Origin of the sequence: Fictibacillus sp. Mic-4 (genome assembly GCF_049843615.1) — a bacterium.
GTDB classification, from domain to species: Bacteria; Bacillota; Bacilli; order Bacillales; family Fictibacillaceae; genus Fictibacillus_A; species Fictibacillus_A gelatini.
Genome location: NZ_JBBHZM010000004.1, coordinates 114,149 through 171,819 on the forward strand (window position 1 = coordinate 114,149; position 57,671 = coordinate 171,819).

Below are 57,671 nucleotides of genomic sequence, written 5' to 3' on the forward strand. Positions count from 1 at the left end.
AACCAATCGATTTGTCATCATGAATGCCGGTATTATACTAATCGTATTAGGGTTGTTTCCGAAAGTTGCAGCAATAGCTGTGATCATTCCGAAAGCGGTACTTGGCGGGGCAATGGTTCCAATGTTTGGGATGCTTATTTCTACTGCATTGCGGATGATGGCTAAAGTAGATTTTACAAAGCCATCCAATCAAATGATTGTAGCAGTAGGCGTTGGTCTTGCAATCGGCACACATGCGGTTGAACATGCATTTGATGAATTGCCAAAAACCGTTGGGATGTTAGTTAAAAATGGAGTTATTATCGGTACGTTCGCGGCCTTTATTTTAAACATCGTTTTAAATGGTGTAAATAAGGCAGCCGCTGAAGAACGTCCAGAAATGGATCAAACTAACCATACGCTTGAACAAACTGTATAACCATAAAGGGTCCGGATATTCCGGACCCTTTATTGCCGTTTCAAATCGGGTAAGTTGTTGGTTGTAATAAATGTAAAATCCGTAGAGCCATTTGTAGTCTGAAAACCGTTTCTCCTTCATCAAGGTTAGCGCCTAACAACTCTTTTATCTTTGTGATCCGAAAGTTGATCGTATTACGGTGTACACCTAAATTCCGTGCGGCTTCAAGCGACCGCCCACAGCACGATAAGTAAACTTCCAGAGTTTCGAGCAAATCCGCCTGGTTTTCACGATCATATTGAAGCAAAGGATCAAGCACTTCAGACATATAATCTGATAAAAAGTCATCCGGAACATGTTGAAGAATGTCATATGATTGTAGATCAGTATAATCATAAATACTTTGCTTCGATAATGATTTAATACGGGTGCCAAGAGTAATTGCTTGTTTCGCCTGCTTGTAGCTTTTGCTAATTTCGAGAACGTCATTTATGCATGTTCCGATCCCGATTGTGACACCCGGGAATTCATTCGCAAGATGGTTGGCCAATTCAAAAGCGGCAGAATGCAACCGGCTTATTTCTTCCTTATCTACCGATTGTAAGATGATCACCGTATCTTCAAGATTAGCGGATAAAAAGCTGATATTCGTAGTAGTACTAATAATTTGCGAAAGCCTTTCGGGAGTGTTTTTAAAGCTACTTGCGCCAGTTAATGATTTTTCTAAAATAGACAAACAAATATATCCGGCTCCTTGTAAAAGCCCAAATTCCCGCCCCTCTGCAAAAATGGCATCCTTTCCATGTAAATGTCCTTGAAGCAATCGGGAAAAAAACACTTTTTTCCTTTCTTGTTCATTTTGCTTGTTCTCATATGAGAGCAGTTCTCGTAAAAGCGATAGCATTAAATCGGAAATCGAGAGATGGTTTGGAATTTCGAATAATGGTAAGTTCGAATCATCTGCAGCCTTCAACATTGCGGCCGGCAATCCATGCATAAAATGTTTCATTTGGATGCCAAGGCCTGCGCACCGACGTTTTGCCAATTCGTGGATTAACTCTACCTGGGCGATTTCGTCACTTTTGAACACATACCCGGTTGTTAATACTAGCTCTCCGGATTTTAGCCATGGGAGTACATCGGGAGCATCAAAGCTATTAACAGAATGGATGGGCCGATCAAGACTTTGTTTTCCGGCAACGACTTTGCATTGGTTTAACGTCGTAATTTCAAGCGCTTCGGCTAAAGTTATTTTCAATCAAGATCACAATCCTTTCGAACACATTAGCGGGTGATTATTCAGATAAGAATTAGGCTAAGTGCACAACGGAACATTTACACAATTAGTCGGTAGGCACAATGACCGATAGATCAAATTGCTATAGTCTGAAAATAAATAATTTGCTGTCTTTATTTTACGGTAAAAAAGGCAAGATTAAAAGAATCTTTTATGTAAGAGGAGGATACTAAAGTGAAGATTCTTCATGTAGAACGGCTTTCAAAATGTGCATCAGCAAATGAATCGATTATTTCAGATGTCACGGTATCGGTTGAAGAGCCTTCTATTATTCATATTTTAGGAGGTTCAGGTGCAGGAAAGAGCACCTTTTTGCGCATTCTTGGATTGCTTGACCATCCTGATAGAGGGCAAATCTATTATCGAGGAAAACAAGCGAAGGAGTGGTTGGCGGCCGAATGGAGGAGACATGTAGCTTATTGTGCTCAACTGCCGGTCATGCTTCCTGGAACAGTTGAGGATAATCTCCGTATTGTCAGCCGCCTTCATCATCTTTCATTTGATCCCAATGAAGTGAAACATTTATTGGAGCTTGTCGGACTTTCTTATCTTGATTGGAATAAACCTGCATTTGCTTTATCAGGAGGCGAAAAACAACGAGTGGCGTTAGTACGAACCATTTTAATGCGACCGGAGATTCTATTAGTTGATGAAGTAACGTCTTCTTTAGATATTAATTCTTGCCAGATGGTCGAGAACTTTATAAAACGATTTCATCAAGAAGAAGGAGGAACGGTCATCTGGGTGACACATGATCTCGAACAGGCAAAAAACATCGGGCATCGGGTCTGGTTTTTCGCGAACGGGAGACTGCTTGAAAATATATGCACACCCTCTTTTTTTCATCATCCGAAAACAGAAGAAGCAAAGTCATTTATTAGTTGCCGGACAAGCCAAAAAAACGGTAATGAAGGGGTGTTCGTCTAATGTCAAATTTAGCCCTGTTTTCGACACTCGTTTTCATTGTTATAACAATAGCAGTCTCCTTTTGGCAAAAGTTGGGCCTGGAAAAAGATCTAGCTGTCAATACGGCAAGATCGGCTGTTCAATTGTTTTTAATTGGTTATGTACTGCAATATATTTTCCGCGCCGAACAACCTTTCCTCATTCTATTAATGGTTATGATGATGGTAAGTGTCGCCTCCTGGAATGTGGCGCAAAGAGGAAAGGGATTAAAAGGCATCTGGTGGAGAGCGGCAATTACGATTGCGTTTACAGAACTGGTTACTATTTCCTTGTTGCTCGGGTTTAAAATCATTGAGCCAGCTTCTCAATCGATCATTCCAATGTGCGGCATGGTTGCGGGCAATTCGATGATCGCAAGCAGTTTGTTTCTTGCCCAGATGAAACGGGAAGTAGAGGCTTCTAGAGCTGAAATTGAAACGTTATTATCGTTAGGCGCGACAAATAGGCAATCTATCCAGGACGTAATTGCTAGAGCGGTAAAAGCGAGTATGATACCAAATATCGATAATATGAAAACGGTCGGCTTGGTGATGCTTCCCGGTGTGATGACGGGAATGATTGTGGCCGGTGCCAATCCGCTCGAAGCGGTTCGTTATCAAATATTAATCATGTTTTTATTTGCAACATCGCCAGCTATCACGAGCATGCTTCTTAGTTTATTAACCTATCAACTTTGGTTTACAAAGAATTCTATGTTAAAAGAAAAGCGGGAGTTGTAGTCAATGCAAAACATTAAAAATTATGGAAGAGATGGATTAAAGGTTTTTCAATGGCTTATTTTTTTATTGGCAAATGGTGTGGCGATTCCTATTGTTGTGGGAAAAATCTTTCATTTGCCAATGAATGATATTACAAGCTTGATGCAACGAACTTTTTTTGTCGTAGGCATTTCTACATTTTTGCAAGGGTATTTTGGCCATCGCATGCCGATCATTGATGGTCCGGCGGGCACATGGCTCGGCGTCTTCGTTATTATGGCGGATATGGCTGTCCAGAAAGGGCTGCGTTTAGATGATACGTTAATGGTTTTAGAGGGAGGAATGTTTGTCGCCGGATTGTTGCTCATTGTTTTAGGAATAGCCGGGGTTATTAAACATATTCTTTCTTTTTTTACCCCTTTAGTGACAGGCTGTTTTCTCCTTTTGCTGTCTTTGCAGCTGAGCGGCGTATTTATTAAAGGGATGATGAATGTGAGTGGCGTCTCTTCCCGGCCTGATCAAAGCTCATTCTTCATTTCATTTATCGTATTTCTTCTCATTATTGGTTTATCGATATGGGGTCGTGGCTGGATGCGAAATTATGCCTTGTTGATTGGGATTACGATTGGCTGGATCGTTTTTTATCTCGCTGGCAAAGGAATAATGCCCACGCTTCCTCATGCTTTGATCAGCATACCTCATGTCTTTGCCTGGGGAACGCCTTATTTTGACGCGGGGATGGCAATATCTTCGATTCTTCTTGCCTTTATGATGGTTTCGAATCTTGTTGCGAATATATCTGCGATGGCCCATGCAACTTCCAACCAGGAGTTCGGGCAAAACGCCTTTAGCCGTGGCGGGATTATTGGGGGAGTATCACAAATTGTTTGTTCACTGTTTTCGATTGTTGGCATTGTGCCATTAAACAGTTCAGTTGGTTTTGTTCGGATGACTGGAGAAAGCAAAATGCGCCCGTTGTTAATCGCCTCGCTTCTTTTAGCAGTGATTTCTCTTATTCCGGCACTGATCGATTTTCTATCATTGCTCCCTTCGGCTGTCGCGAATGCGGCAATGCTAGCGACATTTGTCCAATCAGTCGGTGTCGCTTTTCAGTCCATCGCAAAAGAAACACTTGACGAACGCCGTTTGACAATTTTAGGAATAACCCTTCTATTTGGAGTTGGAGCGATGTTTTTGCCAGCTTCGATTTTTCAGGGGATGCCTTCAGTGGTTCAATATGTTTTTGGAAATGGTCTGCTTGTGGGAACAATCATCGTTATTCTCCTTGAAAAAGTTTGGAGGAAAAAAGATAGAAAAATAGCTGAAACGATCGAACGGAACACCTTTCATGTGAGATAAGCCATACGTTTCTGTGAAAAATGTCGAATTTTCAGATTAGTCAAACTGCACAATGAGCTCCTTTCAGAATTGGCCCGGATGTCTAATGACCGATTTCGCATTTCGAATTAGAATTAAATCAATCTTCATCCTCTAGGAAGGGGTTGATCGTCTAGAACATTGAAGGTGAGTAATGAAAGGAAGGAAGGATTCGATTGATTTCAACAAAGCTAAAGATTGAAACGATTAATCAGATGGACAAAAATTCTTTTACGGAGACACTCGGCTGGATCTTTGAACATTCACCGTGGGTTGCAGAACGAACATGGAGCAAGAAACCGTTTGCTTCCATTTCCGATCTTCATCAAGTGATGAAACACATCGTGAATGAAAGTACAACAGAAGAAAAGCTTGCTTTAGTTCGTGCCCACCCTGTCCTGGCCACACGTCAAAGAATGGCTGAAGCTTCGGTAGAGGAGCAGTCCGGCGCAGGCTTAAACCAACTTTCAAAAGAGGAGTTTGAAGATTTTCAACAATTAAATCATGCTTACTTCGACAAATTTCAGTTTCCATTTATTATGGCAGTGAAGGGGCAAAACAAGGATACCATTCGAGCGGCCATGAGGGAACGACTTCAATTATCACCCGAGAAAGAGCTTGAGGAAGCCCTGCAGCAAATTTATAAAATTGCACGCTTTCGCTTAGAAGATTTAATAATCGAATAGGAGGAAATGATGATGAGCGTTAAAGATAGAACAATGTATTACGGTAAAGGTGATGTTTTTGTTTTCCGTACGTATGCAAAGCCACTGCAAGGAGTAAAGCAAATTCCCGAATCTGATTTTTCTGAAAAAGAAAACGTGATTTTCGGAATGAATGCGAAAATTTCTCTTAAAGGTCAGGCTTTCTTAACTTCATTTACTGAAGGTGACAACAGCCTCGTTATCGCAACGGATTCAATGAAAAACTTCATGCTTCGCCATGCAGCCCAATATGAAGGAGCAACGTTAGAAGGTTTTCTCACTTTCGTTTGTGAACGCTTTCTAGATACTTACGCTCACCTTGATGCTGTTGAAATCTCAGCTGATGAAATTCCATTCGACAGTGTCAAAGTGCCAAATGGATCTGCGCTGGCTAACAGCGACCTTGTTTACCGTTCTTCACGAAACGAGTTTGCAACGACGACTGTAGAGGTTGCCCGGACGGAAAAAGGAAAGGAAATCGTAAAACAATCGAGCGGCGTTTCTGAATTGCATCTTATTAAAGTTAGCGGAAGCTCATTCTATGGCTACATTCATGACGAATATACGACACTTCCTGAAGCAAAAGACCGTCCGCTATTCATCTATCTCAATATTAGCTGGAGATATAACGATGTAGAAGATGCAATGGGCAACGACCCTGCCCGTTATGTTGCGGCTGAACAAGTTCGCGATATCGCCCAATCGGTATTCCATGAGCTTGAAAACCGCTCCATTCAACACCTTATTTGGGAAATCGGACTTCGTGTTCTCGAACGGTTCCCTCAGCTTGCAGAAGTAGAATTTGAATCCAATAACCGTACGTGGGAAACGGTTGTTGATTCAATTCCAGAATCCAAAGGTCAAGTATACACTGAGCCTCGTCCGCCATATGGATTCCAACGATTCGTAGTGACTCAAGAGGACCTTGAAAAATCAGGGAAAGCAGCTGGCAATGCTGCATATGCAACAAAAGCATGAACGGACGTTTAACGACTCATGTTCTTGATTTAATGAATGGAATCCCTGCCAAAGAACTGAAGGTGGAACTCTGGCAATTAAAAGAAAAGGATATTCGCACATTAATCCGAACAACACATACGAATAGCGACGGCCGGGTCGATTCACCATTGCTCTCCGGTGATGAACTAGAGACCGGTGAATATGAACTTGTATTTTACGTCGGGGACTATTTTGAAAGGCAAGGCGTTCAGCTGTCTAATCCGCCATTTTTAAATAAAGTTCCGCTCCGCTTTGGCATATCGGATCCGGAGGCTCACTATCACGTTCCATTATTAGTTGCCCCTGGCGGCTATAGCACTTATCGAGGGAGCTAAGAAAAACGCTAAAGCGTTTTTCTTAGCAAAAGTATAAAAGCTAGATTGGCGGGACTGCCAATCCATATAACCATTATAAGGAGGTGACGTTAATGACGCAAGAAAGAACAGGTGTTGCGACTTTAGCGGGGAACGCCGTTACGCTAATTGGACCGGAAATTAAAGCAGGTGATGATGCCCCTGACTTTGAGGTTTTGGCGAATGACCGTTCGAAGGTAACACTTAGCGATACAAACGGTAAAGTACGTTTAATCAGTGTTGTACCATCGTTAGACACTGCAGTATGCGACCAGCAAACGAGACGATTTAATGAAGAAGCAGCACGGCTTGGGGACAATATTGTAGTTTTGACCATTAGCGCCGACCTTCCATTTGCTCAAAGCAGATGGTGCGGTGCAGCCGGTATCGAAAACGTACAAACGCTTTCCGACCATTTCAATATGTCTTTCGGAAAGGCTTACGGAACATATATGAAGGAACATCGGTTAGAATGCCGCGCTTTGTTTGTTGTTGATTCAAATAATGTCGTAACATATGCGGAATACGTTCCCGAAGTAACACAACATCCGAATTATGAAGCAGCAATAGAAGCGGCAAAAGCTGCACGCTAGTTTTATTTTCAATCTTAATGACTGCTAGTTTAAACATAAGCAGGTGATGAATATGAAATAATGGGGTGGTAAATGTGCACATCTTAGTAATTGGCTTAAATTATAATACAGCCTCTGTTGAAATTAGGGAGCGCTTTACGTTTACGGATGAATCGAAAGCGAAAGCCATTGAACGATTGAAGCGGACAAAGAGTGTGCAAGAAAGCGTCATTATTGGCACATGTAATCGAACGGAAATTTACGCCGTTGTCGATCAACTTCATACAGGAAGGCACTATATTAAAGGGTTCCTTTCAGAGTGGTTCGAAATCGATTTATCCGATTTTCAGGTGTGTCTATATATTAAGGAAGATTTTGAAGCTGCTCGCCATTTGTTGCGGGTAGCCTGTGGGCTTGACTCAATGGTTCTTGGAGAAACACAAATATTAGGACAGGTGAAAAAATCCTTTTTACAAGCCCAACATCTTAAATCGACCGGCACTCTTTTTAACAGGCTGTTTAAACAAGCCATTACGCTGGCAAAACGTGCCCATTCTGAAACAGCAATTGGGAAACATGCGGTTTCCGTCAGTTATGCGGCTATTGAACTAGGGAAGAAAATTTTTGGCGCTTTTCGAAAAAAGACGGTTGTTATTCTTGGTGCCGGTGAAATGGGGGAACTGACGGCGAAGCATCTTTATACAAATGGAGCCGACAAAATTATCGTCGTTAATCGAACATTTGAACGGGCAAAAGCAATTGCCGAAAAATTTAACGGCGAAGCGTTGACAATGGATCAACTTTCACAATCGTTAATGGAGGCGGATATTATCATCAGCTCTATTGGAAAAGAAGGTTATGTTGTAACAAAACAGGAGATTGAGCATCTTTCCCGGAAAAGAAATCATCGCCCTTTATTCATGATTGATATCGCCGTTCCGAGAAACCTCGATCCTGCCATTAATGAGTTAGACCATGTATTCCTTTATGATATTGACGATTTAGTTGACATTGTTGAAACAAATCTCCAGGCACGCGCTCAAGAAGCGGAAAAAATCGAAGAAATGGTCTCTCGCGAACTTGACGCTTTCCAATCGTGGCTAAACACGTTAGGGGTCATTCCGGTCATTTCCGCATTGCGTGAAAAGTCCTTTCTTATCCAGGAAGAGGCCGTTCGCCATATTGAAAATAAACTACCTGATTTGACGGAAAGAGAGCTAAAAATCATTCGCAAATATTCAAAAATGATTGTGAATCAGATGCTGCACCACCCCGTTATTAAAATGAAAGAAATGGTTGGTGATCGTAATCGCGATGAGGTTCTTAACCTATTTATCAAAATGTTTGCGTTAGAAGAAGAAATGGCGAAGCAAAATCATTTAGATGTGTATGAGGCCAGCCGCAGGCAGTCAAAGATGAAAAAAGTCCCCGTTTATTCGTAAGCGGGTGAGGAGGTGTCTATGAAGAGAAAATTAGGCTTACTTGTCATGGCATATGGGACACCAAATAGTATGGATGAAGTAGAATCCTATTACACACATATTCGGCATGGAAGAAAACCGCCCGAAGAGCTTTTAGATGATTTAAAAAGAAGATATAAAGCGATAGGAGGCATTTCTCCATTAACAAAAATTACGAGAAGCCAGGCTAAACAATTAGAGCTGAAACTCAATTCATGGTTTGAAGACATACAATTTGTTTCGTATCTCGGCTTTAAACATGCTTCTCCATTTATTGAAGATGCAGTCAAGCAGATGAAGGATGATGGAATAGAGGAAGCGATTAGCATTATTTTAGCGCCGCATTACTCGATTTATAGCTTAAAGGCCTACAATGACCGGGTGAAAATGTTCGCCGAAAAAATAAACGGTCCGATCATTTATCCGATTGACTCCTGGTATGAAGAGCCAAAGTTTATTTCATTCTGGGCAAAACAAATTAAAAAAACGATGGTATCGGTTGAGGATTTGTCGAAAGTTGTAGTTATTTTTTCCGCACATAGCCTTCCGGAAAAAATAATTTTAAATAAAGATCCGTATCCGGAGCAGCTTATCCGAACAGCTGAAATGATCGCACAAAAAGCTAATGTGAAACATTATGCGGTTGGCTGGCAGAGCGCGGGTAACACAGGGGAAGCGTGGCTTGGTCCGGATGTACAAGACCTTACGCGCCAATTATATGAACGAAACGGATACACTTCTTTTATATATTGTCCTGTCGGCTTTGTTGCTGACCATCTTGAAGTTTTATATGACAACGATTTTGAATGCAAAGCTGTAACAGAAGAATTAGGCGTTCGCTATTACCGGCCTAAGATGCCGAATACGAATCCGATCTTTATTGAAGGACTTGCGTCCGTTGTTGCAAAAAAAGCGAGAACACTTGAAAACGAAAAGGTTATCTTGATCCATTCATAATAGAACCAGAGACTATTATTTCAATTTTTATTTAATTAAAATTAATATAATTTAGTATTGATTTTTTTATGATAAGTGTTATCATTGTAAGTGATAAATTTAATAAAAAAGCCATTTTCACGTATACAGAAAGGAGAATGAAAAATGGACAATAAAGAAATTCCGAACGGGGGAAAATGCCCTTTCAACCACGGCGCCATGACGAGTCTAAAATCTAGTGGCACGACAAATCAGGACTGGTGGCCAAACGCGTTAAACTTGAATATTCTCCGTCAGCATGACAGAAAATCGAATCCTATGGGAGAAGACTTTAATTATGCGGAAGAGTTTAAAAAGTTGGACTACAATGCTCTTAAGCAGGATCTTCGCGATTTGATGACAACCAGTCAAGATTGGTGGCCTGCTGACTATGGACATTATGGTCCTCTCTTTATCCGTATGTCCTGGCACGCAGCCGGTACATACCGGAATGGTGATGGCCGGGGAGGCGGGGGCACTGGCAACCAGCGTTTTGCGCCACTGAACAGTTGGCCTGATAACGTTAGCCTTGATAAAGCACGCCGGCTCCTATGGCCGATTAAGAAAAAGTATGGCAACAAGATCTCATGGGCCGACTTGCTCGTTTTGGCAGGAAATGTTGCCATTGAATCGATGGGAGGACCGACAATAGGTTTTGGAGCAGGCCGTGAAGACATTTGGCATCCGGAAGAAGACATCTATTGGGGTAAGGAAACGGAATGGCTGGGCGATAATCGTTATACAGGCGATCGTGAGCTTGAGAATCCTCTTGCTGCTGTTCAAATGGGCCTTATTTATGTTAACCCGGAAGGTCCAAACGGTAAACCAGATCCGATTGCTGCGGCTCGCGATATTCGTGAAACCTTTGCACGTATGGGTATGAACGATGAAGAAACTGTTGCACTAATTGCTGGCGGCCATACTTTCGGTAAGGCGCACGGCGCAGGAGATGCCTCTCATGTGGGTCCAGAGCCTGAAGCAGCACCTATTGAAGCACAGGGATTAGGCTGGATAAGCTCACATGGTTCCGGTAAAGGCCGTGACACGATTACAAGTGGTCTTGAAGGGGCGTGGACACCTAATCCAACCCAATGGGATAATGGTTATTTTGATATGTTATTTGGATATGAATGGTGGCTCACTAAGAGTCCTGCGGGCGCATGGCAGTGGCATGCAGTAGATGCTGATGAGGAACATCTTGCACCAGATGCGGAAGATCCATCTGTTAAAGTTCCGACAGTTATGTTTACCACTGATTTAGCATTGCGTCATGATCCAATATACGAGAAGATTTCGCGTCGTTTCCATGCAAATCCAGATGAGTTTGCAGATGCATTTGCCCGCGCGTGGTTTAAACTTTTACACCGTGACATGGGTCCAAAAGCAAGATACCTTGGTCCGGAAGTTCCAGAAGAAGATTTCATCTGGCAAGATCCTGTACCCGCTGGCAATTATGATTTAACAGATGCTGAAATAGCAGAATTGAAAGCGAAAATCCTTGACTCTGGACTGTCAGTTAGTGAACTTGTTAAAACTGCCTGGGCTTCTGCCAGCACTTATCGAGGTTCAGATCATCGCGGCGGTGCAAATGGTGCTCGCATCCGTCTTGCTCCTCAAAAGGATTGGGAAGTAAACGAGCCAGAGCACCTTGCCAAAGTGCTTTCTGTTTATGAAGAGATTCAAAGCGAACTGGATAAGAATGTGAGCATTGCTGATTTGATTGTTCTTGGTGGTTGTGCTGCAGTAGAAAAAGCTGCAAAAGATGCAGGCTTTGATGTAACTGTACCTTTTGCCCCTGGACGTGGCGATGCCACACAAGAGCAAACGGATAGTGAAAGCTTTGCAGTTCTGGAACCTATCGCTGACGGTTTCCGCAACTATCAGAAGAAACAATATAGTGTAAGTCCAGAAGAGCTTTTAGTAGATAAGGCACAACTCCTAAACCTTACAGCACCAGAAATGACTGTACTTATTGGTGGTTTGCGTGTTCTCGGTACGAACTACGGTGGTACTGGGCACGGCGTATTCACTGATCGTGTAGGTACACTTACTAACGACTTCTTTGTTAATTTGCTTGACATGGGAGTTGAGTGGAAGCCTGTAGACGGTGGTATATATGAAGGACGTGATCGGAAGACAGGCGAAGTAGTGCGTACGGCAACTAGAGTTGACCTGGTGTTCGGTTCAAATTCAGTTCTACGCGCAATTGCAGAAGTTTATGCTCAAGACGATAACAAAGAGAAGTTTGTACGTGACTTCGTAGCTGCATGGGTTAAGGTCATGAACGCTGACCGTTTTGATCTCAAATTAGACTTATCCGTGCCGCAAGAAGTTTAAGAGATTCATATTTTTAGAAAGATGTTTTAAATTCGTTCCATTCTCATTTATTCTCAAATTATTCTCATTTAATTGTGACAAATTAACACTCTAATTAGTAGTAGAAAAGATCATCAACTTGATGATCTTTTCTACTACGGAGTGCAAAAACCGAATAAAGAGGTGTTGAAATGAATCAACATCGTTTAAAGGAAGGGGTTGCTCTATTAAAAAATAATGGGGTAAGAATGACCGTACAACGTATGGCCATTCTGGAATATTTAGCCACTACGGATTCCCATCCTACCGCTGATGAGATTTACAAATATTTAACCAACAGACTGTTAAACATTACAAATGCGACGATTTATAACAATTTAAAATGCTTTAAAAAATATGGGCTCATTAAAGAATGGACATATGGAGAAGCTTCAAGCCGCTACGAGTGGGCAAAGAATTTCCATTATCATGTCGTTTGTAGATGTTGCGGGAAAATGCGCGATTTTAATTATCCCGAACTAAAGGAAATTGAGGAGTATGCTGAAAAACTTTCCGGGTTTCAAATTTCCTGCCATCTTTTTGAAATTCATGGCATTTGTCCGGAATGTAAAGAAGCCAGAAACAACTTTTAATTTGGTCAGTTAATTGAATAATGAGGAAGTGACAAAATCATGTCCGCATTTGATCTTATTATACGAAATGGGACGATGGTAACGTCTGATTCAGTCTTACGGGGCGATATCGTTATTAACGATGGAAAAATCGAAAAAATCGTCGAGAATGAATCGTTTGAAGGCAAAGGCATTCGAGAGATTGATGCTACCGATCTATATATATTTCCGGGATTAATTGATTCACACGTTCATTTTAATGAACCAGGAAGAACGGAATGGGAAGGATTTCAAACAGGTAGCAGAAGTCTGGCGGCAGGAGGAGCAACGACCTTTTTCGATATGCCGTTAAACAGCCATCCTCCAACGATTACGAAACACGCGTTCGAATTGAAAGATAAACTGGCAAAACAGAAAGCGATCGTTGACTTCAGGCTTTGGGGAGGATTGGTTCCTTCAAATCTGGAGTATTTAGAAGAATTGCATGATTGCGGCGTCATCGGTTTTAAAGCTTTTATGTCTCCTAGTGGAATTAATGAATTTCAAAATGCGAATGATCAAATCCTTTATAAAGGGATGGAAAAAATTGCTCAATTGAATTCTGTTTTAGCCGTTCATGCGGAAAGCACAGATATAACGAATCAATTAGCTGAAGAAAAGCGCAAGGCAGGAAAAACGGCAGCAATCGATTTTTGTGAATCACGGCCGATTTTATCTGAAATTGAAGCAGTGGCAAGAATTTTATCGTACGCTCAAGTAACTGGCTGTAAGCTACATATCGTCCATGCAAGCAGCAGTCAAGTCGTATCATTAGTGACACGGGCAAAACAAATAGGCATTGATGTTACTGTTGAAACGTGCCCGCATTACCTTTCTTTAACAACAGAAGATTTTTCAAGAATCGGCCCTGTTGCAAAATGCGCCCCGCCGTTAAGAGGTAAAGATGAAGTGGAGGCGTTATGGAAATCATTCGCCGATGGAGAAATTGACATTATCGGTTCTGACCATTCGCCAGCTCCGCCAATGATGAAACAAGCGGAAGATGGTGACATGTTTAAAGCGTGGGGAGGCATTTCGGGTGCACAATCGACACTTTCGGTACTGCTGGAAGAAGGGTATTGGAAACGGAATATCCCATTAGAAAGAATTGTAGAAACGACGTCAACAAACCCCGCTAAACGATTCGGACTATACCCTCAAAAAGGGACGATTGCTGTCGGCAGCGATGCAGACTTAGCGATCGTGAATCTTACTCAGTTTTACCGTTTGAACGAGAATGATCTTTTTTACCGTCATCCACATTCGCCATATGTCGGGAAAACGTTCAGAGGAAAAAATGTGGCGACGATTGTCAAAGGGAAGATTGTGTTTGAAAATGGACAAATCATTTCATCCGGGCAATATGAAACGATTCCATAATATCAATTTTCCTAATAATTTGTGCTTTCTGGTTTTTCATACAAATCATAACAAAGGAGCGAATTAAATTGAGTACAAAAACGTTAAGTGCTGAGAAACAACAACTTATCCAATATATTGAGGATCATAAAGATGAATTGATCGGTTTCCTGCAGGAACTTGTTTCGATTCCATCGGATAATCCTCCTGGAGATTTGCAAGAGATTGCTGAACATATTGGCAAACGCTTAAATGAATTTGAATTTGAAAACGTAAAGCTTCATGAGGTGGAAGAGGAACTTGTAAAAGCCCATGGGATGATTCGCGTATCGAATGTTGTTGGTTTTCAAACGTTTGGCAACGGGGAAGGCCCAGAAATTACGTTAACTTCTCACGGGGATGTCGTACCCCCGGGCCTTGGATGGACACAGGATCCGTATGGCGGAAATATTGTCGACGGAAAATTATACGGCCGTGGTGCAGCCGTCTCTAAATCGGACATTGCTTCTTACACGTTTGCGGCATTAGCTTTACGGCAATTTAAAGATAAATTGAAAGGGAAAATCTCCTTTGCATTTACATTTGATGAAGAAACAGGCGGCTTAGTAGGACCGAAATGGCTGCTGGATCGAAAGCTGGTCAATCCTGATATGGCGATTTATCCGGGCTTCACCTATTCTCTCGTAAATGCTCACAACGGTTGCCTTCACCTTGAAGTGAAATTAAAAGGGAAATCTGCTCATGCAGCTGAGCCTCAGCACGGACATGATGCGTTAGTAGCGATGACAGGTGTGTTGAATGCGATTTATAATTATCGGGATTCGCTCTCTTCGATCCATTCGAAAATTCCGGGCATTGATACGCCGAATATTACGGTAGGATTAATTTCCGGCGGGATTAATACAAATGTCGTCCCTGATGAGTGTGTGATTCGTATGGACCGGCGATTGATTCCGGAAGAAGATGGTGAAATGGTTGAAAAAGAGCTTCGCAATATCATTGATACTGCCGTGGAGAAGTACGAAGGCATTCAAGCGGAAGTCACTCGTATTCTATTAGCAAACAGCTTTGGCCCAACACCTGTTAACTCTCCATTAGTGAAAGCGGTCGCTTCCAATTGGAAAGAAGTGATGGAGACGGATGAAGAACTAGAAATTAAAGGTTCGCCATTGTATACGGATGCCCGCCTTTTTGCCGAAGCAGGTGTACCTATCGTCTTGTTTGGCGCCGGTCCGCGAACATTGTTAGAAGCGAACGGACACCGTGCTGACGAACATGTAAAAATTGACGATTTGCTCAAATCAACGAAAATTGTTGCTTTAGCACTTTATGATTTATTGCAATAAAGTCCTTTAACTTAAGGAGTTGGACAAGCGATGAAACTGGGGTTTATAGGATTAGGAAACATGGGCCTTCCGATGGCGATCAATCTAGTAAAAGCAAACTATGAAACATTTGGAATTAACCGGAGCAAAGGAAAAGAAATGACTTTCGCTGAAAATGGCGGAAAAATTGGCAAGTCGGTTGCCGAGCTTGCCAAAGAGGCGGATGTCATCATGACATGCCTTCCGTTACCTGATGATGTAGAGAACATCTATTTCAGCAAAGACGGTATTCTACCAAATGGTAAAGAAGGATTGACGTTAATCGATTTTAGCACGGTTTCTCCGGATTTAAATGAAAAAATATATGAAGCGGCAAAGAAAAAAGGAATCGGCTTTTTAGATGCGCCGATCAGCGGCGGAAATGAAGGAGCAAGATTAGGAACGTTAAGCATTATGGTCGGCGGTGACAGGGAAGTCTTTAATAAAGTTTACCCGATTTTCGAAGTGCTCGGGAAAAACATTTACCATACGGGGAAAGTCGGTAATGGGACAATTTTTAAACTCATTAATCAATACATGGTCAGCGTTCATACTCAGGCTGTCAGTGAAGCGTTGTTTTTAGCTGAAAAAATGGGGATCGAGTTAGAAAACTTGTTTGAAATATTGAATAATAGCTATGCCCAGAGCCGCATTTTCGAACGGCATTTTAAGTACATTTCCAAAAACGAGTATGAACCGGGCTTTGCTCTTAATTTGTTATACAAAGATATGTCATTAGTGCAACAAATGGCCGAAAACAATAATATTAAATTGCCAGCAGGAGAACTCGTGAACAAGATGCTTGAAAGCGCAAAAGAATCGGATTATCAAAATGATGACATGTCGGCACACTATTTGTTTTTTAAAGAGAAAAGCAACGTGGAATTGGTGAAATAGAAAAGAATGTAATAAGCAGGTTCCTGCTTATTACATTCTTTTCTTCTAATAAAGGAGAGATTGAAATGCTAATCAGTACGAAAGAAATGTTAAAGAAAGCGCAAGAAGAAACACGCGCAGTTGCAGCCTTTAATACGTATAGCCTGGAGACAGTGCAAGCAGCAATTTCTTCCGCTGAAAAGGAAGAGCAGCCTGTCATCATCGCGCTTGGCGAACGGTATTTCCCGACGGTTGATGTTGAAGGCTTTGCAGCAATGGTGAAAGCGATGGCGCACAAGGCGGCAATTCCGGTGGCTCTCCATCTGGATCACGCCTATGAGAAGGACTCGATCATTCGTGCGATCAAAAACGGATTTACATCTGTTATGTATGACGGATCAAAAATATAAAGCGGACGAAAGAAATTGTAGATATTGCCCATATGGAGGGTGTATCCGTTGAAGCAGAAATTGGCTCGATGGCGAAGGGGGCTTATTCGGATGAAGAAGAAGGAGATGGAACGTTAACTGATCCATTATTAGCAAACGAATTTGTTAAAGCGACGAATATTGATTTTTTGGCTGCGGCGATCGGGACTGTTCATGGAATGTATCAAGGCGAGCCGAACATTGATCTTGAACGCCTTCAACAAATTCATGAACTTGTCAACATTCCATTAGTATTGCACGGCGGTTCCGGAACGCCTGATGAAAAAATAGTGGAGACGATCAATCATGGAATTTGCAAAATTAACGTAAACACAGAGATTTCAGTGGCTGCTGTAACATTTTTGAAATCCGCATTTGATGATGAGTTTAAAGATGATCCGATGCCTCATTTATCTAATATTAACCGGGCAATGCAGCAAAAAATGGAGAAAGCTATGCAGCGATTTGTGCGTCTGTTTTCAAATGAAAAGCAGGCAGTTTGTTAAAAAAGGCAAACCATCCTTTTATAGGAGGGATGGTTTTCTTTTTGTTTGAATTTATAAAAAATTCGCAATTGAAGTGATTGTGTAATTGGGTTATTATATCAGCAAAAGGAAAAATAGCTTCATCTTAACAAAGCTATGTCTGAAATCAGCTCCATATTTTACGACTGTTTGGGAACTTTGTTGTTTATAACGCAACAAACTGGAGGTGTCTAAAATAGTGGTTACTGAGTTAGAGAAGATCGTTGATGAAAAGCGAATCGTAAAGTCAGGAGATGAAGATCCGTTCGGCAACCTCGGAAAGTGTACAGTTTATCCGCAAACAGAAGAAGAAATTTCGGCCATTTTAACTTACGCATCCAAAAATGGCAGGAAAGTATTTGTTGAAGGCTCCGGAACGAAAAAAGGGTTTGGCGGCCTTTTGGAAAAAGCCGATATTTTACTTTCCTTGAGCCATTGTAAAGGTGTTGTCGAATATTCGGCAGGCGATCTTACTATAACTGTTCGTCCAGGAACAACGATAAAAGAAATTGGGGAATATCTGGCTCCGTTTGGTCAGTGTCTCTCCGTTGATCCTGCGTGGCCGGAATTTGCGACGATTGGCGGTGTGATTGCTGCCAATTCCAGCGGACCAAAGCGGCTGAAATACGGTTCAGCCCGGGACTTTGTCATCGGTTTAAGAGTCGTTTACCCGGACGGCAAGGTGATTCGCACTGGCGGTAAAGTTGTGAAAAACGTTGCCGGCTATGATATGAACAAGCTATTTGTTGGTTCAATGGGAACGCTCGGAGTCATTAGTGAAGTAACAGTAAAGCTCAGGCCATTGCCTAAATATGAAAGTCTCGTCCTTCTATCTTTTTCTGAAAAAAATTTACATGAAATCCGTTCATTTGTTATTCAACTTCTAGACTCGATGATGGAACCGGTTTCTCTTGAACTGGTCAATCCAACGTTATCCAACCAGCTGACCGGGTTAGAAGGTTACACGCTATTCATCGGGTTAGAAGGTATTGAAAAATCGGTCCTTTATCAAGAAATGTGGATAAAGGAACATCAACCGAAAGAAACGGAATTAATTATCTTGCAGCAACATGAAGCAAAAAAGATCTGGTCTACATTTGCCAAATTAGCTCCGAATCCGCTACGAATAAAAGAAATTGATGAAAGTAATCTGGAAATAGGAATTAAAATTGGAAGTAAAAATATCGATGTCATAGAACTAGTAGAAGCGTGCCATCTCATGAGCTTAAATAAACATGTCGACGTGCGGGTTCATGGTGGGACTGGGCATGGGATTACGAAAGCGTATGTCAAAGGGAATACAGAGGCTGTATTATCGTATGTAAGGGACATCAGGTCTGCCGGGTGTAATAAAGGAGGGTACGCTATTGTCGAGCATGCGCCTTATATACTGAGAAAACACGTTAATGTTTGGGGAGATCCACCTTCTTATTTTTCATTGCTTGAAGGGATTAAAAAAGCCATCGATCCAAATAACGTCCTGAACACGCAGCGATTCGTCGGAGGTTTGTAAAAATGAGTATAGAAGAAAAAGAACGTATTAGTGCAAGTGGGAAATCACCTGCCTGCATGTCAATGAGTCTTGGAAACTATCTATGGAATGATCCGCCGGATGAGAACAAATGGACTGACTGTGTCCATTGCGGTATGTGTCTTGAAGCATGTCCAACCTATCAACAAACGGGTGAAGAGCATCAATCGCCAAGAGGACGAGTGTATTTAATTAAAGCGGTTGCTGAACAGAAAATCGAAGTAAATGAACAATTTGCGCATCCGATTTTCACATGCCTTGACTGCCGGGCATGTGAAACGGCGTGTCCGGCCAATGTTCAGGTCGGTGGCCTAATCGAAGAAGCAAGAGGGCAAATTCGCCAGGCGATGCCGTTATCCGGTTTTAAAGGGGCGGTGAATAAATTCTTTTTAAAAGGGGTATTCCCGCATCCCAACAGGTTGCACGCGTTAGGAAGCCTGATGAAATTTTATCAGAAAAGCGGTTTGCAAACCACTATAAGAAAAACAGGACTGTTAAATATATTGCCAGGTCATTTGAAAGATATGGAAGCTGTTTTACCGACTTTGGACCATGAACCAACTTTAAAAAAATTTAATGAAGTTGTGCCTGCTAAAGGAAAAACGAAGAAACGAGTGGCCATGCTAACAGGGTGTGTGATGGATGTAATGTTCAGCGACATTAACGAAGCGACGATTCGTGTGCTGACTAGAAACGGATATGAAGTAATGCTTCCGAAAGAACAGCGCTGTTGCGGCGCACTGCATGTTCATGCGGGTGACCGTGAAACTGGCAAAAAGCTGGCGAAGCAAAATATCGAGGCGTTTAAAAATGTTGAAAAAGTGGTCGTTAATGCGGCGGGATGCGGTTGCGCGTTAAAAGAATATCCTGAGCTGTTCCGAAATGAACCGGAATGGAAGAAAGAAGCAGAAGAATTTGCTCGTAAAGTAGAAGACGTCTCCACGTTTTTGTATACCGAGGGCTATGAACACCCGAAAGGTGAACTAAAGACAAGGATTACGTACCATGATGCGTGCCACCTTGCCCACGGACAGGGAATTCGTTTTGAACCGCGCGAGCTTTTGAAGAGCATTCCAGGAATCGAAATGGTTGAATTGCCGGATGCGGACCGATGCTGTGGCAGTGCCGGTATTTACAATTTAACGAACCCGGAAATGGCGGGCGTTCTGTTGGAGCGAAAAATGAACGATGTGCCCGAAAATGTTGAAATGATTTCAATGGGAAACCCGGGCTGCATGCTTCAGATGGCAATGGGCGTCCTGCGGCATGGAAGAAGCGAAAAGATAGTCCATACGATGCAACTGTTAGATTGGGCTTATCAAAAAGAAGATGGGGAAAAGGGAGGTGAAGGCCATGTTCAGGAAAAAACGAAAAGTGCAAGGTGATGAGACCATTTTATCATTAGCCCGCATTGTCGGGGACGATTATATCCTTTATCGGAAAGAGGACTTAATTGCGTATGAATGTGATGGATTAACGCTTTATAAAGGAATGCCAAAAGCCGTTGTTTTTCCGGAAACTACCGAAGAAGTGTCACAAATAGTGAACTATTTATCCAATTGTAACATCCCATTTATCGCCCGTGGTGCGGGGACGGGCTTAAGCGGGGGAGCGATTCCGTTTGGAGGAGAAGTCATTATTAGCCTTGTTCGAATGAAAAAGCTTTTACGTGTTGACTATGAAAATCGGCAGGCTGTTATCCAGCCGGGATTTGTCAATTTAAAATTAACAAACTCGATCGCCCATAAAGGGTACTATTATGCACCTGATCCTTCGAGCCAATATGCCTGCACGATCGGCGGAAATGTGGCAGAAAATGCTGGCGGGGCGCATTGTTTGAAGTATGGTGTAACGACGAATCACGTTCTTGGACTGGAAGTCGTGCTGCCAAACGGAGATATTGTAGAAATTGGCGAGGAAGGGATTGCCGATCGCCCGGGATATGACTTGTTAGGACTGCTAACCGGTTCGGAAGGGACGATGGGGATCGTTACGAAGATTACCGTCAGAATTTTGAAAAATCCGGAAGGGAAGAAGACGGTGCTCGCTTATTTTGATCGCATAGAAGATGCCAGCTATGCCGTCTCCGACATTATTTCGGTCGGGATTGTTCCAGCCGCACTGGAAATGATGGATAAAACCGCAATTGAAGGGGTGGAAGCGGCGAATTTTCCTGTCGGCCACCCGAAAGATCTTGCGGCGCTTCTCCTTATTGAAGTAGATGGAATCACGGTTGGAATTGAAGACGAGATTAATGAAATTGTTGAGGTTTGCCGAAGACGTAACGTAAGAGAAGTCAAGGTCGCTAAGGATGAGGTGGAAAGAGCGAAATGGTGGGCGAACAGAAAAACAGGCTTCGGCGCAATGGGGGCCATCTCGCCTGACTATCTCGTCCAAGACGGGGTTATTCCAAGAACAAAACTCCCGGAAGTCCTTGCAAAAATTAACGACATCAGCAAGAAATCGGGTCTCAGGATCGCGAACATTTTCCACGCAGGGGACGGCAATCTTCATCCGCTTATTTTGTTTGATGCAAAAAAGGAAGGTGAGACGGAGCGGGCGCTCGCTGCCGGATCGGAATGTTTGAGAGCATGTGCCGAAAGCGGCGGATCGATCACCGGGGAACATGGCGTCGGCATCGAGAAAAAGGAAGAGATGCGGTTTATTTTTACAGATGATGAAATCGAAGCACAGACGAATATACGAAGCGTTTTTAATCCTCATAATCTCTTAAATCCGGGAAAAATATTTCCAAGTCCGAGCCGGTGCGCAGAAATAAAACAGGAAATTATTACAAATAGAGAGCCTGTTATCAATTAACGAGATAAAAAAAGATGGAATTCTACTGTGGAATTCCATCTTTTGCTTTTTAGTTTAAGCATCCGCGCGTTCAATTAAGACATCTGTCAGGCGGTTAATTTTCTTCAATACTTTCGCATCGTCTGTAATTTTCCCAAATACTTCGACAGAGCTTGCTGGTCGAATTTCGTCATTTGCGCTTACTGGAGTGGGGCCGTAAAATATGCAAAAGGCGGATCCGGGTGGCCAATAGGCAAGATCCCCTTCGTTGACCACCTCTTGTTCATTTTCAAGCTTAACATCAGCATTGATCGAAAAATAAATTTCATCGCCCCAGAGGCTACCGCGTGATGAAATTGGGAGGCTGTCCCAAATCTTTTCTCCCGCTGGAGTGTCATGGAGTACTCCATTTAATTGATAGTCATTGACTTTGATCTTGATTTTTTTCAAATTCTTCTCCCCCAGTAAAAATGTTGTTTTTTATATCGTTTCAACCGCGCATTTCTCGTTATCATACACATCTAGTGCGGCCTGGACGGCACGGCCGGCATGAAGTTTCAGGCCATGTCGAATCAGCACTGCTTCTAGAGCGCCTAAAACGTGAAGTATGTTTTTCTTCCTGCAGCTAAAGCCCATTGTTCCTATTCTCCATATTTTTCCTTTGAGCGGACCAAATGAGCTGGCGATTTCGATATCGAAGTCTTCAAGCAGCATCGAAAGGACGGCTTCTCCGTCAATCCCTTCAGGAATCGTTATGCATGTAACAACGGGCAATTTATATTTGGCATTGCCGAACAGTTCTAGCCCCATCGCTTTAATTCCCTTGATGAGTGCTTTTTCATGCAATTGATGTCTTAAGAATCTTTCTTCAAGTCCTTCTTCTAATACAATGCGCAATCCTTCGCGTAAAGCGTATAACATTGAAGTCGCTTCGGTATGGTGGTTTAAACGGATCGGACTCCAATAATCCATCAGTTGGCTTAAGTCAAAATAGTTGCTGCGAATGACGGGACGCCGACGTTTTTTGTCTTCTTCTCGGTCAGCAAGGCCTCTTTCAATTTTCTTTCGTTCCAATAAAATGGATTCAATTCTTGAATTAAACGTAATCGGAGCCATTCCAGAGGGGACGGATAAACATTTTTGCGTGCCGCCTATGCAGGCATCGATTTTCCATTCATCTACTTTTACATCAGTGCCGCCAATTGAGGCAACTGCATCGACAACAAAAAGAACGTCCATATCTCTACAAACTTCCCCGATTTCTTTTAAAGGCTGCATGCGTCCAGTTGATGTTTCACCGTGTACCATCGCTACAATCTTTGGTTTCACCTTTTTAATTTCTTCAATTACATCATGAGGCTGAAAAACTTCTCCCCATTCCGTTTCCATTGTAACGACTTCGGCATCATACCGCTCGGCGATTTCGGTAAGGAGATGGCCGAACCGTCCATAGATTGGCACAAGCACTCGATCACCGGGTTCAATAATGCTACATAAAACAGCCTCGATTCCTGCTCTTGATGTGCCGTCGATAGGAAAGGCCCAATAATTATTCGTTTGAAACAATTTCCTGAGCATCTCCATCGTTTCATTCATCATATTTGTAAACTCCGGATCAAACTGCCCTAATATCGGAGTAGACAATGCCCTGAGGACACGTGGCTCTGCTTCAACAGGACCGGGCGTCATAATCGTTCGCAAAGAAGTACTTAAATCTCTATACATGCTCAATTCCTCTCCTTATCCTATTTATCTGTCTTATAATAAATAAAACCCTCTCCTTTTTTGAGAGGTGGATTGATCTTTAACCGATCTACTTTTTTATGCTTATTTTAGTAGATATGGGAGGTCGAGTCATTGTTTACTGTGGACAATAATCGCTCTATTCAACCATGCACGATGTACAAAATGCAAAACATTAAGTTTGTCAGTAATTTTTGTTATAATGGTAAAAAACATCGTTTAAGGAAGTGTTTCTTTTGTTTGAACTTTACTTTCCAGAAGATAAAACGGAATATATTCCGGCGGTGGGCATTCTTATCGTTTTCATTATTCTCGCGGTGGTTGTCTGGCGTTTTTTTAAATGGCACCATCAAAAGGAATTAACGAAATTAGGCGAACTTGAGGCTAAAATAAAGGAAGCACAGTCAAAGAATGATCAATCTCATAGCTGATACATAAGAAAATTCGATTGACAATTTTGGAAGATTACGTTATGATCAAGATAATTAAATGAATAGTGATTCCCAAAGGGGAGTAGCTCTTGCAATAAAGTCGTCATTACGGGACTTGGGTCCTCGGCTTTATTGGCAATGTTGATTGTTAGCGAGACCTTTGCCAGTGTTTGGTGAAGGTTTTTTTTGCGCTTTTACCAATACATATGGTAAAGGCGTTTTTTATTGGTTTTAGACCAATAAGGGAAAAATTAAAGAGAGAAGGGGATAATGAAAATGGAATTTTTGATCGCTTTACTTTCGATTGTGATGATTGATTTAGTTTTGGCCGGAGACAATGCGATTGTCATTGGATTAGCCGCAAGAAATTTACCGAAACACCAGCAGAAAAAAGTTATCATATGGGGTACGATTGGGGCCATCATCATTCGGGCTGCGGCAACAATTGCTGTCGTATGGCTATTGGAAATCCCCGGGCTGCTTCTTGCAGGCGGACTGATTTTAATCTGGATTGCCTATAAACTATTAACCGAAGAAAAAGATCACGAGGTTAAAGCCGGGAAAAATACGTGGGCTGCGATCCGCACGATCATTATTGCCGATGCGGTTATGGGGCTTGACAATGTTCTTGCTGTTGCGGGTGCGGCGCACGGAAACTTTCTTCTCGTTATTATCGGACTGGCGATTTCCGTTCCGATTGTCGTCTGGGGAAGCACAATCATTTTAAAATGGATGGAGCGTTTTCCGATTATCATTACAATTGGAGCCGGAATCCTGGCGTGGACGGCTTCAAAAATGATCGTGAAAGAACAATTTGAATTCATGAAAAATCTTTTTGACAATCCTTTTATTAAATACGGGTTTGAAATTGTAGTAGTAGCTGCTGTTGTATTGGCCGGGTATTTGAAAAAGCAAAAGGAAAAAGGAAAAGAAAAGGAAGAAAACGTTCGAGAATCAATACAATAAACATGAAGGTCCTTTATTGGGGGCCTTTTTACTATGTGCAGAAGAAAAATTACTATTTTTTAGCATTTGAGTATGGTAAACTATAATGTGAAATGGTGAGCAAATAAATCCCTATGTTGAAGGGAGATGAATGTTTGATGAATGAACTGCACACTAAACCGATTATTTTGTTTGATGGGGTTTGCAACTTATGCAGCGGCATCGTTCAATTCATTATTAAGCGAGATCCTGATGGGAAGTTTTTATTTGGCCCTTTACAATCGAAGGTCGGAAAAGTATTACTTGAAAAGTTTAACTTACAGGATCATCCAATCGATAGTTTTGTGTACGTCAAAAAGAATGAACATTATGTAAAATCGACAGCCGCGCTTCATGTAGTGAAAGATCTTGGAGGTTGTTGGAAGTTGCTTTATCCATTGATCATTATCCCACGGTCGGTTCGGGATAAGGTTTATGATTGGATTGCGAAAAATCGTTACAAATGGTTTGGCCAAAAAGAATCGTGCATGGTTCCCGATCCTTCAATTATAGAGCGGTTTTTAGATTAATGTCTTTTGTTAAAAGACTTTAAACTGGTAATGCAAATTTCAAAAGATGTTAAAAATAACTCTGCCCGTTTATGAAAAGTAAGAAGGTGAATCATCTTGGCACAAAAACGTTATGAAAATCTCGATCAAATCAATACGATTCGATCAGCGAAAGAACTTTTGCGCTGGCGGAAAGAGCGGAGAGGGAAAACGAAGGACCTGTCATTCGTCGTTCCCCATGATGAAGACATTGACATCGCTTTTTTGCAAAATAATAGGACAGAAATGACGATTACATGGATCGGTCATTCAACATTTCTTTTGCAAATGAATGGTCTTAATATTTTAACCGATCCGGTCTGGGCGAATCGGATGGGATTTGATAAAAGGCTAAGCCGGCCCGGGATTCCGATCATGGATCTTCCCCCAATCGATCTGGTTCTTATTTCACATGGCCATTACGATCATTTGGATTTTTATACGTTAAGAAGAATTTCCGGCGAGCCGCAATTCTTTGTCCCTGATGGATTGCTCGGTTTAATGAAACGAAAAGACTATAAGAAGGTCCGTGAATTTTCATGGTGGGATTCCTTTACTATCCAAAATCTAACGTTTACGTTTGTTCCGGCCCAGCATTGGACGAGAAGAACGCTCTGGGATACGAACACGTCCCACTGGGGCGGCTGGATCATTGAACAAAAAGGTGGAAAGACGATTTATTTTGCCGGAGACAGCGGGTATTTTCGCGGATTTAAAGAAATCGGGAAACGATTTTCGATTGATTATGCATTAATGCCGATCGGGGCGTATGAACCGGAATGGTTTATGTCTCCTCAACATGTCAATCCCGAAGAAGCGGTGCGAGCATTTTTGGATGTAAAGGCGAAATGCTTTATCCCGATGCATTATGGCGCCTTTCGATTAGCCGACGATACGCCCAAAGAAGCTTTAGAGCGGGTGAAATCCGAGTGGGAACGGCTTCGTCTGCCAAACGAACAATTAAACATCTTAAAATTAGGGGAAATCTTTCGACCAGATCTATCTCATAAAAATACATAGTTTGCCGATGTTTGGAAAACATGAATAGTAAAAGCGAACAGGGTGATGAGGATGGGACAGTTCGAGTTTGAATTTTCCTCCAATATGAAAGAGCAATTGAAAGAAAACATTATTCATATTAAGGGGAAGATGGATGATATTTTAGAGTCGCTCGATCAAAGAGATGAATGCACATTATGTAAATTTGAGGAAATTCAAAAGAAGTTATTTGAAATTCAATCAACGGCGGCTTCTTATTATTTAAAAGCTTATTTATCCCCATTTACGGATTCATACATCGTCATTACAACAGCCATTCAGCATCTATCCAGTAAGAGGCACGGGGCGTTAATCGTTGTTGAACGAAACGACCCGGTAAATCCGTTGATTCATCCCGGCACGCCAATCGGGGGAGCATTATCCTTTTCCTTAATCGAGTCGATTTTTTATCCTGGCAGCCCTCTTCATGACGGAGCCTTATTAGTACAGGGCAACCAAATCGTCTCAGCAGCTAATGTTCTTCCTCTATCCCAATCGTTTTACGGCGAGCGAAAACTTGGAACGCGCCACCGGGCGGCTCTCGGGCTATCCGAAATGAGCGATGCATTAATATTAGTCGTATCTGAAGAAACCGGGAGAACATCTTTTGCATTAGATGGAACGTTATATCTTTTTACGCCGAGCTATGACATGTGATATTTGGAGGTATCGATATGGGAGCCATTGAAAGAAACGGCCATATTTTTGAAGTGGAGTACAGCGTTCTTCTTCAAAAAGGCGGTGTCCACGTCTATAAGGATGGAGAATTTTTAAAAGAATTGGAGTTCACATTTTCAGGCAACCAGCCTGATCCCGAACAAATTGAACAATTGGTGAATTCGTATTTTGAAGAGCGCTGATGTAAGAGGAGCTATTCATTAAAGAATAACTCCTGATTTTTTTATTAGCTTTTTATACCCGCTTGTTCAATGATACGCTTCATTGCCTGAATTTGCCCTAAATGCATCGCCTCATGCATCAGGCTGAAACCAGCTAATTCCCCGAATGTTTCTTGTCCTAAAAATGGCTTTTCAAGTTTTTCATTAAATCGTTCTGCAGGAATTTGCTTGATGCGTTCTAATTGTTCCTTCAATTGTGAAATGAGTTCACTTACTTGTGGAACATCATCTTTCCAATCTGCCGGTTTAGTCCCGTTTCCGAATTGTTCGATATATTTTTCCGGGAGATGTGCTGATTTCTTCGGAAGGCCGAACATAAATTGTTCTGTCACTGTCAATACATGGCCGATATGCCAATGGATCGTGTTATTAAACCCTTCAGGTTGAACATTGGCTGTTTCCTTTGAAATTGCTTCAACATTTTTTAAAAAATTGCCTCTTGTCGTTTCAAATTGCTTAAAGATCAAGTCGCTCATTATTATTCTCCTTTCTTATTTCTTCCCTTTTACTATATCAAAATTTCGACCGTGGTATAAGTTTTAAGATTCATAGAGATCGATGAATAAACTCGTGATAGAATAGGTTTAGAGATAAATTTTAGACGGTTAAAGGAGTTTGAAATGAAACTTATTATTGCGGAAAAGCCAGACCAGGGAGCAAAGCTTGCCGCTCCGTTTCCCCATAAGAAAAAGTCGGGCTTTATTGAAATCGCGCCAAATGAATTGTTTCCCAAAGGCGCCCTCTTAACATGGGCGGTTGGCCATTTATGCGAATTGGTCGCGCCGGAAGAATATGATGCAAGGTGGAAAAAGTGGTCGCTTTCAACACTGCCAATCATTCCTTTGCAATTTAAGCATCGGGTGATGAAATCAAAATGGAAGCAGTTTCAAATCATCAAAGAATTGGTGCATAGAAGAGGAATAGAGGAAATCATCATGGCAGGCGATGCAGAACGGGAAGGAGAAGCGATTATCCGGATCATTTTGCAATTATGCAAAACGAACAAAAAAATGAAGCGGTTATGGATTTCTTCGTTAACCCCGAAATCAGTAGTAAAAGGATTTCAACAGTTGCTTGACGAAAAAGAGACGAGGAACATTTACTATGAAGCGCTGAGCCGCGCCTGTGCGGATTGGCTCGTTGGCATCAATATTTCACGCGCATATACGCTTTTGCTCCGGCAAAAAGGCATTTCGGACGTTTTTTCAGCGGGACGCGTCCAGACCCCGACGCTAGCGTTAATTGTTAAACGAGAAAAAGAAATTGAAAACTTCCGCTCAGAGCCTTTTTGGGAAGTGAATGCCATTTTTCATATGAGCGGCAAGAGGTACGAAGGGAAATGGCATAAAGAAGGCGAAACCCGCTTATCCGATCAAAAGTTAGCTAATAAAATCGCTGAGTTCTGCCGGGGAAAAGAGGCCAGGGTCCAATCGGTAGAAAAAGAACGAAAGGAACTGCAGCCGCCTTATCTGTTCAATTTATCTTCCCTGCAAGCGACAGCGAATAAAATGTATAAATTTTCCCCACAAAAGACGCTCGACATTGCACAAAAATTATATGTAAAAGGGATCATTTCTTATCCACGAAGCGATTCCAGTTTTGTGACAAAAGAAGAAGCAGCGCTATTTCCTGAAACGCTTCAAAAACTAAGCAACTTCGAGCAATATCAATCGTACTTCCCGCTGCCCTTCCAATCGATTGCGAATAATAAACGGTATGTAAATGAAAAAAAGGTTACCGATCACTATGCGATTATACCGACTGAGCAAGTCGTCAATCCAGAGAAACTGTCAGCGGAAGAACAAAAAATATACAATTTGATCGTTCTTCGTCTCATTGCCGCCCACTATGACAATGCCATCTTTGACTATACGACAGTCCATACATTAGTGGATGAAAGAGCCTCCTTCATTTCTAAAGGAAAAGAACAAATCCAGGAAGGATGGCGAAAAGTCATTTATGATAAAAGTGAAAAGGCAGGGGATGAGGAACAAGATTTGCCTCCTTTAGAAGAAAAAGAGAAAGGAAACGTTGAAGAGGCAAACGTAAAAGAAGGGAAGACGCAGCCGCCGAAACGGTATACAGAAGGCCAGCTGATCACATTGATGAAGACATGTGGAAAACATTTAGAAGATAAAGAGCTCGTCAAAGTGTTGAACAGCACGGAAGGCCTCGGGACAGAAGCAACACGGGCAGGAATCATTGGCGTCTTAAAAGACCGAAAGTATATTGAAATCAAGAAAAACCAGGTGTTTGCGACAGATAAAGGGAAGCTATTAATTGAAGCGGTTGGAGCGAGCATTCTTGCTTCTCCCGAAATGACGGCAAAATGGGAAAAAAGGCTTCATGAAATCGGGGAAGGGAAGGCGGAGGCGCAAGCTTTTATGGAACAGGCGAAAAGGCTCGCCGTCAGCTTGATTGAAGAAGCAAAAGAGAAAAGCGTCACATGGAATTTTGAAGGTTATTCTCTAGAAGCATTCAAAACGAAAAGTCCATCGAAAAAACGAACGGGGATCGGCACGAAAATGGGCAAATGCAAAAAATGCGATGGCGATATCGTTGATAAAGGAACGTTTTATGGATGTTCCAATTACAAAACGAAAAACTGCACGTTTACCATTTCGAAAAAAATACTCGGGAAGACAGTCTCGCAAACGAACGTAAAAAAAGTGCTAAAAGATGGGAAGTCTGGCCTTATTAAAGGATTTAAAAAAGGCGATAAAGCCTTCGATGCTTATCTTGTCTATAACGAGAAAGAAGACAAGATTGAGTTTTCTTTTAACTAAACTTTTACTACAATGATTGCAAGAGCTGTCACATAGGATTATGGGCAGCTCTTTTCAATCTGCGAATCGATCACTCGATCAACGCTTGTTAATGTTCCTTATATATTGAGGACATCTGGTGAGCAAAACATTTTTTTAGATTTCCGGTTTATGCTATCGTTGAGTTAGACTTTAATTTAGAAAGGATTGGAAAGATGCAAAACTTTGTATTTCAAAATCCAACAAAACTCATTTTTGGACAGGGCCAGTTAGAGCAATTAAAAATAGAAGTTCCCCAGTACGGTAAGAATGTGTTGATCGTCTATGGGGGAGGGAGCATTAAGCGAAATGGAATCTACGATCAAATTACATCAATATTGGATGAAATCGGTGTTGAATTTGTAGAATTGAGCGGGGTTGAGCCGAATCCGCGAGTATCAACTGTAAGGAAAGGGATTAACATTTGCCGGGAAAACGGTGTTGACTTCATTCTTGCGGTTGGTGGAGGAAGTGTCATTGACTGCACGAAAGCAATCGCCGCCGGGACGAAGTATGAAGGAGATGTCTGGGACCTGGTTACGAAGAAAGCGATTGCGCAGGAAGCCCTGCCGTTTGGAACGGTTCTTACATTGGCGGCGACCGGGTCTGAAATGAATAGCGGATCAGTGATTACGAATTGGGAAACAAACGAAAAGTATGGCTGGGGAAGCCCGGTCACGTTCCCGAAATTCTCCATATTGGATCCTCGCCATACATTTACAGTGCCGCGGGATCAAACCGTTTACGGCATGGTTGACATCATGTCTCACGTATTCGAACAATATTTCCATCATGGTACAAACACGCCGATCCAGGACCGTTATTGTGAATCGATTTTACGGACAGTCATTGAAACGGCACCGAAACTTGTTAATGACCTTGAGAACTATAAGTACAGAGAAACGATTTTATATGCGGGAACGATGGCGTTAAACGGAACCCTCGCAATGGGTGTTCGCGGCGACTGGGCAACTCATAACATCGAACATGCTGTTTCTGCCGTTTACGATATCCCTCACGGCGGTGGGTTGGCTATTCTTTTTCCAAACTGGATGAAGCATGTGCTCGATGAAAATGTCGCCCGCTTCAAGCAAATGGCGGAGCGTGTGTTCTCTATCAATGCGGAAGGAAAAACAGACCGGGAAGTTGCGCTGGAAGGAATAGAAGCGCTAAGACGTTTCTGGACGTCTATCGGCGCTCCATCAAGACTCGCCGACTACGGAATTGGAGAGGAAAAGTTGGACGTCATGGCTGAAAAAGCGATGGCCAACGGTGAATTCGGCCACTTTAAACAATTGAATAAAGAAGATGTTCTGGCCATCTACCGGGCATCGTTGTAACAATGGGGAGACTATGTTGTAATCATAGTCTCCTTTAGTTTCGTGAAAGAGTTCGATTTCATGTATTGACCAGATGGCAAAGGAAATAATGACGAAAGAAGGGAGGGACGACGGATGAAAAATGAGCGAGTGCCAGAGCATAAAATGAACTTTACAGGTGATGTAGAAGAAGCGCTTGATAATACCAATGCTGATGTCATGCGAAATACGACGTCAAGAAACAAAACGGTTGATGATCAAGCCAATTTAAAAAAAGAATAATAATCGTAATACAAAGGACAGCAACCAGTGGGGTTGCTGTCCTTTGTTGAAAATCTCCAGAAAAGTTTCATGCTTATGTCGTCTCACCTTCAGTGGTTTTGCTTCTTTTTTTATTTTTTGTATCAAATTCTTTAGCACGTCCAGTATCTTGTTTGTTTTTCATTTCGGAATCATCAAAAATGGCGTTGATCAGTTTCGGAACTTCATTTTTTGGCATTTCATACGCTTCCTTTCTTTTTTTCTGTATTGATTAGTATGCCAGAGAGGGCAGAAACCATTCTTGACAAGACACTATAACCACTATGAAGCACTTTTTTCTGGACGGTATTTTTGACGCCCTAGAAGTCAAGAACATGGGCATTGCAATGATTAAAGGGATTTATTGCAATGGAAGTACGCCAAATACGATGCTTAAATCAAGTATCATTTTTGGCGTGTTCTTCTTGTTTGCTGCTGTTACTGTTGATCTCATCACCAAAAAAAGCCTCAATCAATAATTCAACTTCATTTTTAGGCATCTTTGATCCCCCTACTTTTTAAATCAGTATATGAGAACAACAGAATAATTAAAACTTAATTATCATAAAAACTGACATAAAGTTGAACCCTAATCATTCTACACATTTAATATTTAGAGGATGAGAAATTTGGCAAAAAATAAGAAAGGACAATTGAACGTTCCGACGTCGTGGAACTGAGAAGCTCCCACCTCTCAGCGAAGGTGCTGAGTAGTTCACATAAAAAAAAGACCACGTATTACTAAGTGGTCTTAGAGTGTTTCTCCGTGCCCTTCTTGGACAAATTTTGCAGCAACATAGTGGGTTGAAAGCGTTTCTCCGTGTCCTGCCTCCTTTTTTAAGCTTAACTCAGTAATTGAAACGGTAAATGCCAGGGCAAGACAACCTAAAACAAAAAGGAATTTCTTCATTTCAACGCCCCTCTTTCAAGTAGTTTTTGTTTCGCCTCATAGGCAATATAAAAGTAATAATTACTTTTCTCTGCTTTATTTTCATTATAAAAACGAACGGCCAACTTTTCGGCATAATCTTGAACATATATCCATAATTCTTCTTTATTGAAGTAGTCAATTCCTTCTTTTACAGCCGATTCTAACTCAGTATCTTCTACCGAATGATTCATTTTGTGAAGAATATTTAAATGGATACGATATTCTTCGTTATTGACTTCTTCGCAATGTTTTAATCCTTCCTCGACAAAGGCTACTGCTGTTTCCGGTTCTCCGATTTTGTAGTATTCATGGGCTAAGAGAAATGTTGTTTTATCTAGCTTAACTCCTTTTTCATAAACAAATTTTAAGCGATTGATGGCTGCTGCAGAAAGATTTTGATCGGCATATAAGAGACCAAGATTGTATCGAACGGTTAATGATAATTTTTCATGCTTCTTTTCCTCTGCGATGCTCAATGCTGCAATAAAATGTTCTTCAGCTTCCTCGAATTGTTTTAACGAGATACATGCCAATCCTAAAATATTTTCACAGTCAGTAGCGCTGATCTCATATCCGGGCTTTTCCTCAAATAATGACTTTGCTTTTGATGCATAATGAGTTGCCAATAATGGTTGCTCAATATGGTAGTAAAAAATTGCGACTTTATAATTGAATTCCGCATTCTCTATCTCATCATCAACATATTTTAAATAGTTTGCAGCTTTTATGTAATATTGACGCGCATCACTATAATTTCCTGTTTTTGTAGTTAAAATCGCTTTAAAAAAGTAATAGTAATAAGTGATAAAATCGTCAGTTTGTGCTAGGGGCAAATCAATGTTTTGCAATGTTTTTTCCGCACTAGTTAAATCATTGATGAGCATTAGATACCGGGAATCTAGTAAAGAGTAATAGACAAATAGGGTTTGGGTTGGATCATGTTCCATGCTCTGAAGCTTTTGCTCTATCTGATTTTTCAGTTGTCTTGATTTAATAAGATTTTGTGACCGAATTTCCTGATACCACTCATTCAACAATTGCATCATTTGTTCTTTGCTAATCGCCTGGACAGCCGTTAAATTCCTTCTATTCCTTATTTTTCCTTAATGCTAATTTGATAGTATCATAAAGAAGAATAAAAAGAAATTGGGAAAATTGTCGTAAAAAGGGTACTTTAACTCTACGGACATCTGTTCTATTTTCTCAAAAAAAGCAACAGGTTCTAGTTCTACTCTTTGGCTGTCCAAAGATTTAGTAGTTTCCATTTTAGTTCCTTCCATTCTGAAATACTTGGAAAGAGATCGAAAAAGAAGAAAAATATTAGCTTTTTAGCAGCGCAAAATAATGTCCTGCAACTTTGAAATAGGCTAATAGTCCTATTTTCCTCTCAATCTATTTACTGGAAATTAACGTTTGAAATAATCATCAATGAATCTAAATATGATGTAAGTTAAGACAACCCGTACGTGGCGAACTTTAAAAAGATTGGGAATAAAAGCCGGGTTCAATAAAACCCGGCTTCAATGTCCGCTTTTTCTCTTAATCCTCTCCATCACTGCATCCAGCTCATCGGGCTTCAAAAACTCAATTGGCGAAAATCCTTTTTCAAACAAAATGGAATCCGATTCGATGATGGTCACATAACGGCCGTTCACTTTGGCGAGGTGGATTTGATCACCGAAATCAGCCAACAGCCCTTTAATGGAAATATGGTCGGCTTTCATTTTTAATTCCAGTTCCGGTGTATGCTCAACAATTTGGGATGCCGCTTCGACGACCTGCTCTGTTGTAAAATGCTCGCGTATTTCCCGCTTCGGACTGGCCGCCCACGTTTCCATCGCTTCTTCCATCTGTTCCCGCTCTTCACTGTTCTCTTCATACGTTTCCTCGATATGCTCGCGAACCATGCCGATCACCTGTGTTTTCACGATTTCCGGCATCGACTGTTCGTACTCTACGAACTTTAAAAAGTCCTCGAAATAGCGGGCATGAGAAGCTTGATGGATCTTTAGTTCGCCTTCCTCGATCATTCCTTCTTCCGGCATGTACGGATATTGAATCGATTTCATGTTTTTCGTTGTAATTGCCATTTCGACATTGCGGATAAGGGACGTTTCATCTGCAATGGAAGCGACTTTTGGCTCGAAGTCACATTTCATAATGAAGACGAATGGATCGTCGAAATACTTCCGTAGCTTTGCGGATGCGACAAGGAATACACCGCCGCGCACTGCGCTCGTATCGAGATAGGAGGAAACAAACTGCTCACTGATTTTCCTGAAATCTTCCTCTGTCACGGCAAAGCGTGCCCGGTGAAAGAGATTATAATTCGGGTTCGAATCGAGTGCGTGCCCGGGCTCGACGATAAACCGGCCAATCTTCGTCGGCACTTGTTCAGTTTTTGGATGCCGTTCCACTTTCCGCTTAACAATTTTCGTCAGTTCACCGTCCAAAAAGTCTTTTAATGCGCTAGATTCATAGGTTTCACTATTCAATGTTTGAAAATGCTTATAATGTTTATTCGCCTGTTCGCCTTTTCCTTCTACATGCACGACGAAAAATGACAAATACGTAATTGTAAAATCCATTTCATTCACCCTGGCTTCATTTCTTTGACTCTCATTAGTATAGAAACCTGGCAAACTTTCGTCAATTTTATTATATGATAGTAGCATATCAAGGTAGTTAAACACGATAAAAATATGTTGTGACAGGAACACATGTTTGCTAAAATGAAATAAACGACAGAGGGGGAGTTTAATGAGCAATTTAGTGCTTCGGAATGTGATTGAGGATGACCTTCCTATTTTTTTTAAGCATCAGCAGGATAGTGAAGCAAATCAAATGGCTGCCTTTACAAGCAAGGATCCTAATGATTGGAATGGCTTCGTTGAACACTGGAACAAAATACTTACAAATAGGGATATTATTAGCCAAACGATTATTGTTGAAAACATTGTAGTTGGACATATTGCACATTTCGAGCAGTTTGGAGAACCAGAAGTCACCTATTGGATCGGAAAGGAATATTGGGGTAGGGGAATCGCAACCAATGCATTACGAGAATTTCTAAAACAGGTTACAATTCGTCCACTATATGCTCGTGCCGCGAAAGACAATGCTGGATCCCTTAAGGTTTTAAAAAAATGTGGCTTCACAATTTCGGGCGAAGACATCGGGTATTCAAATGCGCGCGGTAAAGATGTTGAAGAGTTTGTTCTAACCCTCAACTAAAGAAATTCAAGCCATGTTGTTTGCGATTAAGAACATCAATAGCCAAATTCTCTCTGCCAGAAACAAAAGGGAATTTGGCTATTTTATTTCTTAAAATTATATGCGAAATTTTACATACATCATTTCTTTTAAGTACTTTTTGAAATGACTTTTATGAATAATCCAAATCTTTGTGTGGTTTTTTCGCGTTTTGCTGGTGGTACCCCTCATTAGCTATATTTTTTTAAACCTCCAATTTCGGTGAAGAGCCGCTGAATTTGTTATGTTGCCTGTTTACGTACTAAACTTATGAATGAGAATAGACCCTGCTTAATTGTGCACGAAATGTCGGATGGATCCATTCAAATCCCGTTATTCTATGGATGAAGGAGGTCATAAATTATGGATTTGCTTAAGAACATGAATGGTGCGATAACATACATCGAAGAAAACCTTGCAAATGACATTGACTTTAAAGAAGTGGCAAGGCTTGCTTTCTGCTCTGAATATCATTTTAAAAGGATGTTTTCCTTTCTTGCAGGCATTTCGCTTTCCGAATACATCCGCCGTAGACGCCTTACGCTAGCCGCATTTGAACTTAAGGATAGAAACGTCAAAGTTATTGACATTGCGATGAAATATGGGTATGAATCACCCGATTCTTTTACTAGAGCTTTTCAAAAGCTACATGGCATAACACCGTCAGAAGCGAGAAAAAATGGCCATTCACTTAAAGCTTTTCCACGGATGATCTTCCAATTATCCATTATGGGAGGAAATGAAATGAACTATCGTATTGAAGAAAAAAAGGAATTTCGGATCGTAGGCATTAAGAAAAAGGTTCCATTGATTTTTAAAGGAGTTAACCCGGAGATTGACGCTATGTGGAAAAGTTTAGATGATGAGCTAATCCTTCAATTAAAAACGCTTTCCAATGTCGCTCCGCTTGGACTTATTAGCGCATCAACAAACTTTTCAGAAGGTAGAATGGAGGAGAAGGGGGAGCTTGACCATTATATTGGCGTGGCCACAACGAATGAATGCCCCGATCATCTTTCAGCACTTGAAGTTCCCGCCTTGACATGGGCTGTTTTCGAAGCGATCGGACCATTTCCCGATACGCTTCAAGAAGTATGGGGGCGCATTTATTCTGAATGGTTTCCATCTTCAAACTATGAACAAATTGAGGGCCCGGAAATTTTGTGGAATGAGAGTAAAGATGTAACCTCGGCATCTTTCAAAAGTGAAATTTGGATTCCGGTTTTGAAAAAGTAATTTCATCAGACATAGCGCATCCCAATCGTGGTGTGCTATTTCTTTTGCAAGCTGAGATTTCCCAAATAAAATCCCTTCATTTATGTTAAAATAATCAAAATGGTTTGATATTATGCAATGTTCATAAACAATTTTATAGATTAAAAGGAGAGGACCTATGAATCTCGCACGATCTGATAAAATGGAGAAATTGACTACAAGTATTTTCACAGAGTTAGCCAATCGAAAACAAGAAGCAATCAAAAAAGGGATAGACGTGATTGATTTGAGTGTCGGGAGCCCGGATATGCCGCCAGCTTCTTTTGTCGTTGATGCGCTTGTAAAACATGTAAAAGACACTACCAACTACGGTTATACACTGCGAGGAATTTCAGAATTTCACGACGCTGTTTGTTATTTTTATAAGAATCGTTATGGAGTGGAGCTTGAGGCTGACACGGAGGTACTTCAACTTATGGGCTCTCAGGATGGACTTGCTCATTTAGCGACTGCCTTAATTAATCCTGGCGACTATGTACTTGTCCCTGACCCGGGATATCCAATCTATGAAGCGAGTGTCACTTTAGCTGGCGGAACCATTCACCCGATGCCTTTGCTTGCCGAAAATCAATTTTTGCCGAAACTTGATGAGATTCCGCTTGAAATTGTGAATAAAACAAAAATGATGATGCTCAGCTATCCGGGAAATCCGGTAACTGCGCTGGCTGACCGGACTTTTTTTGAAGAAGTCGTTCAATTTGCCAAACGCCACAATATATTAATCGTACATGATTTCGCGTACTCCGAATTGATTTTCGATAATCATCCTCAGATTAGTTTTATGTCAGTGCCTGGCGCAAAAGAAGTGGCTATTGAATTCAATTCGCTTTCTAAAACCTTCAATATGGCCGGCTGCCGAATCGGGTATGTTGTAGGAAACGCTCAAGCTATTAACATACTGGCTGCCTTAAAGTCCCATATCGATTATGGTATTTTTTATCCGATTCAAAAAGCAGCCATAGCCGCACTTACTTCAGATTTCTCTGTCCTTTCTGAACAAGTGAAGGAGTATGAAACACGCCGTAATGCGTTAATTAGCGGTCTTGCTAAAAGCGGCTGGAATGTTCAGAAATCCGCCGCTACGATGTTTATTTGGGCTAAAATACCGGAGGGCTGGACGTCGAGGCAATTTGCTTTTGAATTAATTGAAAATACGGGTGTAGTCGTCGTTCCCGGTGATGCTTTTGGAAGTCGGGGCGAAGGATATGTGCGAATTGCTCTCGTTCAACCACCGGAACGGCTTGAACAAGCAGCCGGCCGAATTCATTCATTTCTTCAAAATGAACAACAAATGGTAAACATTTCTTTCAATGTTTAACCGTACAAAACCCTTTTTCAAAAGCAGAAAAGGTTTTTGTTCATCAATGTCGAATACTATCGGGTATAATATTAAGAAAAATGAGGCGATTAAGATGCGATTAGAAGGGGAACGCATTTATCTTCGGTATTATACACCTGAAGATGCGAAAGAACTGGTGGATCTGAACATCCGGAACAAAGAATTTTTCCAACAATTTTCTATGCAGTATGAGGATTCCTTTTATACTTCAGAATTTCAGGAAAATAAAATTATAGAGCAGCTAAAAGAAATGGAAGAAGACAAGAGATACACGTTCGGCATTTTCTTAAAGGAAAATGATCGGTTAATCGGCGATATTACGCTTGCACAAGTAGTCAGGAAACACGTCCAGAGCAGCATTCTCGGTTATGCTTTAGATCAACAATATAATGGCAAAGGGTTGATGACCGAAGCTGTTCGCCTCGTCGTGAAATTTGCATTTGAAAAATTGAAATTGCACCGGATTACAGCCGGGGTTAGCCCAAGGAATCCCGGGTCGGCCAGAGTACTGGAAAAGGCGGGTTTCCAAAGGGAAGGCCTTGCCAGAAAAAATGTAAAAATAAACGGTAAATGGGAAGACCATATTATGTTTGCGATTCTTGAAGACGACCTTTAAAAATCCTGCAAAAGCGGGATTTTTATTTTTTGGAAAAATAAATATGTTATGTAGTAAGAAGTTTTTCTGCAATTTTTCCAAAAAGGGGTGACTTTTTCTGCAAATAATGTAAAAATTGACTTTTGGAGGTGGATAAGATGAAAGTATTCATAGGTTCTTTACTAGTTGTAGGATTAATCGGTTTCGGAGTCTGGCTCATTCTTTTTCCATCTTTCAAAAAAATCGGCGGCGCCGCTGAAAAAATAAAAAATTTTCTAGGGGATGATGAAGATCGTGGAAAAGAAAACAAGGGGAAAAGGCCGTAGATTGGTTGGCGGGATTATCGTTGGAGCGGCACTCTTACTTGGAGTTTTTATTGTTTCGCTTTTTATTGAAAAAATTCCAAACGGCTATGTTGGCGTGGTATACAGTCCTAACGGCGGTGTGCAAGAAAAAACACTTGGCCAGGGGTGGCATTTAGTTGGCCTATTCGATAAAGTGACAATTTACCCGATCCGGATGCAAACGGTTAACTACAACAATATTCAGGTCGCAACTTCCGACGGTAAAAACATCACGATGGATTTTGCTTATAACTATAGCATCCAGCCGGATAAAGTGGTGGATGTCTTCAATAAGTTTGGCCCAGTGGACGTTGAAGAAATCGAGAATACGTATTTGAAAACGAGATTTTGGGATGCAAGCCGTAAAGCAATTGCGAAATATTCGGTTATTGATACATACGGCGAAAAGTCGTCAGACGCTGCCGTCAATGTCCAAAAATTGTTTGCGGATGATGTGAAAGACTTAGGATTCGTCATCGATAATTTAACGCTCGGCGTGCCTAAACCGGATAAATCGACTCAGGCTGCAATCGACAAAAGGGTAGAAGCCGCGCAGGAACTTGAAAGAAAACAGACGGAATTAAAAATCGCAAAAGCAGAGGCACAGAAAAAACAAATTGAAGCAAAGGCGATTGCTGAATATAATGAAACAATTCGAAAGTCAATGTCGCCCGAAGTGATCAAATACATGTGGATTCAAAAATGGGACGGGAAAATGCCGAAAGCAACCGGAACAAATTCACTCATTCAAATCCCTGTAGATGAAAAAGAAAATAAATAAAATTAGGAAAAACCAGTCCTTTGACTGGTTTTTCCATTATTTTAGCACTATTATGTAACTGTGAGGTGATGACTGATGTTACAAGAGTTTGTTGGAAAGCGATCCAATAAGGTGAAAAATATCGTTGAACGAGGCGCGGTAAAAAAATTTGCCGAGGCCATCGGCGATGCCAGTCCGATTTTTATCGACGAAGAGGCGGGAAGACGGTCAAGATACAAAACGAATATTGCCCCTCCTACCTTCCCGAGAGTTTTTGATTATGGGGAGATTGATGGGATGAATCTTCCGGACAAAGGTTTAATCCATGGGGAGCAGACGTTCCATTTTAAACGGCCTTTGCTCGTCGGTGAAGAAGTATATTGTTATGTAGAAGTGAGTAATTACTCTGAAAGAAAAGGAACAAATGGTGTAACGGGCTTTTTAGTCCTGAAACGATATGGGGAGGACTCGGATGGAAAACTCATTTTTAGCGAGAGACAAATTGTTATTATTACCGAAGCGGCAAGAAGGGGATGATACATTAAAAATGGGCGATGTCTTGAAGGGGTGGCCCTTGAACCTGTTTCAAGGCTATGTTTTTCAACTAAAATTTCATTTACCGTACTATCAATACATAAATAAACGCCAAAACTAAATTTATGATGCTTAAAAAGAGCACGTCGGCAGAAGAAATGCCGATTGATACTAATAGTCCAGTAATGAACAAGGCTGCTATTTATTATATAATGAAATACAAGCTTTATAAGGTTCAAAATAGAGGATGAGGGGAATTTAATTGGAAGGGAAAACACATATTGTAGGTGGCCTGGCGGCAGGGATAATTTATATTACAGCAGCTGGCGATGTCGCTCATGAAGGATTGTTTTTTGCAAGCTGCATAGCGGGTGCTTTGTTGCCTGATATATGCCATCCAAATTCTATAATAGGCAGGAAATTATCGTTTCTGTCATTTCTAGTAAATAAAACGTTTGGACATCGGACATTTACGCATAGTCTAATCTTTATGTTAATGTTAACATTGTTGTTTATGTACACATCATTCCCCGGAGATATGGAGTGGGGGATTTTAGTCGGGGTTTTCAGCCATTTATTGTTGGATGCATTAACTAAAGAAGGCATTCAATTATTATGGCCGCTGCATATTCGCGTGCGAGCCCCTTTCCATATAAAAACAGGCGGAATGCTGGAACATGGTTTTCTTGCTGTTTTAACGTTGTTGATTGCTTATTACGGGTATCAATTCTATTTTTAAAGATTTATGAACTATTTTAAGGAAAGGAGCATTTCTCCGGCGGGAATTGCTCCTTTTATACAAATAGAACAGGAAAATGATGATTTTCATAAAAACCATTCAACGTTTTTCCCTCAGTTTTTTCGTCCATTCTACTGTCAGATTCGTACTTTCGGAGACATAATCAAGAATGACAGCCAGTTCTTCATCAGTATATTTGTCGTAAAGCTGCATCGTCTGCTGCGCGAACGTTTTGAAAAGATCTTCAATTATTTTTATGTTTTCTTGCACGATCTCGATAATCCAACGCCTTCGATCATTCGGATCTTTAACACGACGGGCGAATCCAGCTTTCTCCAATCTGTCTATGACTCCGGTAATCGCTCCAGTAGTCAGCTTGCTTTCCTCGGCAAGCTCTCCTGCAGTCATCGCTCCTTTTCGTTGCAATAATTCCAAACATTTGTGATCTGTTTGGTTTAGTCCTAAATGTTCAGCGATCGCCTGATGAAAGAAAATAGTTACCGTACTTGAAATTCTCATCTGATCCGTAAGAGCATGGATTAATTCATCGCGTTTTGAAAAATGGGTTGACAATTTAAGCACACCTTTCTTATAACGAAAACATCTTAGTTGGTAAGATATTTAATCATTAAGAAATAAATGAGAAAAGATTTATCGGGATTATATCAAAATTGAAGAGGGAATGCCAGTGCAAAAATGATAAAAGCTTACCATAGTAAAAAGGTTTGATCTGATGATGCACATATAAAAGAGCCTGTTTATGAGTGATTTTTCAAAAAACAGGCTCTAATTTATAGAATTGGTTTAAATTTAGGCACCGAATTTATGATAATAAACAAAAACACAAATTGGAAATCTCTCTATAATGAGCTGCCTGTGAAAATTTTAAGCAACTAATGGCAGTTTCCGCTTCTGTTTATTTTTCTTATACCTCCACATATATATCCCGGTAAACATCAGTACAGAAGGCGTGCACCCGCCTATAGCATATAAGATTTTGGTAAGCCATCCTCCGAACTGTCCTGTATGCAATGGGAAGTGCCAAGTTTGATAAGTCATTCTGCGGTTAATTTTTGGGTCCAACTTTGCAAGTGTTTTTCCATGATAAGGGTCAACCCAGACCTTCACGTTTCCGTAACCCGGATCATAAGGACGACTTACTCGGATTTCTATAGGTTCTTTGAATGTTCCTTGTTTTGGCTGGGCAGGAAATCTGACTTGCATAACGGATCCACCTTGTACCGTTTTTTGAGCCGCGCTGATCCAGCTGTCAATTGAAGTTGGTTCATTATGAACGGGATCTACCATTATTTTTTCTTTTGCAGGCATGACTTTCGCTTCCGCTCCAAACAAATGGAAAATATTCTCGTCAAAAACAAAAAGAGCGCCTGTCAATGACACCACCAGCAAAAACGGAACGAAAATACCTCCGATCATTTTATGTAAATCGTAGTTTCTGACGTACTGATTTTTGCTTTTTCGCATCGTGAATCCACGTGCCCATTTTTTAATTCCAGGCCACCATAAATAGAGACCGGATAAAGAGATGAAAAAGAAGATGAATCCAATGATGCCTACAATTTTTTCACCATTAAAATCTTTCAGCAATAATTGTTCATGGAACTCTTTTACGAAATTAAAGAATGAATGGCTCCCAAGCTCCCCATTGATATGCCCGGTTCCAGGATCTACAAACACTTCTTGCTGTTCGCCATCTTCTTGAAGCCTGAACAAGTATACGCCCCGGGCACTCGGCTCGCGAGGTGTGTATACGCGCTGCACAATGCCGTTCGGATGTGCGGCCAGAACATGATTCAAGGCTTTTTGATAAGAAACAGGCTGCCCTTCAGTTACTTTGTACAATTGAGGGTGCAAAAGTTGGTTCAGTTCGGGCTCAAAGACAAGCAAGCTTCCTGTCAGCCCAATAAGAGAGATGAATACACCGCCGGCAATGCTGAGCCATAAATGTATTTTTTGGATAAAAATGCGTGGTTTCATATCAATTTATTTCCCCCAATTCAATCGTTATGTATAGACAGACTTAATGATAATGATTATCATTATCTGTATCAACGGGAAATTTCTGATTAAAAAGCAGAATTTTTCGCTGCTTTTTTGTTTATTTCCGAACGTTCATTCGTTACAATAAAGGTAACGAGGTGAGAGATGTGAACGGAAAAAAATCAATGGGGGAGCTTCTTGATTTTTTAAAGAAGAACACCGAAATCAATGAAAATATCGTCTATTGGAAAACGATTGAAGAAAAACAGGCTAAAACGATACCGTTTCCGGCAGACTTGCATCCAGCAATTGTAAAAGCGTTGCAACAACGCGGAATCGATGCTTTGTATACCCACCAGCTATCGGCATTTAAGGCGTCCAACTCAGGAAGAAGTTTTGTCGCTGTCACACCGACCGCTTCGGGGAAAACGCTTTGCTACAACTTGCCGGTATTACAGGAAATTGCGAATAATCCTGGAACACGTGCGTTGTACCTTTTTCCGACAAAAGCGCTGGCACATGATCAAAAAGCGGAAATCAATGAGCTTATTGAAGCGATTGGCCTTGACATGAAAAGTTATACGTATGATGGAGATACAGCAGCGAATATACGCCAGGTTGTCCGCAAGGCGGGGAATGTTGTATTGACAAATCCCGACATGCTGCATTCTGCAATTTTGCCTCACCATACGAAATGGGTGTCTTTATTTGAAAACTTAAAGTTTGTTGTAATTGACGAACTTCATACATACCGCGGTGTTTTTGGAAGCCATGTGGCAAATGTCATCCGCCGGTTGAAACGCATTTGCCGGTTTTATGGCAGCGATCCTTTATTTATTTGCACATCCGCAACGATTGCCAACCCAAAAGAATTGGCAGAAAAATTGACCGGAGCCAAGGTGGAATTAATTGATAACAATGGGGCGCCGTCGGGAAAAAAGCATTTTCTATTCTACAATCCGCCCGTCGTCAACAGACCGCTTAATATTCGAAAAAGCGCCACACTAGAAGCAAGAAATTTAGCGAAATTATTTTTGCAAAATAAAATTCAAACGATCGTATTTGCCAGAAGCAGGGTGCGTGTTGAAATTTTATTAACATATTTACAGGAACTTGCGAAACAAGAATTCGGGTTTAAATCGATCCAGGGATATCGTGGGGGTTATTTGCCCAAACAAAGGCGTGAAATCGAGCGTGGCCTGCGGAGCGGGGAGGTTATGGGTGTCGTCAGTACAAACGCGCTTGAGCTTGGAGTCGATATCGGCCAATTGCATGCATGCATCCTTACGGGTTATCCGGGTTCGATCGCAAGCAGCTGGCAGCAGGCAGGACGCGCGGGACGAAGACAGGATGAATCGGTTGTCATAATGGTGGCAAGTTCAAGTCCGCTCGACCAATACATCATCCAGCATCCGGAGTACTTTTTTAACCGCTCGCCTGAATCTGCAAGAATCAATCCAGACAATTTAATCATTCTTGTCGACCATTTAAAATGTGCGGCTTATGAATTGCCCTTTAAGAAAGGCGAAAGTTTTGATGGCGTTGAGATTGAAGAGATTTTGGAATTTTTGACTGACGAACAAGTGTTGCATCATCAAGGCGACCAATATTTTTGGATGAATGACTCATTTCCGGCGCATAACATTAGTTTGCGCTCAGGCTCCCAGGAAAATGTAGTAATTATTGATCAAACGGATATCGCAAATGTAAAGGTTATTGGAGAAATGGATCGGTTCAGCTCATTGACGCTGCTTCATGAAGAAGCGATTTACCTTCATCAGGGCGTTCAGTATCAAGTTGAAAAGCTTGATTATGAGGAGAAAAAGGCATATGTCCGCGAAGTGAACGTCGATTATTTTACAGATGCGAACCTGGCCGTTTCACTAAAAGTGCTTGAAGTCGACCAATCGACATCATTTCATTCACATGAACGGGCATTTGGTGAAGTGACTGTCAATGCTATGGCAACGATTTTTAAGAAAATCCAATTTGAATCCCATCAAAACATAGGCTCCGGTCCCATTCATTTGCCGGAAGAAGAGCTCCATACATCCGCAACATGGATTTCTTTTAATGATCCGATCACAAACGATTTTTCTACAAACGAACTTGAACAAAGTTTGATTGGCATTGCAAATGTTTTGCGCCATATCGCTCCTCTTTTTGTCATGTGTGATAAAGGAGACCTTCATGTCGTTCCGCAAATGAAAGCCGTTCATTCGGGAAAACCAACGATCTTTTTATATGATCGTTATCCGGGAGGGGTCGGTTTAAGCGAAACGGTTTACAAAGAATGGGATACGATTCTTCATGAAGCGGCCGCTCTCATCGAGCGATGTCCGTGCGAAAGCGGGTGCCCATCCTGTACGGAGATGGCCGCTGAAGGGAAGGACGGAAAGAAAAAGGCACTCTATTTATTGAATAGCTTAAGGAGAAATAACGATGTCTATCCAATCAAAGCTCAATCGGTTTAAAAAACATTTAGTGCCGGAAAAAAATGCCGCTTCTCTGCCAATCGATAAACCGTCACACCGGGTTCATGTTCCTCAGCTGAAGATTTGGGAAGATTTTCAGACGACTCCTTATTATTTCGAGGAAGATTATTGCTTAATCCGAGAAGTCGCTTATCCATTGGACGAATTATGGGGAAAGTATCGGTTTTCGGAACTTTATGAGGTAATGGAGCGGTGGCAACAAATGAAGGTTCACCATCCTCTTGCGTCAGAAGGGTTAAATCCCGGTGATTTGCTTTTTTTCGATACAGAAACAACCGGTTTGAGCGGCGGGTCCGGCAATACGATTTTTTTATTAGGAAGCAGTAAAATTGACAATGACGAAGTTAAAGTAAAGCAATATTTTCTTCCTCAGCCAGGGTCGGAAATTGCCTTATACCATTATTTTTTAACCCAGGTAAACGAGCTAAAAAACCTGGTAACGTATAACGGTAAATCGTTTGATTGGCCTCAGGTGAAGACAAGGCATACGCTCATCCGTGATTATGTGCCGTCACTTCCCGCGTTTGGCCATTATGATTTGCTCCACGGGGCACGGCGATTATGGAAACATGTACTCCCGTCTGTTCGATTATCGATCGTCGAGAAAGAAATACTTGGAGTCTTCCGTGAAAATGATGTTCCGGGGTATTTAGCTCCGATGCTCTATTTTCAATTTTTGAACGAAGGAGACCCACAGCTTATCCAGGGTGTTATGAAGCATAACGAATGGGATGTTCTATCTCTTATTACGCTTTATATCCATATGTCTAAGATCATTCAAAATGATCTCCCTGTAACAACTGCTGAATGTTTTGAGCTGGCTCGTTGGCTGGAGGCATTAGGAGAAACAGAGATGGCGTTAACGAAATATGAAGAAATCATTCAGCATGATTCAACGGAAAGCATACGCGCCAAAAAGGCTGCAGCTTTTTTGTACAAAAAAATGAAAAAATATGACCGAGCCTTGAAGCTTTTAGAAGAGCTTTGTGAACCCGGGTTGAAAGACGAAGGACCCTGGATTGAACTGGCGAAACTGTATGAACATCATAAAAAAGATTATGAAAAAGCGCTTTACTATGCAAAAGAAGGCTTTTCAGTATGGAAAAGCAAAAAAAGACTTTTAAAACATAAAGCAAATAGGGAACAGAGAGAATTTGAAAAAAGAATTGAGCGGATCGAAAAAAAGTGCCGATTTTAAAGAAAAAATAAAGGAAGTCCTATTTATTTTTTGCTGATTATTGTGTATGATGGGATAGGAAAATAAAGTTGTCCCTCATTTCCCCTATTTATTCCCCAGGCAAGCGCAAAATCAGCTTTAAATTGACTTATATCGTCATAACACATCTGAAATGGTTGTCGTTTTTTGTGGAATAAACTAATTTTCTGTAACTTTTGTATTGCAGAATAGGGAAATGTTTTTTCATCTTATTAATGATGTGGAGAGGTAAGTCATGCGGCAATGGATTCTTTTTATGTTTTTTGTTGTTGTAGGTTTGACATTGCTAGTTGCTAATGAATTTAGCCACGGAATTTAAATGGAGAACTAATCGTTTTAGATTGGTTCTTTTTTATAAATGTAATGAATTGCGGATGGGAATTTTAAAAATGATTAAAAACCTTCTTGTAACAGGCTATAAATCGCATGAATTAGGAATTTTCAAAGAGAATCATGAAGGAATTGTATATATTAAGAAAGCCGTGGAAAAACGGCTTTTATCCTTCATTGATGAAGGGCTTAAGTGGGTGGTTATTAGCGGGCAACTCGGTGTAGAATGCTGGGCCGGTGAAGTTGTCATTGACTTGAAAAAAGATTATCCCGATTTGCAATTAGCGGTTTTGCTGCCTTTTTTAGAACAAGAAGCGAACTGGAAAGAGGAACGCAAAAATCAATATTATGAACTCCTTTCCAATGCCGATTTTGTTGATGCGATTTCGAAAAAGCCTTATGAAAGTCCGAAGCAGTTAAGCATGAAAAATCGTTATCTCGTTGAAAAAACGGACGCCATTCTCGCTTTATATGATGAGGAAAAACAAGGTTCACCTGACTTTTACATCGAACAAGCGAAGCGAAAGCAATCAGTCGATCCGTCGTATGAAATTCATTTGATTACTCCTTATGATTTAGAAGTCATTTATCAAGATGTGATGGAATCAAAAGGTGAGTATTGGTAAAACAAGGCAGTAATTATTGACTTTTACAATGACATTTGAAACAATATAGTATAAAATCTTAGTGTATAACATTGAGGTGAATGTGAATGATCGATAAAAAATTAAATTTAACGGCTAAAGAAATACTTGAAAAAGACTTTAAACAAGGTTTTCGCGGGTACGACCAGGATGAAGTGGATAAATTTTTAGATTTAATCATTAAAGACTATGAGCAATTCCAAAAAGAGTATGAGCAGCTCATGCAGGAAAATAATCGATTGCGTAAAGAACTGCAAAACGCTTCCGAACAGACAAGAAGAGTTCCAACTGCATCGATGAATTTAAACTCCGATGTTCTTCAACGTCTATCGAACTTGGAAAAGCATGTTTTCGGAAGCAAACTGTATGAATAAAACCTAAAAAATACCTGTTTGCTTTTTGTTCTTATACCTGTTATAATGGACAATGCTTTTCGATTTTAATACTAATAACGTTTGGGTAATCGCTGCATCTTTTCAGATGTAGAGGAAAGTCCATGCTCACACGGATCTGAGATGACCGTAGTGTTCGTGCCTGGCGAAAAAATAAGCCAGGGTAGACTGGTTTCGACTGGTCTAACGGCAGGGAACTCACCTAAGTCTTCTGGATATGGTGATATTACCTTTAAAGTGCCACAGTGACGTAGTCTTTCTGGAAACAGAAAGAGTGGAACGCGGTAAACCCCACGAGTGAGAAACCCAAATTATGGTAGGGGAATTTCCTCTTGCGGAAATGAACGCAAAGGAAAACAGGTCGCCTTATGCGGTCTGTAGATAGATGATTACCACCTTTGTACGAGGTTTCAACCGATTGCAGTACGGAGGAACAGAACATGGCTTACAAAACGTTATTGGTGAACGAAAACACAAGGGGCCCCGTATGTGGGCTTTTTTATTTATACATAATAACTTAGAGAAGCGAATGAAATGTAGCGAATAAAGGAGATCCCTTTGAATGAGAAAATTAAAGTTAATTGCAACGGCGGCTATGGGACTTGAAGCGCTTGTTGCCAAAGAGGTTCGTGACCTGGGGTTTGAAAATGTAATTGTTGACAACGGGAAAGTATATTTTGAAGGAGATGAACTTTCCGTTTGCAAGGCAAACCTCTGGCTTCGGACAGCTGATCGCGTGAAACTTGTGATTGGTGAATTTAAAGCGGAGTCGTTTGATGAATTGTTTGAAAAAACGAAAGCACTTCCATGGGCGGATTTCATTCCTGAAGACGGAGAGTTTCCCGTTATCGGCAAATCGGTTAAATCCAAGCTCTTTAGTGTATCGGACTGCCAGGCCATTGTGAAAAAAGCGGTCGTTGAAAGCATGAAAAATGCCTATAAACGAGAAACATGGTTCCCTGAAAACGGAGCATTATATCGCATTGAAGTCGCTTTATTAAAGGATGTTGCGACCATCTCCATCGATACAAGCGGCACGGGGCTTCATAAAAGAGGATACCGGGCGTTACATAGTGAAGCACCTTTAAAAGAAACGATGGCGTCCGCGTTAATTATGCTGACCAATTGGACACCGGATAAACCTTTTGTTGATCCGTTTTGCGGTTCAGGGACGATTCCGATAGAGGCTGCGATGATCGGCCAGAATATTGCACCAGGATTAAATCGGGAATTTGCTTCTGAAGGATGGTCCTGGATCGATAAAAAAACGTGGTACCGGGCGGTGGAAGAAGCAAATGATCTCGCAAAGTATGATGTGCCTCTTGATATTTTAGGAACAGACATTGATCATAAAATGATTGAGCTTTCGAAAAATAATGCAATGGAAGCCGGATTTGAGGGGCTGGTACATTTTAAGCAAATGCAAGTAAAAGATTTTACGACAAAAAAGGAGTATGGCTATGTCGTAACAAATCCTCCGTATGGCGAGCGGTTAGGAGAGCGGGAAGAAGTCGCACAGTTATACAAAGAGATGGGACAAGTTTTCATTCCCCATGATACATGGTCGGTTTACGTCATTACATCCAATGAAAATTTTGAGAAATTATATGGAAAACAGGCGACAAAAAAACGAAAACTGTATAACGGCCATATTAAATGTGATTACTATCAATACTTTGGAAAACGGCCACCTAAAAAATAAATCACGCAAAAAGAGGAGTTTAATAACTCCTCTTTTTGCTATAAAGTGGAATTGGCGTTTCGCGATTCCAATAAATTCAACAAAACGACAATTTTGCTCTTAATGAATCATTCCACCGCCAAGTTGTTGCTCGGCCATTGCTACAAGGCGTTTTGTGATTTCTCCACCGACAGATCCGTTTGCCCGGCTCGTTGTATCAGGTCCAAGTTGTACGCCGAATTCACGGGCAATTTCGTGCTTCATTTGCTCAATGGCAGCTTCTGCATAAGGAATGAGAATTTCATTGCTATTATTCTGTCTGCTACTTTGTTGTTGCGGCATGCTAATTTCAACTCCTATGTAGTATTTGCAAGATTTTTGCTTTAGTAGTGTATGTAGTATTTCTTTTGTTATACAAATGCTTAAGTAAATTATAGTTTGCTTTACTAGCGAAAGAAGGCGGATGAGTTACTGAATAAGAAATATAGGTGTATAATGGTTGATAAACAAGTTGCATAGATAGAAAGGAAATGCACAATGCCATTTTTACGTTTTAAAGGAATTGAAAGAGACATTTTAAAAGAAATCTCTCCTTTGCTCGTCGAAGAATTTTCTTATACGGCAAATGTTTCAAAAGAAAAAGTGAAAATTGAATTGCTAAATGTCGAACGAATAACGGATACACCCCCTTCTGTTGAAATTTTCATGTTTCCGAGAGATCAGGAAGTACATGACGATTTGGCTTCCATTATTCATCATCTATTAAAGAATAGAGGGTATGGGAATGTTCATATCTTCTTTGTTTTACTTTCTCCTTCTCTTTACTATAAAGAAGGTAGACCATTGAAAGAATCATCGACCAATATTTTAAAAAACAGCTGATCGTAGCTGTTTTTTAGTTTGCCGCAGGAATTTTAGTTTAAGAATCGAATTTAACAATGTGTATGCGCTTTTATTAATTGCGATGAAAGGAAGATTATAATGACACAAACGTTACAATCGATTGAGCAAGATTTTTTAAACTATGTTAAAAAAATGATGCATATGAATGAAGCGATTAGCTTAATGTATTGGGATTTACGGACAGGTGCACCCAAAAATGGTGTTGAACAGCGTTCAGAAGTCATTGGCACGCTTTCCTCAGATGTGTTTGCGATGTCGACTTCAACAGAAATGAAAGAATTTATTAATGAATTATCCAAAAGTGACGTTTATACCACTTTATCGGAAATAACGAAGAAGACGCTAGAAGAAGTCAAAAAAGAGTATGAACGGAATACAAAGATTCCACCCCAGGAGTATAAAGAGTATGTCATTTTACAATCAAAGGCCGAAAGTGTCTGGGAGGAAGCGAAGGAAAAATCAGATTTCGCCATGTTCCAGCCATATTTAGAAAAGCTCGTCGAGTTTAACAAACGGTTTATTGATTACTGGGGTTATGAAGGAAACAAATATAACACCCTTCTTGATATGTATGAGCCCGGTATGACAGTCGCAATCCTGGATGACGTCTTCGGCAAGCTTAGAGAAAAAATCGTTCCGTTACTTCAAAAAGTGACCGAATCCAAAGATAAGCCCGAGACCGGCTTTTTATTCCATCATTTTCCGAAAGAAAAGCAGAGGGAATTCAGCATACATGTACTTAAAGAAATGGGTTATGACTTTAACGGCGGACGGCTTGATGAGACAGTGCATCCGTTTGAAATCACGATCAACCGGGACGATGTACGGATCACAACCAGATATGCGGAAAATGATTTTAGAACCGCGATTTTTGGCACCATTCACGAAGGCGGCCATGCGTTATACGAACAAAATATAGCAAAAGATTTGATCGGAACGCCGTTATGCTCCGGAACGTCAATGGGAATTCACGAATCGCAATCATTATTTTGGGAAAATATAATTGGACATCATAAAGGGTTTTGGAAAAAGTATTATGAAGCATTGAAAGAGTATAGCGGGGGTCAATTTAACGAAGTCGAACTCGATGATTTTTACCGGGCCATCAATGTTGTTGAACCTTCTCTCATTCGCATTGAAGCGGATGAAATGACATACCCGCTTCATGTTATCGTGCGTTATGAAATTGAGAAAGGTCTTTTTAACGATGAGATTGAAGTGAAGGATCTTCCGCGGATTTGGAATGAAAAGATGCAAGAGTATCTTGGCGTAACCCCTCCGAATGACAGCAAGGGCGTCCTCCAGGATGTTCACTGGTCAGGTGGAAGTTTTGGATATTTTCCATCTTATGCGCTCGGCTACTTATACGCAGCTCAATTCAAACATGCGATGCAAAAAGATCTTCCAGAATTTGATGAACTTATAGCAAGCGGAAACTTAACTCCAATCAGACAATGGCTGACGGACAAAATCCATCGTTTCGGCAAAATGAAAAAACCGATTGAAATTTTGCAAGATGTGACGGGAGAGGGCTTAAATCCAGATCATTTAGTCCGCTATTTTGAAGAAAAATATGCCGATATTTATCGATTGAATATCTAAAAGGAGAGATTCGCTTGATTAATCCGACAAATGAAGAAATTAAAGAGATTTTGGAAACGAAAAAACGTATTGCCGTCGTTGGCCTTTCGGATAATCCTGCCCGTACTTCGTATCAGGTAGCTTCTGTCATGCAAGATGCTGGATATGAGATCATTCCGGTCAACCCTAATGCGGACGAAATATTAGGTGCAAAAGCGGTGAAGTCGTTAAAGGATATTGAAGGGCATGTTGATATTGTCAACGTGTTTCGCAGAAGCGAGTTTCTTCTGGAGGTAGCAAAAGAAACAGTTGAAATTGGCGCGGATGTTTTCTGGGCACAGCTTGGTCTTAGTAACGAAGAAGCTTATAAATATTTAAAAGAGCACGGTGTAACTTCGATTATGGATAAATGTATTAAAGTTGAGTATTATACATTGCTAGGAAAATAAACCATCCTTTAAGGATGGTTTATTTTCTAAACAAAATTGCTTTAGCAATTGTTTTAAATGTTTTTGCACCTTTTGGGGAGAAAAGATACAATAGAATCTGGCTTGTATTTTTCGAAGACTGGATTAGAAACAAATGTTCTGATATGATAAATAGTTAGAAGGTTTTTTTGAAAGGAGCAAACGAGTTTGGCTAAAAAACAACATTTAGAGTACAACGATGACGCCATTCAAGTGTTGGAAGGGCTTGAAGCTGTACGGAAACGTCCTGGTATGTATATCGGCAGCACAGACGCCCGCGGATTGCATCATCTTGTTTATGAAATTGTTGATAATGCCGTAGACGAAGCACTTGCAGGTTTCGGTAAACATATCAATGTAACAATACATAAGGATAATAGTATTAGTGTAAAAGACGAAGGCCGGGGCATGCCGACAGGAATCCATAAGTTAGGAAAGCCAACCCCGGAAGTCATTTTTACAGTGCTTCATGCCGGGGGTAAATTCGGGCAAGGAGGGTATAAAACATCCGGTGGCCTTCATGGTGTTGGCGCATCGGTCGTCAATGCGCTTTCTGAGTGGCTTGAAGTAACCATTCATCGAGATGGCACGATGTATCGACAACGATTTGAAGATGGCGGAAAACCGGTCACGACGCTTGAAAAAATAGGAACAACGAGAAAAACAGGGACGACGATTCATTTTAAACCGGATCGGACAATGTTTAGCACGACGAACTTTAATTATGAAACGTTATGCGAGCGCTTGAGAGAAGCCGCTTTTTTGTTAAAAGGAATGACGATTGAGCTGAAGGATGAGCGTACCGGACAAAGCGAATCCTTTTGTTATGAATCGGGGATCGAGGCGTTTGTTGAGTATTTAAATGAAGATAAAGACACACTTCATTCAGTGGTTAGTTTTGAAGGAACGCATAATGATATTGAAGTCGAATTTGCCTTTCAATATAATGATGGGTACGCGGAAAATGTTCTCTCGTTTGTCAACAATGTCAGGACGAAAGACGGAGGGACACATGAATCCGGGGCGAAAACAGCCATTACCCGTGTGATGAACGATTACGCGCGGAAAGTGTCCCTGCTGAAGGAAAAAGATAAAAATCTTGATGGATCGGATATTCGCGAAGGGCTTACAGCGATTGTTTCCGTACGCATCCCAGAAGAAAAATTGCAATTTGAAGGCCAAACGAAAAGCAAATTAGGGACAAGCGATGCACGTTCCAGTGTAGACAGCGTGGTTAGCGGCCAGCTTTCTTATTTTTTAGAAGAAAATCCGTCAACAAGTGAAATGCTTATTAAAAAAGCAATAAAGGCGGCCCAGGCGCGTGAAGCGGCTAGAAAAGCGCGTGAAGATGCGCGAAACGGCAAAAAGAATAAACGGAAAGAAACGATCTTAAGCGGGAAATTGACTCCCGCGACATCACGAAACCCGGCAAAAAATGAATTATATCTGGTTGAAGGGGATTCAGCCGGAGGTTCAGCGAAACAAGGGCGGGACCGACGATTTCAAGCGATTCTTCCATTACGCGGAAAAGTCATCAATACCGAAAAAGCGAAGCTTGCCGACATTTTTAAAAACGAGGAAATCAATACGATTATTCATGCGATCGGGGCCGGGGTCGGGTCTGATTTTTCAGTCGAAGATACCAATTATGATAAGGTTATCATCATGACGGATGCTGATACGGATGGCGCACACATTCAAGTGCTTTTATTGACCTTTTTCTACCGCTATATGAAACCGCTCATTGAAGCGGGGAAAGTTTATATCGCCTTGCCTCCACTTTACAAAGTAAGCAAAGGGGTGGGGAAAAAAGAGGTCATAGAATATGCGTGGGATGAAAATGAATTGCAGCTAGCGATCAAAAAAGTCGGGCGAGGTTATGTTATTCAACGCTATAAAGGTCTAGGTGAAATGAATGCCGACCAATTATGGGAAACGACAATGAACCCTGACACGAGAACGTTGATTCGCGTGAAAATTGATGATGCGGCCCGTGCGGAAAAACGGGTGTCCGTTTTGATGGGCGATAAAGTAGAGCCCCGCCGGAAATGGATTGAAGAGCATGTTGCTTTTGGGCTTGATGAAGATCCGAACATTCTTGAAAATGAAAATTTGTCACTGTTTTAGTTTAGGAGGGTGCACTATTGTCATTACTTGAACGCTTTATGGATCTGCCGCTGGAAGAAGTGATCGGGGACCGCTTCGGCAGATACAGTAAATATATCATTCAGGAACGGGCACTCCCTGATGCCCGTGACGGGTTAAAGCCCGTTCAGCGCCGGATTCTTTATGCGATGCATCAAGAAGGGAATACGGCAGATAAACCGTTTCGGAAATCGGCAAAAACAGTCGGTAATGTAATCGGAAACTATCATCCGCATGGAGATTCTTCAGTCTATGAAGCAATGGTGCGGATGAGCCAGGATTGGAAAGTAAGAAATGTTCTCATTCAGATGCACGGAAACAATGGGAGCATTGACGGCGATCCCGCTGCTGCCATGCGTTATACGGAGGCCCGGCTTTCCCCGATCGCTTCTGAACTTTTGCGTGATATCGATAAACATACGGTAGAATTTGTTCCGAATTTTGACGATACGATTGAAGAGCCGGTCGTTCTCCCGGCGATGTATCCTAACTTGCTCGTAAATGGATCAACCGGGATTTCAGCAGGGTACGCAACAGACATCCCTCCACATAATCTAGGTGAGGTTATCGATGCCGTCATTATGCAAATTGATAATCCTGATGTGAGCCTTGACGAATTAATGACGGCCGTTAAAGGGCCGGATTTCCCGACAGGCGGGATTGTCCAGGGGATTGAAGGGATTAAGAAAGCATTTGAAACAGGCAAGGGACGTGTTATTGTACGAGCGAAGACCGAAATAGAGGAAATTAAAGGCGGAAGGCAGCAAATCGTTATTAGTGAAATTCCGTATGAAGTAAATAAAGCAAACCTCGTCAAACGAATTGATGAGCTTCGTCTTGATAAAAAAGTCGAAGGGATTGCCGAAGTTCGTGATGAGACGGATCGTACCGGCCTCCGGATTGTTATCGAGTTGAAAAAAGACGGTAATGCTGAAGGAGTTTTGACATACCTGTTTAAAAATACAGACTTGCAAATTTCGTACAATTACAACATGGTGGCCATTCATAATAAGACACCAAAGTTGATGGGATTAAAGCATATTCTATCGGCCTATATCGAGCACCAAAAAGAAGTCGTTACAAACCGCTCCAATTATGAACTTGCGAAGGCAAAAGAACGCCAGCATGTCGTGGAAGGGCTGATTAAGGCCATTTCAATTTTGGATGAAGTAATTGAGACGATCCGGGCGTCGAAAGATAAGCGCGATGCAAAAGATAATTTAATGAATAAGTTCAAGTTTACCGAACCGCAAGCAGAAGCGATCGTCACATTGCAGCTTTATCGGTTGACGAATACGGACATTACCACTTTGCAAAATGAAGCAAAAGAGCTTGAAAAGAAAATTACCTACCTTACAAGCATTTTAAACAGCGAGAAAAAGCTTTTGAATGTAATCAAAAAAGATTTAGCCGATGTAAAAAAACGGTATGCAGATGAACGACGTACGGCGATCGAACATGAAATTCAAGAACTAAAAATTGATATGGAAGTGATGATTCCATCCGAAGATGTCATGGTTACAGTGACAAAAGACGGATATGTGAAACGGACGAGTCTTCGTTCTTATTCTGCATCAAATGGTGAACCACCGGGCATGAAAGAAACAGATCGTCTTTTAGCTTCCGGGCAGTTAAATACTACGGAAACGCTCTTGATATTCACTAACAAAGGGAATTACATTTATTTGCCGATCTACGAAATGCCCGATATTCGCTGGAAGGACATGGGGCAGCATGTCGCCAATATGGTTGGCATCGAAAAAGATGAAACGTTGATTCAAGCCATACCTGTAAAAGAGTTTAAAGAAGACCTATACCTTATTTTCTTTACGAAACATGGAATGGTGAAGAAAACCGAAATCACTCAATATAAAGCACAACGATATAATAAAACGCTTATGGCATTAAAACTAAAAGGTGATGATGAAGTCGTCGGTGTCAGCTTAACAGATGGGAAACAGGATGTGTTTATCGCAACACATAGTGGCTATGGCCTCTGGTTTAATGAAAATGAAATCAGCATTGTCGGAAAAGGGGCGGCAGGAGTTAAAGGCATTAATCTGAAAGATGGCGATGTAGTCGTCAGCGGCTTTGCGCTTGCGGAAGAAGAAAACGTTGAACTTTTATTAGTGACTCATCGTGGCGCCGTGAAAAAAATGAAGCTGTCCGAATTTGATAAAACTTCCCGTGCTAAGCGAGGACTGGTCATGCTTCGCGAGTTAAAGAAAAATCCGCATAAAGTCGTTGATCTAAAACTGATTACAACTGACAATGAGGAATACTTCATAAAAACGGCGAAAGGGCAGAGGGGCAAAATTAATTCCGGAGATTATAAG

Annotated in this window: 54 protein-coding genes, 1 other RNA gene and 2 pseudogenes (2 of these 57 running past the window's edge); 46 read left to right on the top strand and 11 right to left on the bottom strand. The window is 41.2% G+C overall.

The features are described 5' to 3' along the window. Positions 1–418: the 3' portion of a nucleobase:cation symporter-2 family protein gene (locus tag WD019_RS05330; RefSeq protein ID WP_425710855.1), read on the top strand. The gene continues 917 nt to the left of window position 1, outside the view; 418 of the gene's 1,335 nt are visible here — the last part of the coding sequence; the start codon falls outside the window, past its left edge; the stop codon is at positions 416–418. Between the two features lie 40 nt (positions 419–458). Here the strand turns inward: WD019_RS05330 and WD019_RS05335 are convergent, their stop codons facing one another. Next, positions 459–1,655: a PucR family transcriptional regulator gene (locus WD019_RS05335; protein ID WP_425710856.1), complete on the bottom strand. Its 1,197-nt coding sequence runs from the start codon at positions 1,653–1,655 to the stop codon at positions 459–461. 213 nt (positions 1,656–1,868) lie between these two features. Between WD019_RS05335 and WD019_RS05340 the strand changes: the two genes are divergently transcribed. The 17 genes and pseudogenes from WD019_RS05340 (at position 1,869) to WD019_RS05420 (ending at position 21,666) form a co-directional block, all read left to right on the top strand. Further along, the gene (locus WD019_RS05340; RefSeq protein WP_425710857.1) at positions 1,869–2,621 is read left to right on the top strand and encodes an ABC transporter ATP-binding protein; all 753 of its coding nucleotides are present in this window, start codon (positions 1,869–1,871) and stop codon (positions 2,619–2,621) included. Then, positions 2,621–3,379: an ABC transporter permease gene (locus tag WD019_RS05345; RefSeq protein WP_026677010.1), complete on the top strand. Its 759-nt coding sequence runs from the start codon at positions 2,621–2,623 to the stop codon at positions 3,377–3,379. Before WD019_RS05340 ends, WD019_RS05345 begins: the two co-directional genes overlap by 1 nt. A gap of 3 nt (positions 3,380–3,382) precedes the next feature. After that, entirely contained in the window at positions 3,383–4,717 is a 1,335-nt protein-coding gene (locus tag WD019_RS05350; RefSeq protein WP_425710858.1) for a purine/pyrimidine permease, read from the top strand. Positions 4,718–4,950: 233 nt separating this feature from the next. Further along, positions 4,951–6,417 (top strand): annotated as a pseudogene (pucL, locus tag WD019_RS05355) (factor-independent urate hydroxylase). After that, positions 6,414–6,773, top strand: a complete 360-nt coding sequence (uraH, locus tag WD019_RS05360) for a hydroxyisourate hydrolase (RefSeq protein ID WP_026677013.1) — start codon at positions 6,414–6,416, stop codon at positions 6,771–6,773. Before pucL ends, uraH begins: the two are co-directional and overlap by 4 nt. Positions 6,774–6,865: 92 nt before the next feature. Next, positions 6,866–7,384: a thiol peroxidase gene (tpx, locus tag WD019_RS05365; protein WP_026677014.1), complete on the top strand. Its 519-nt coding sequence runs from the start codon at positions 6,866–6,868 to the stop codon at positions 7,382–7,384. Positions 7,385–7,458: 74 nt separating this feature from the next. Further along, the gene (gene hemA, locus WD019_RS05370) at positions 7,459–8,805 is read left to right on the top strand and encodes a glutamyl-tRNA reductase (protein ID WP_425710859.1); all 1,347 of its coding nucleotides are present in this window, start codon (positions 7,459–7,461) and stop codon (positions 8,803–8,805) included. 18 nt (positions 8,806–8,823) lie between these two features. Further along, entirely contained in the window at positions 8,824–9,780 is a 957-nt protein-coding gene (gene hemH / locus WD019_RS05375) for a ferrochelatase (protein WP_425710860.1), read from the top strand. 144 nt (positions 9,781–9,924) lie between these two features. Further along, complete coding sequence (gene katG, locus WD019_RS05380; RefSeq protein ID WP_425710861.1) at positions 9,925–12,135, top strand: catalase/peroxidase HPI; 2,211 nt, start codon at positions 9,925–9,927, stop codon at positions 12,133–12,135. Positions 12,136–12,305: 170 nt separating this feature from the next. Next, positions 12,306–12,746, top strand: coding sequence for a Fur family transcriptional regulator (locus WD019_RS05385; protein ID WP_026677018.1), 441 nt, complete (start codon positions 12,306–12,308; stop codon positions 12,744–12,746). A 39-nt stretch (positions 12,747–12,785) separates the two neighbouring features. Next, positions 12,786–14,144: an allantoinase gene (locus tag WD019_RS05390; protein WP_425710862.1), complete on the top strand. Its 1,359-nt coding sequence runs from the start codon at positions 12,786–12,788 to the stop codon at positions 14,142–14,144. A 68-nt stretch (positions 14,145–14,212) separates the two neighbouring features. Continuing rightward, positions 14,213–15,469: an ArgE/DapE family deacylase gene (locus WD019_RS05395; protein WP_425710863.1), complete on the top strand. Its 1,257-nt coding sequence runs from the start codon at positions 14,213–14,215 to the stop codon at positions 15,467–15,469. A 30-nt stretch (positions 15,470–15,499) separates the two neighbouring features. Next, on the top strand, positions 15,500–16,384 hold the full coding sequence (locus tag WD019_RS05400; protein WP_026677021.1) for an NAD(P)-dependent oxidoreductase: 885 nt from the start codon (positions 15,500–15,502) through the stop codon (positions 16,382–16,384). Between the two features lie 86 nt (positions 16,385–16,470). After that, positions 16,471–17,297: pseudogene (locus WD019_RS05405) on the top strand (class II fructose-bisphosphate aldolase). A gap of 214 nt (positions 17,298–17,511) precedes the next feature. After that, positions 17,512–18,828, top strand: a complete 1,317-nt coding sequence (locus WD019_RS05410) for an FAD-binding oxidoreductase (protein ID WP_425710890.1) — start codon at positions 17,512–17,514, stop codon at positions 18,826–18,828. A 2-nt stretch (positions 18,829–18,830) separates the two neighbouring features. Next, positions 18,831–20,231: a (Fe-S)-binding protein gene (locus tag WD019_RS05415; RefSeq protein WP_051291357.1), complete on the top strand. Its 1,401-nt coding sequence runs from the start codon at positions 18,831–18,833 to the stop codon at positions 20,229–20,231. Further along, complete coding sequence (locus WD019_RS05420; protein WP_425710864.1) at positions 20,200–21,666, top strand: FAD-linked oxidase C-terminal domain-containing protein; 1,467 nt, start codon at positions 20,200–20,202, stop codon at positions 21,664–21,666. The genes WD019_RS05415 and WD019_RS05420 overlap by 32 nt, the downstream gene beginning before the upstream one ends. A gap of 54 nt (positions 21,667–21,720) precedes the next feature. Here the strand turns inward: WD019_RS05420 and WD019_RS05425 are convergent, their stop codons facing one another. Then, entirely contained in the window at positions 21,721–22,095 is a 375-nt protein-coding gene (locus WD019_RS05425) for a cyclophilin-like fold protein (protein WP_425710865.1), read from the bottom strand. Positions 22,096–22,125: 30 nt separating this feature from the next. After that, on the bottom strand, positions 22,126–23,370 hold the full coding sequence (locus WD019_RS05430) for a pyridoxal-phosphate-dependent aminotransferase family protein (protein ID WP_425710866.1): 1,245 nt from the start codon (positions 23,368–23,370) through the stop codon (positions 22,126–22,128). Positions 23,371–23,615: 245 nt separating this feature from the next. Here WD019_RS05430 and WD019_RS05435 point away from each other — a divergent pair, with 245 nt between their 5' ends. The 6 genes from WD019_RS05435 to WD019_RS05460 all read left to right on the top strand — a co-directional run bounded on the left by WD019_RS05435 (position 23,616) and on the right by WD019_RS05460 (position 27,249). Beyond that, the gene (locus WD019_RS05435) at positions 23,616–23,819 is read left to right on the top strand and encodes a Vpu (RefSeq protein ID WP_026677027.1); all 204 of its coding nucleotides are present in this window, start codon (positions 23,616–23,618) and stop codon (positions 23,817–23,819) included. A 276-nt stretch (positions 23,820–24,095) separates the two neighbouring features. Further along, positions 24,096–24,785, top strand: coding sequence for a TerC family protein (locus WD019_RS05440; RefSeq protein ID WP_425710867.1), 690 nt, complete (start codon positions 24,096–24,098; stop codon positions 24,783–24,785). Between the two features lie 134 nt (positions 24,786–24,919). Next, entirely contained in the window at positions 24,920–25,333 is a 414-nt protein-coding gene (locus WD019_RS05445; RefSeq protein ID WP_425710868.1) for a thiol-disulfide oxidoreductase DCC family protein, read from the top strand. Positions 25,334–25,429: 96 nt separating this feature from the next. Further along, complete coding sequence (locus WD019_RS05450) at positions 25,430–26,371, top strand: MBL fold metallo-hydrolase (protein ID WP_425710869.1); 942 nt, start codon at positions 25,430–25,432, stop codon at positions 26,369–26,371. Between the two features lie 51 nt (positions 26,372–26,422). Further along, a complete protein-coding gene (gene cdaS, locus WD019_RS05455; protein ID WP_425710870.1) occupies positions 26,423–27,046 on the top strand; it encodes a sporulation-specific diadenylate cyclase CdaS in 624 nt (207 codons plus the stop codon). 17 nt (positions 27,047–27,063) lie between these two features. Further along, positions 27,064–27,249 (top strand): DUF5370 family protein, encoded by a 186-nt coding sequence (locus WD019_RS05460; protein ID WP_425710871.1) that lies wholly within the window; start codon positions 27,064–27,066, stop codon positions 27,247–27,249. A 44-nt stretch (positions 27,250–27,293) separates the two neighbouring features. On the opposite strand, the gene WD019_RS05465 is transcribed toward WD019_RS05460, so the two are convergent. Beyond that, on the bottom strand, positions 27,294–27,764 hold the full coding sequence (locus WD019_RS05465; protein WP_425710872.1) for a DinB family protein: 471 nt from the start codon (positions 27,762–27,764) through the stop codon (positions 27,294–27,296). Between the two features lie 144 nt (positions 27,765–27,908). On the opposite strand from WD019_RS05465, the gene WD019_RS05470 reads away from it, so the two are divergent. The 3 genes from WD019_RS05470 (at position 27,909) to WD019_RS05480 (ending at position 31,693) form a co-directional block, all read left to right on the top strand. Beyond that, positions 27,909–30,074 carry a DNA topoisomerase III gene (locus WD019_RS05470; RefSeq protein WP_425710873.1) on the top strand — a complete coding sequence of 722 codons (2,166 nt, stop codon included), beginning with the start codon at positions 27,909–27,911 and terminating at the stop codon, positions 30,072–30,074. 194 nt (positions 30,075–30,268) lie between these two features. Continuing rightward, positions 30,269–31,432 carry an iron-containing alcohol dehydrogenase gene (locus tag WD019_RS05475; RefSeq protein ID WP_425710874.1) on the top strand — a complete coding sequence of 388 codons (1,164 nt, stop codon included), beginning with the start codon at positions 30,269–30,271 and terminating at the stop codon, positions 31,430–31,432. Between the two features lie 114 nt (positions 31,433–31,546). Continuing rightward, on the top strand, positions 31,547–31,693 hold the full coding sequence (locus tag WD019_RS05480) for a hypothetical protein (protein ID WP_154657920.1): 147 nt from the start codon (positions 31,547–31,549) through the stop codon (positions 31,691–31,693). 73 nt (positions 31,694–31,766) lie between these two features. Here the strand turns inward: WD019_RS05480 and WD019_RS05485 are convergent, their stop codons facing one another. The 4 genes from WD019_RS05485 to WD019_RS05500 all read right to left on the bottom strand — a co-directional run bounded on the left by WD019_RS05485 (position 31,767) and on the right by WD019_RS05500 (position 35,230). Next, positions 31,767–31,910: a hypothetical protein gene (locus tag WD019_RS05485; protein ID WP_154657921.1), complete on the bottom strand. Its 144-nt coding sequence runs from the start codon at positions 31,908–31,910 to the stop codon at positions 31,767–31,769. Positions 31,911–32,462: 552 nt separating this feature from the next. Continuing rightward, the gene (locus WD019_RS05490) at positions 32,463–32,621 is read right to left on the bottom strand and encodes a hypothetical protein (RefSeq protein ID WP_154657922.1); all 159 of its coding nucleotides are present in this window, start codon (positions 32,619–32,621) and stop codon (positions 32,463–32,465) included. Beyond that, complete coding sequence (locus WD019_RS05495; RefSeq protein WP_425710891.1) at positions 32,618–33,739, bottom strand: tetratricopeptide repeat protein; 1,122 nt, start codon at positions 33,737–33,739, stop codon at positions 32,618–32,620. The genes WD019_RS05490 and WD019_RS05495 overlap by 4 nt, the downstream gene beginning before the upstream one ends. Positions 33,740–34,162: 423 nt before the next feature. Then, on the bottom strand, positions 34,163–35,230 hold the full coding sequence (locus WD019_RS05500; protein WP_425710875.1) for a DUF3900 domain-containing protein: 1,068 nt from the start codon (positions 35,228–35,230) through the stop codon (positions 34,163–34,165). A 172-nt stretch (positions 35,231–35,402) separates the two neighbouring features. On the opposite strand from WD019_RS05500, the gene WD019_RS05505 reads away from it, so the two are divergent. From WD019_RS05505 to WD019_RS05540, 8 genes are all read left to right on the top strand, one after another. Next, the gene (locus WD019_RS05505) at positions 35,403–35,876 is read left to right on the top strand and encodes a GNAT family N-acetyltransferase (protein WP_425710876.1); all 474 of its coding nucleotides are present in this window, start codon (positions 35,403–35,405) and stop codon (positions 35,874–35,876) included. Positions 35,877–36,257: 381 nt separating this feature from the next. Then, positions 36,258–37,130, top strand: coding sequence for an AraC family transcriptional regulator (locus WD019_RS05510; RefSeq protein WP_425710877.1), 873 nt, complete (start codon positions 36,258–36,260; stop codon positions 37,128–37,130). A gap of 157 nt (positions 37,131–37,287) precedes the next feature. Then, on the top strand, positions 37,288–38,487 hold the full coding sequence (locus WD019_RS05515) for an LL-diaminopimelate aminotransferase (protein WP_425710878.1): 1,200 nt from the start codon (positions 37,288–37,290) through the stop codon (positions 38,485–38,487). A gap of 94 nt (positions 38,488–38,581) precedes the next feature. After that, positions 38,582–39,124, top strand: a complete 543-nt coding sequence (locus tag WD019_RS05520) for a GNAT family N-acetyltransferase (protein WP_425710879.1) — start codon at positions 38,582–38,584, stop codon at positions 39,122–39,124. A gap of 137 nt (positions 39,125–39,261) precedes the next feature. After that, entirely contained in the window at positions 39,262–39,429 is a 168-nt protein-coding gene (locus WD019_RS05525; protein ID WP_169729200.1) for a hypothetical protein, read from the top strand. Further along, entirely contained in the window at positions 39,398–40,228 is an 831-nt protein-coding gene (locus WD019_RS05530; protein ID WP_026677040.1) for a prohibitin family protein, read from the top strand. The genes WD019_RS05525 and WD019_RS05530 overlap by 32 nt, the downstream gene beginning before the upstream one ends. Positions 40,229–40,303: 75 nt before the next feature. Beyond that, positions 40,304–40,744, top strand: a complete 441-nt coding sequence (locus WD019_RS05535) for a MaoC family dehydratase N-terminal domain-containing protein (protein WP_026677041.1) — start codon at positions 40,304–40,306, stop codon at positions 40,742–40,744. 259 nt (positions 40,745–41,003) lie between these two features. Beyond that, positions 41,004–41,480: a metal-dependent hydrolase gene (locus WD019_RS05540; protein WP_026677042.1), complete on the top strand. Its 477-nt coding sequence runs from the start codon at positions 41,004–41,006 to the stop codon at positions 41,478–41,480. 99 nt (positions 41,481–41,579) lie between these two features. Here the strand turns inward: WD019_RS05540 and WD019_RS05545 are convergent, their stop codons facing one another. Next, positions 41,580–42,053 (bottom strand): MarR family transcriptional regulator, encoded by a 474-nt coding sequence (locus WD019_RS05545; RefSeq protein WP_026677043.1) that lies wholly within the window; start codon positions 42,051–42,053, stop codon positions 41,580–41,582. A gap of 312 nt (positions 42,054–42,365) precedes the next feature. Then, positions 42,366–43,478: a PepSY-associated TM helix domain-containing protein gene (locus tag WD019_RS05550; RefSeq protein ID WP_026677044.1), complete on the bottom strand. Its 1,113-nt coding sequence runs from the start codon at positions 43,476–43,478 to the stop codon at positions 42,366–42,368. Positions 43,479–43,648: 170 nt separating this feature from the next. Here WD019_RS05550 and WD019_RS05555 point away from each other — a divergent pair, with 170 nt between their 5' ends. The 6 genes from WD019_RS05555 (at position 43,649) to WD019_RS05580 (ending at position 50,260) form a co-directional block, all read left to right on the top strand. Beyond that, on the top strand, positions 43,649–45,955 hold the full coding sequence (locus tag WD019_RS05555) for a DEAD/DEAH box helicase (RefSeq protein WP_425710880.1): 2,307 nt from the start codon (positions 43,649–43,651) through the stop codon (positions 45,953–45,955). Beyond that, complete coding sequence (locus WD019_RS05560; protein WP_026677045.1) at positions 45,924–47,174, top strand: ribonuclease H-like domain-containing protein; 1,251 nt, start codon at positions 45,924–45,926, stop codon at positions 47,172–47,174. The genes WD019_RS05555 and WD019_RS05560 overlap by 32 nt, the downstream gene beginning before the upstream one ends. A gap of 410 nt (positions 47,175–47,584) precedes the next feature. Continuing rightward, positions 47,585–48,148 carry a DUF1273 domain-containing protein gene (locus WD019_RS05565; protein ID WP_425710892.1) on the top strand — a complete coding sequence of 188 codons (564 nt, stop codon included), beginning with the start codon at positions 47,585–47,587 and terminating at the stop codon, positions 48,146–48,148. Between the two features lie 86 nt (positions 48,149–48,234). After that, entirely contained in the window at positions 48,235–48,540 is a 306-nt protein-coding gene (gpsB, locus tag WD019_RS05570) for a cell division regulator GpsB (RefSeq protein ID WP_425710881.1), read from the top strand. A 77-nt stretch (positions 48,541–48,617) separates the two neighbouring features. Further along, positions 48,618–49,011, top strand: an RNA gene (gene rnpB / locus WD019_RS05575) — RNase P RNA component class B. Between the two features lie 109 nt (positions 49,012–49,120). Further along, entirely contained in the window at positions 49,121–50,260 is a 1,140-nt protein-coding gene (locus WD019_RS05580) for a THUMP domain-containing class I SAM-dependent RNA methyltransferase (protein WP_026677048.1), read from the top strand. Between the two features lie 99 nt (positions 50,261–50,359). Here the strand turns inward: WD019_RS05580 and WD019_RS05585 are convergent, their stop codons facing one another. Then, a complete protein-coding gene (locus WD019_RS05585) occupies positions 50,360–50,581 on the bottom strand; it encodes an alpha/beta-type small acid-soluble spore protein (protein ID WP_026677049.1) in 222 nt (73 codons plus the stop codon). A gap of 195 nt (positions 50,582–50,776) precedes the next feature. Between WD019_RS05585 and WD019_RS05590 the strand changes: the two genes are divergently transcribed. The 5 genes from WD019_RS05590 to parC form a co-directional block, all read left to right on the top strand. After that, positions 50,777–51,121, top strand: a complete 345-nt coding sequence (locus tag WD019_RS05590; protein WP_026677050.1) for a DUF1904 family protein — start codon at positions 50,777–50,779, stop codon at positions 51,119–51,121. A 99-nt stretch (positions 51,122–51,220) separates the two neighbouring features. Continuing rightward, positions 51,221–52,744, top strand: coding sequence for a carboxypeptidase M32 (locus tag WD019_RS05595; RefSeq protein ID WP_425710882.1), 1,524 nt, complete (start codon positions 51,221–51,223; stop codon positions 52,742–52,744). Positions 52,745–52,752: 8 nt separating this feature from the next. Then, positions 52,753–53,172, top strand: a complete 420-nt coding sequence (locus WD019_RS05600) for a CoA-binding protein (RefSeq protein ID WP_026677052.1) — start codon at positions 52,753–52,755, stop codon at positions 53,170–53,172. Between the two features lie 186 nt (positions 53,173–53,358). Further along, the gene (gene parE, locus WD019_RS05605; RefSeq protein ID WP_026677053.1) at positions 53,359–55,317 is read left to right on the top strand and encodes a DNA topoisomerase IV subunit B; all 1,959 of its coding nucleotides are present in this window, start codon (positions 53,359–53,361) and stop codon (positions 55,315–55,317) included. A 17-nt stretch (positions 55,318–55,334) separates the two neighbouring features. Beyond that, positions 55,335–57,671, top strand: the 5' portion of a protein-coding gene (parC, locus tag WD019_RS05610; protein ID WP_026677054.1) for a DNA topoisomerase IV subunit A. The gene runs 105 nt beyond the window's last position; 2,337 of the gene's 2,442 nt are visible here — the first part of the coding sequence; it begins with the start codon at positions 55,335–55,337; the stop codon falls past the right edge of the window.

Coding starts and splice junctions, on each gene's coding strand:
- WD019_RS05465 (WP_425710872.1), bottom strand. CDS start 27,764: ATGAGCGACTTGATCTTTAAGCAATTTGAAACGACAAGAGGCAATTTT.
- WD019_RS05415 (WP_051291357.1), top strand. CDS start 18,831: ATGAGTATAGAAGAAAAAGAACGTATTAGTGCAAGTGGGAAATCACCT.
- WD019_RS05590 (WP_026677050.1), top strand. CDS start 50,777: ATGCCATTTTTACGTTTTAAAGGAATTGAAAGAGACATTTTAAAAGAA.
- WD019_RS05490 (WP_154657922.1), bottom strand. CDS start 32,621: ATGAAGAAATTCCTTTTTGTTTTAGGTTGTCTTGCCCTGGCATTTACC.
- WD019_RS05345 (WP_026677010.1), top strand. CDS start 2,621: ATGTCAAATTTAGCCCTGTTTTCGACACTCGTTTTCATTGTTATAACA.
- WD019_RS05475 (WP_425710874.1), top strand. CDS start 30,269: ATGCAAAACTTTGTATTTCAAAATCCAACAAAACTCATTTTTGGACAG.
- WD019_RS05400 (WP_026677021.1), top strand. CDS start 15,500: ATGAAACTGGGGTTTATAGGATTAGGAAACATGGGCCTTCCGATGGCG.
- katG (WP_425710861.1), top strand. CDS start 9,925: ATGGACAATAAAGAAATTCCGAACGGGGGAAAATGCCCTTTCAACCAC.
- WD019_RS05485 (WP_154657921.1), bottom strand. CDS start 31,910: ATGCCAAAAAATGAAGTTCCGAAACTGATCAACGCCATTTTTGATGAT.
- hemH (WP_425710860.1), top strand. CDS start 8,824: ATGAAGAGAAAATTAGGCTTACTTGTCATGGCATATGGGACACCAAAT.
- WD019_RS05385 (WP_026677018.1), top strand. CDS start 12,306: ATGAATCAACATCGTTTAAAGGAAGGGGTTGCTCTATTAAAAAATAAT.
- WD019_RS05500 (WP_425710875.1), bottom strand. CDS start 35,230: ATGGATTTTACAATTACGTATTTGTCATTTTTCGTCGTGCATGTAGAA.
- WD019_RS05520 (WP_425710879.1), top strand. CDS start 38,582: ATGCGATTAGAAGGGGAACGCATTTATCTTCGGTATTATACACCTGAA.
- WD019_RS05420 (WP_425710864.1), top strand. CDS start 20,200: ATGTTCAGGAAAAAACGAAAAGTGCAAGGTGATGAGACCATTTTATCA.
- tpx (WP_026677014.1), top strand. CDS start 6,866: ATGACGCAAGAAAGAACAGGTGTTGCGACTTTAGCGGGGAACGCCGTT.
- uraH (WP_026677013.1), top strand. CDS start 6,414: ATGAACGGACGTTTAACGACTCATGTTCTTGATTTAATGAATGGAATC.
- WD019_RS05550 (WP_026677044.1), bottom strand. CDS start 43,478: ATGAAACCACGCATTTTTATCCAAAAAATACATTTATGGCTCAGCATT.
- WD019_RS05515 (WP_425710878.1), top strand. CDS start 37,288: ATGAATCTCGCACGATCTGATAAAATGGAGAAATTGACTACAAGTATT.
- WD019_RS05460 (WP_425710871.1), top strand. CDS start 27,064: ATGGGAGCCATTGAAAGAAACGGCCATATTTTTGAAGTGGAGTACAGC.
- WD019_RS05505 (WP_425710876.1), top strand. CDS start 35,403: ATGAGCAATTTAGTGCTTCGGAATGTGATTGAGGATGACCTTCCTATT.
- WD019_RS05560 (WP_026677045.1), top strand. CDS start 45,924: ATGTCTATCCAATCAAAGCTCAATCGGTTTAAAAAACATTTAGTGCCG.
- WD019_RS05510 (WP_425710877.1), top strand. CDS start 36,258: ATGGATTTGCTTAAGAACATGAATGGTGCGATAACATACATCGAAGAA.
- WD019_RS05480 (WP_154657920.1), top strand. CDS start 31,547: ATGAAAAATGAGCGAGTGCCAGAGCATAAAATGAACTTTACAGGTGAT.
- WD019_RS05580 (WP_026677048.1), top strand. CDS start 49,121: ATGAGAAAATTAAAGTTAATTGCAACGGCGGCTATGGGACTTGAAGCG.
- WD019_RS05350 (WP_425710858.1), top strand. CDS start 3,383: ATGCAAAACATTAAAAATTATGGAAGAGATGGATTAAAGGTTTTTCAA.
- WD019_RS05535 (WP_026677041.1), top strand. CDS start 40,304: ATGTTACAAGAGTTTGTTGGAAAGCGATCCAATAAGGTGAAAAATATC.
- gpsB (WP_425710881.1), top strand. CDS start 48,235: ATGATCGATAAAAAATTAAATTTAACGGCTAAAGAAATACTTGAAAAA.
- WD019_RS05440 (WP_425710867.1), top strand. CDS start 24,096: ATGGAATTTTTGATCGCTTTACTTTCGATTGTGATGATTGATTTAGTT.
- cdaS (WP_425710870.1), top strand. CDS start 26,423: ATGGGACAGTTCGAGTTTGAATTTTCCTCCAATATGAAAGAGCAATTG.
- WD019_RS05585 (WP_026677049.1), bottom strand. CDS start 50,581: ATGCCGCAACAACAAAGTAGCAGACAGAATAATAGCAATGAAATTCTC.
- WD019_RS05430 (WP_425710866.1), bottom strand. CDS start 23,370: ATGTATAGAGATTTAAGTACTTCTTTGCGAACGATTATGACGCCCGGT.
- WD019_RS05390 (WP_425710862.1), top strand. CDS start 12,786: ATGTCCGCATTTGATCTTATTATACGAAATGGGACGATGGTAACGTCT.
- WD019_RS05470 (WP_425710873.1), top strand. CDS start 27,909: ATGAAACTTATTATTGCGGAAAAGCCAGACCAGGGAGCAAAGCTTGCC.
- WD019_RS05595 (WP_425710882.1), top strand. CDS start 51,221: ATGACACAAACGTTACAATCGATTGAGCAAGATTTTTTAAACTATGTT.
- WD019_RS05525 (WP_169729200.1), top strand. CDS start 39,262: ATGAAAGTATTCATAGGTTCTTTACTAGTTGTAGGATTAATCGGTTTC.